General features: G+C 48.3%; 45 protein-coding genes, 2 pseudogenes, 2 riboswitches and 1 other annotated feature. Of the genes and pseudogenes, 6 read left to right on the top strand and 41 right to left on the bottom strand.

Annotation, left to right across the window (positions count from 1 at the left end):
* Positions 1 to 102 precede the first annotated feature (102 nt).
* Positions 103 to 1,116, bottom strand: a complete 1,014-nt coding sequence (gene ribD, locus SSCH_RS10215; protein WP_232294345.1) for a bifunctional diaminohydroxyphosphoribosylaminopyrimidine deaminase/5-amino-6-(5-phosphoribosylamino)uracil reductase RibD — start codon at positions 1,114 to 1,116, stop codon at positions 103 to 105.
* Between the two features lie 85 nt (positions 1,117 to 1,201).
* Positions 1,202 to 1,341: riboswitch (FMN riboswitch) on the bottom strand.
* 631 nt (positions 1,342 to 1,972) lie between these two features.
* Positions 1,973 to 2,197, top strand: a riboswitch (cobalamin riboswitch).
* Between the two features lie 761 nt (positions 2,198 to 2,958).
* On the opposite strand from ribD, the gene SSCH_RS10210 reads away from it, so the two are divergent.
* The 4 genes from SSCH_RS10210 (at position 2,959) to SSCH_RS10195 (ending at position 9,114) form a co-directional block, all read left to right on the top strand.
* Complete coding sequence (locus SSCH_RS10210; protein ID WP_044665362.1) at positions 2,959 to 3,906, top strand: hypothetical protein; 948 nt, start codon at positions 2,959 to 2,961, stop codon at positions 3,904 to 3,906.
* A gap of 83 nt (positions 3,907 to 3,989) precedes the next feature.
* On the top strand, positions 3,990 to 5,093 hold the full coding sequence (locus SSCH_RS16780; protein WP_052835553.1) for a hypothetical protein: 1,104 nt from the start codon (positions 3,990 to 3,992) through the stop codon (positions 5,091 to 5,093).
* The gene (locus SSCH_RS10200; RefSeq protein WP_044665361.1) at positions 5,051 to 6,292 is read left to right on the top strand and encodes a hypothetical protein; all 1,242 of its coding nucleotides are present in this window, start codon (positions 5,051 to 5,053) and stop codon (positions 6,290 to 6,292) included. Before SSCH_RS16780 ends, SSCH_RS10200 begins: the two co-directional genes overlap by 43 nt.
* Positions 6,293 to 6,390: 98 nt before the next feature.
* Entirely contained in the window at positions 6,391 to 9,114 is a 2,724-nt protein-coding gene (locus SSCH_RS10195; protein WP_044665360.1) for a DUF4430 domain-containing protein, read from the top strand.
* A gap of 92 nt (positions 9,115 to 9,206) precedes the next feature.
* Here SSCH_RS10195 and rpe read toward each other — a convergent pair whose 3' ends face one another.
* From rpe to dapF, 19 genes and pseudogenes are all read right to left on the bottom strand, one after another.
* Positions 9,207 to 9,908: a ribulose-phosphate 3-epimerase gene (gene rpe, locus SSCH_RS10190; protein WP_044665359.1), complete on the bottom strand. Its 702-nt coding sequence runs from the start codon at positions 9,906 to 9,908 to the stop codon at positions 9,207 to 9,209.
* On the bottom strand, positions 9,905 to 10,777 hold the full coding sequence (gene rsgA, locus SSCH_RS10185; protein ID WP_044665358.1) for a ribosome small subunit-dependent GTPase A: 873 nt from the start codon (positions 10,775 to 10,777) through the stop codon (positions 9,905 to 9,907). Before rsgA ends, rpe begins: the two co-directional genes overlap by 4 nt.
* 33 nt (positions 10,778 to 10,810) lie before the next feature.
* Positions 10,811 to 12,622 carry a protein kinase domain-containing protein gene (locus SSCH_RS10180; RefSeq protein ID WP_044665357.1) on the bottom strand — a complete coding sequence of 604 codons (1,812 nt, stop codon included), beginning with the start codon at positions 12,620 to 12,622 and terminating at the stop codon, positions 10,811 to 10,813.
* A gap of 2 nt (positions 12,623 to 12,624) precedes the next feature.
* Positions 12,625 to 14,025: a peptidoglycan D,D-transpeptidase FtsI family protein gene (locus tag SSCH_RS10175; RefSeq protein ID WP_044665356.1), complete on the bottom strand. Its 1,401-nt coding sequence runs from the start codon at positions 14,023 to 14,025 to the stop codon at positions 12,625 to 12,627.
* A gap of 17 nt (positions 14,026 to 14,042) precedes the next feature.
* Entirely contained in the window at positions 14,043 to 15,740 is a 1,698-nt protein-coding gene (locus SSCH_RS10170) for an FtsW/RodA/SpoVE family cell cycle protein (RefSeq protein ID WP_052835552.1), read from the bottom strand.
* 3 nt (positions 15,741 to 15,743) lie between these two features.
* The gene (locus tag SSCH_RS10165) at positions 15,744 to 16,484 is read right to left on the bottom strand and encodes an FhaA domain-containing protein (protein WP_044665355.1); all 741 of its coding nucleotides are present in this window, start codon (positions 16,482 to 16,484) and stop codon (positions 15,744 to 15,746) included.
* Positions 16,485 to 16,488: 4 nt separating this feature from the next.
* Positions 16,489 to 17,865: a 16S rRNA (cytosine(967)-C(5))-methyltransferase RsmB gene (gene rsmB, locus SSCH_RS10160; RefSeq protein ID WP_044665354.1), complete on the bottom strand. Its 1,377-nt coding sequence runs from the start codon at positions 17,863 to 17,865 to the stop codon at positions 16,489 to 16,491.
* A 37-nt stretch (positions 17,866 to 17,902) separates the two neighbouring features.
* Complete coding sequence (gene fmt / locus SSCH_RS10155) at positions 17,903 to 18,838, bottom strand: methionyl-tRNA formyltransferase (protein ID WP_232294344.1); 936 nt, start codon at positions 18,836 to 18,838, stop codon at positions 17,903 to 17,905.
* 14 nt (positions 18,839 to 18,852) lie between these two features.
* The gene (gene def, locus SSCH_RS10150; protein ID WP_044665352.1) at positions 18,853 to 19,311 is read right to left on the bottom strand and encodes a peptide deformylase; all 459 of its coding nucleotides are present in this window, start codon (positions 19,309 to 19,311) and stop codon (positions 18,853 to 18,855) included.
* A 21-nt stretch (positions 19,312 to 19,332) separates the two neighbouring features.
* Positions 19,333 to 19,602: a hypothetical protein gene (locus SSCH_RS16775; RefSeq protein ID WP_232294349.1), complete on the bottom strand. Its 270-nt coding sequence runs from the start codon at positions 19,600 to 19,602 to the stop codon at positions 19,333 to 19,335.
* Positions 19,603 to 19,607: 5 nt separating this feature from the next.
* Complete coding sequence (priA, locus tag SSCH_RS10145; RefSeq protein WP_052835550.1) at positions 19,608 to 21,326, bottom strand: replication restart helicase PriA; 1,719 nt, start codon at positions 21,324 to 21,326, stop codon at positions 19,608 to 19,610.
* A 129-nt stretch (positions 21,327 to 21,455) separates the two neighbouring features.
* Entirely contained in the window at positions 21,456 to 22,661 is a 1,206-nt protein-coding gene (metK, locus tag SSCH_RS10140; RefSeq protein ID WP_044665351.1) for a methionine adenosyltransferase, read from the bottom strand.
* Positions 22,662 to 22,669: 8 nt separating this feature from the next.
* Positions 22,670 to 23,869 carry a bifunctional phosphopantothenoylcysteine decarboxylase/phosphopantothenate--cysteine ligase CoaBC gene (gene coaBC, locus SSCH_RS10135; RefSeq protein WP_044665350.1) on the bottom strand — a complete coding sequence of 400 codons (1,200 nt, stop codon included), beginning with the start codon at positions 23,867 to 23,869 and terminating at the stop codon, positions 22,670 to 22,672.
* A 96-nt stretch (positions 23,870 to 23,965) separates the two neighbouring features.
* The gene (gene rpoZ, locus SSCH_RS21060; protein ID WP_269746182.1) at positions 23,966 to 24,079 is read right to left on the bottom strand and encodes a DNA-directed RNA polymerase subunit omega; all 114 of its coding nucleotides are present in this window, start codon (positions 24,077 to 24,079) and stop codon (positions 23,966 to 23,968) included.
* The gene (gene gmk, locus SSCH_RS10125; protein WP_044665349.1) at positions 24,076 to 24,672 is read right to left on the bottom strand and encodes a guanylate kinase; all 597 of its coding nucleotides are present in this window, start codon (positions 24,670 to 24,672) and stop codon (positions 24,076 to 24,078) included. Before gmk ends, rpoZ begins: the two co-directional genes overlap by 4 nt.
* A 24-nt stretch (positions 24,673 to 24,696) precedes the next feature.
* A complete protein-coding gene (gene remA, locus SSCH_RS10120; RefSeq protein ID WP_044665348.1) occupies positions 24,697 to 24,963 on the bottom strand; it encodes an extracellular matrix/biofilm regulator RemA in 267 nt (88 codons plus the stop codon).
* A 72-nt stretch (positions 24,964 to 25,035) separates the two neighbouring features.
* Positions 25,036 to 25,911, bottom strand: a complete 876-nt coding sequence (locus SSCH_RS10115; protein ID WP_198142375.1) for a YicC/YloC family endoribonuclease — start codon at positions 25,909 to 25,911, stop codon at positions 25,036 to 25,038.
* Between the two features lie 138 nt (positions 25,912 to 26,049).
* Positions 26,050 to 27,221, bottom strand: a pseudogene (locus tag SSCH_RS10110) (LL-diaminopimelate aminotransferase).
* Between the two features lie 128 nt (positions 27,222 to 27,349).
* Positions 27,350 to 28,213 (bottom strand): diaminopimelate epimerase, encoded by an 864-nt coding sequence (gene dapF / locus SSCH_RS10105; RefSeq protein ID WP_084711086.1) that lies wholly within the window; start codon positions 28,211 to 28,213, stop codon positions 27,350 to 27,352.
* Between the two features lie 505 nt (positions 28,214 to 28,718).
* Here dapF and SSCH_RS10100 point away from each other — a divergent pair.
* Together SSCH_RS10100 and SSCH_RS10095 are read left to right on the top strand one after the other, a co-directional pair.
* Positions 28,719 to 30,497, top strand: coding sequence for an Rqc2 family fibronectin-binding protein (locus SSCH_RS10100; RefSeq protein WP_044665347.1), 1,779 nt, complete (start codon positions 28,719 to 28,721; stop codon positions 30,495 to 30,497).
* A gap of 264 nt (positions 30,498 to 30,761) precedes the next feature.
* Entirely contained in the window at positions 30,762 to 31,286 is a 525-nt protein-coding gene (locus SSCH_RS10095; RefSeq protein WP_198142374.1) for a VanZ family protein, read from the top strand.
* Positions 31,287 to 31,541: 255 nt separating this feature from the next.
* Here SSCH_RS10095 and pyrE read toward each other — a convergent pair whose 3' ends face one another.
* The 21 genes and pseudogenes from pyrE to SSCH_RS10000 form a co-directional block, all read right to left on the bottom strand.
* On the bottom strand, positions 31,542 to 32,114 hold the full coding sequence (gene pyrE / locus SSCH_RS10090) for an orotate phosphoribosyltransferase (protein WP_044665345.1): 573 nt from the start codon (positions 32,112 to 32,114) through the stop codon (positions 31,542 to 31,544).
* Complete coding sequence (pyrF, locus tag SSCH_RS10085; protein ID WP_044665344.1) at positions 32,111 to 32,830, bottom strand: orotidine-5'-phosphate decarboxylase; 720 nt, start codon at positions 32,828 to 32,830, stop codon at positions 32,111 to 32,113. Before pyrF ends, pyrE begins: the two co-directional genes overlap by 4 nt.
* Before the next feature lie 25 nt (positions 32,831 to 32,855).
* On the bottom strand, positions 32,856 to 33,767 hold the full coding sequence (locus SSCH_RS10080) for a dihydroorotate dehydrogenase (protein ID WP_269746179.1): 912 nt from the start codon (positions 33,765 to 33,767) through the stop codon (positions 32,856 to 32,858).
* A complete protein-coding gene (locus SSCH_RS21970; protein WP_084711085.1) occupies positions 33,760 to 33,879 on the bottom strand; it encodes an iron-sulfur cluster-binding protein in 120 nt (39 codons plus the stop codon). Before SSCH_RS21970 ends, SSCH_RS10080 begins: the two co-directional genes overlap by 8 nt.
* Complete coding sequence (locus tag SSCH_RS10075; RefSeq protein ID WP_052835549.1) at positions 33,864 to 34,544, bottom strand: ferredoxin reductase domain-containing protein; 681 nt, start codon at positions 34,542 to 34,544, stop codon at positions 33,864 to 33,866. The genes SSCH_RS21970 and SSCH_RS10075 overlap by 16 nt, the downstream gene beginning before the upstream one ends.
* Before the next feature lie 362 nt (positions 34,545 to 34,906).
* Positions 34,907 to 36,171: pseudogene (locus SSCH_RS10070) on the bottom strand (dihydroorotase).
* Positions 36,155 to 37,096 (bottom strand): aspartate carbamoyltransferase catalytic subunit, encoded by a 942-nt coding sequence (locus tag SSCH_RS10065; RefSeq protein ID WP_044665342.1) that lies wholly within the window; start codon positions 37,094 to 37,096, stop codon positions 36,155 to 36,157. Before SSCH_RS10065 ends, SSCH_RS10070 begins: the two are co-directional and overlap by 17 nt.
* Positions 37,097 to 37,231: 135 nt before the next feature.
* Positions 37,232 to 37,780 carry a bifunctional pyr operon transcriptional regulator/uracil phosphoribosyltransferase PyrR gene (pyrR, locus tag SSCH_RS10060; protein WP_084711084.1) on the bottom strand — a complete coding sequence of 183 codons (549 nt, stop codon included), beginning with the start codon at positions 37,778 to 37,780 and terminating at the stop codon, positions 37,232 to 37,234.
* A gap of 460 nt (positions 37,781 to 38,240) precedes the next feature.
* Positions 38,241 to 39,167 (bottom strand): RluA family pseudouridine synthase, encoded by a 927-nt coding sequence (locus tag SSCH_RS10055; RefSeq protein WP_044665341.1) that lies wholly within the window; start codon positions 39,165 to 39,167, stop codon positions 38,241 to 38,243.
* A complete protein-coding gene (gene lspA, locus SSCH_RS10050) occupies positions 39,167 to 39,640 on the bottom strand; it encodes a signal peptidase II (protein WP_198142373.1) in 474 nt (157 codons plus the stop codon). The genes SSCH_RS10055 and lspA overlap by 1 nt, the downstream gene beginning before the upstream one ends.
* Positions 39,637 to 40,815, bottom strand: coding sequence for a glycosyltransferase family 4 protein (locus tag SSCH_RS10045; RefSeq protein WP_044665340.1), 1,179 nt, complete (start codon positions 40,813 to 40,815; stop codon positions 39,637 to 39,639). The genes lspA and SSCH_RS10045 overlap by 4 nt, the downstream gene beginning before the upstream one ends.
* Positions 40,812 to 40,952 (bottom strand): hypothetical protein, encoded by a 141-nt coding sequence (locus SSCH_RS18340; protein ID WP_156972228.1) that lies wholly within the window; start codon positions 40,950 to 40,952, stop codon positions 40,812 to 40,814. The genes SSCH_RS10045 and SSCH_RS18340 overlap by 4 nt, the downstream gene beginning before the upstream one ends.
* On the bottom strand, positions 40,930 to 41,484 hold the full coding sequence (locus tag SSCH_RS10040) for a TraR/DksA C4-type zinc finger protein (protein WP_052835548.1): 555 nt from the start codon (positions 41,482 to 41,484) through the stop codon (positions 40,930 to 40,932). The genes SSCH_RS18340 and SSCH_RS10040 overlap by 23 nt, the downstream gene beginning before the upstream one ends.
* Complete coding sequence (locus SSCH_RS10035; protein WP_232294341.1) at positions 41,471 to 41,845, bottom strand: DUF5665 domain-containing protein; 375 nt, start codon at positions 41,843 to 41,845, stop codon at positions 41,471 to 41,473. The genes SSCH_RS10040 and SSCH_RS10035 overlap by 14 nt, the downstream gene beginning before the upstream one ends.
* Before the next feature lie 50 nt (positions 41,846 to 41,895).
* Positions 41,896 to 43,263 carry a PFL family protein gene (locus tag SSCH_RS10030; protein WP_269746178.1) on the bottom strand — a complete coding sequence of 456 codons (1,368 nt, stop codon included), beginning with the start codon at positions 43,261 to 43,263 and terminating at the stop codon, positions 41,896 to 41,898.
* Between the two features lie 16 nt (positions 43,264 to 43,279).
* Positions 43,280 to 43,726, bottom strand: a complete 447-nt coding sequence (locus SSCH_RS22415) for an ACT domain-containing protein (protein ID WP_232294340.1) — start codon at positions 43,724 to 43,726, stop codon at positions 43,280 to 43,282.
* A gap of 5 nt (positions 43,727 to 43,731) precedes the next feature.
* Positions 43,732 to 46,524, bottom strand: coding sequence for an isoleucine--tRNA ligase (ileS, locus tag SSCH_RS10020; RefSeq protein ID WP_044665338.1), 2,793 nt, complete (start codon positions 46,522 to 46,524; stop codon positions 43,732 to 43,734).
* 57 nt (positions 46,525 to 46,581) lie between these two features.
* Positions 46,582 to 46,800: a binding site (T-box leader), on the bottom strand.
* Positions 46,801 to 46,910: 110 nt separating this feature from the next.
* Entirely contained in the window at positions 46,911 to 47,834 is a 924-nt protein-coding gene (locus tag SSCH_RS10015) for an ABC transporter permease (RefSeq protein WP_044665337.1), read from the bottom strand.
* On the bottom strand, positions 47,831 to 48,616 hold the full coding sequence (locus SSCH_RS10010; protein WP_232294346.1) for an ABC transporter permease: 786 nt from the start codon (positions 48,614 to 48,616) through the stop codon (positions 47,831 to 47,833). The genes SSCH_RS10015 and SSCH_RS10010 overlap by 4 nt, the downstream gene beginning before the upstream one ends.
* A gap of 297 nt (positions 48,617 to 48,913) precedes the next feature.
* A complete protein-coding gene (locus SSCH_RS10005; RefSeq protein ID WP_156972227.1) occupies positions 48,914 to 50,440 on the bottom strand; it encodes an ABC transporter ATP-binding protein in 1,527 nt (508 codons plus the stop codon).
* Positions 50,441 to 50,463: 23 nt separating this feature from the next.
* Entirely contained in the window at positions 50,464 to 51,561 is a 1,098-nt protein-coding gene (locus SSCH_RS10000) for a BMP family ABC transporter substrate-binding protein (RefSeq protein ID WP_044665336.1), read from the bottom strand.
* Positions 51,562 to 51,818: the final 257 nt, after the last annotated feature.

Genomic DNA, 51,818 nt, shown 5'->3' with positions numbered 1-51,818 from the left:
TCCGCATTCCCGACCTCTATTCCCGGTAGGCTCGTAATCATCAGATCTTCCCCTACCCTTTGAACAGACATCTGTGCAAGTCGCAGACAGTCTTTAAGTCTCTCACACCCCATACCACCGAAAACCCCCGGGGAATCTTGTCCCCCGATAATCAACGGGGCTTGAAAAAAAAACAAACTTATCGATGATCCCTGCTTCCAGTGCAGACGCATTCAAAGTTGACCCCCCTTCTAGAAGCAGGCTGGTTATCTCTCTTTTCCCCAGTTCCTTCATCAATGTCACCAGATCGACCCTTCCTTTGATAGCCGGCAGATCCCATACTTCCAGACCCGCTCTTTCCAGTTGAGCCCTCTTTGCCTCACTGTAGCTCCCCTGTACAGCTGCCACAACAGTTGGTACTTCTGAGGCTGTCTTGACAAGCATCGAAGTCTCTGGAATACGCAGAGAGCTGTCAACAATAACTCTCAGGGGTTGTTCATATTCGCCATCAAGCCTCACTGTCAAAAGAGGGTCATCTGCCAGAACAGTGCCAATCCCTACCATGATAGCGTCATTTGCGGCTCTCATCCGGTGAACCCAAAGCCTGGCCTCTTCCCCGGTGATCCATCTGGATTCACCGGTCCTGGTCGCCACCTTTCCATCCAGTGAAATAGCTGCTTTCAGGGTAACAAAGGGGCATTTGGTGCTGATGTACTTGATAAATGATTCGTTCCGCAGGCGGACATCCTTTTCTAGAACGCCCTCAATGACACGGATCCCAGCATCCTTTAGTGCTTTGATCCCTTTACCTGAAACCAGGGGATTAGGATCAGCCATCCCCACAACGACCTCAGCGATCCCGGCTTCAATGATCGATTTTGTGCAGGGCGGGGTTCGCCCGTGGTGACAGCAGGGCTCTAGTGTAACATACATCACCGCCCCATTTGCCTTCTCACCGGCATCGCGAAGGGCATGGATTTCCGCATGGGGTGTACCCGCCTTCCTGTGATAACCCTCCCCCACTATCCTGTCATTGTGGACTATAACAGCGCCTACCAGTGGGTTTGGGCTTGTCTTGCCCCGTCCCAGCTCCGCCAGCTGCAGTGCTCTTGCCATAAATTGTTCGTGTACCATCATAAGCCTGCCTCCGAATTTACATATGAAAATAGAAAAACCCGGCAGGAATGCATCCGGGTTTAATTAAGCTCAATAGTAAATAAGAGAATCCCTTCTCCCTTCCAGACTTTCACTGTCGGCTCCAGATTTTCACTGGATCAACCAGGACACTTACAAACAGAACAAGTGCCGGGTTCGCGGGCTTTCACCGCCGGTGTGGAGTTTCACCATCCCCCGAAGGACATTCCTGATCATATTAAATTGTCCATTAAATTTATTGTACACCTTAATACCAAATCACGTCAACACCAAAGACACGGTGGGACAGTGTCAACTATTTGTAGGATATTTTATTTCGAGATCACCCTGGCTTTTGGTTTTTACATAACACCATTTCAATTTCACAATCCATTTAAGCAATGAAACATTGGTATTTCATTACTTTTTATTAAGCGTTTTTACATTTCAACGCTTCTCCATGGCCTATTACTATCCCTTTTTTACAGCGACCCAGTAGTCGTCCGTGAAATTTGTCTAATTGCAACAAAAGAAAACTTATGTTTTTTAGTAATAACTATTGAAATTGGGAAAATAATATGATAATATATGACAAAAGTAAATATTACCAGATAGAGAGTAGCTGATCGAACAACGAAGGCGCTTCCCCTTTTGGGGCAGCGCTTTTTTTAACCTGGTAAATTGCAATAAGTCTCTCACCCCTTTAATTCGCAACATCAAACGCCAAACTAAATATGCACTTACAATTCTAAAATCCAAGTAAACCAATCTCCATACAAATCAAGAACTTGTTTCAACAAAGGAAACAAAGACACAAGACATGATAAAACAATACCTATATCGAAAGGCTTAACATTTAAAAAAGAATAATTCTTTTTGTGACCCTGCGGCGCATAACCAGTCCGCAGGGGTGAATAAGGGAACCGGGTGAAAATCCCGGACGGAACCGCCGCTGTAAGTGCCGATAATCAAAGCTCGTCGACGAAAGTCGGTCACTGGGAACCTGGGAAGGCAGAGCTTGATTGGCAGAAATACTGTCTGCCGAAGCGCAAGTCAGAAGACCTACAAAAAGAATTTTGCTTGCCACCCTGTGGTGGATGGGGACAAGCGTTGATGAGCAGGAAAACGGCTGTGATGATCAGATTTGATTGTTGCAGCCGTAATTTATTTCAGAAAAAACAGCCTCCAAGAATTAAGCGTTACCAATGATTATAGCTAACTTCCCAGCTTCATGCGGCGGCGCTTGATTGAACACCTGAACTGCGATGAAAACGCAGGTAACAAGAGCAGTTCCGTGAGACATGCCCAGAGCTGCGGCGCATATGTTCAGGCTTGAAAGTGCTAAGTGTAAAAAAAATCGGGAAAAAGGGAGGACTCAGTCCCATGCGCATAACGGAATTTGTTAGGAGTGGTGATGCCTATAATCTGATGCAGGATTTCCCTAGGAGGGACGAGCGGCGGAGTGGTTACCGTTTCAATCTGTGACAGGGGTAATTGATTTGAAAGGGGGAATAAAAAATAATTGGTTTATTTAAAACCTGAATTCCCGCGTTTTTATACCTATGTGCTTGAAACATCTATAAACACTGCATTTCTTGCTCCTCATAGGTATAATAATTTATACCTATGAGGAATAAAAAACTTTTGAAATCTCTTATATCATGCGGATTAAGAGACTCATAGGTATAATTTTCCGGGAATCCAGGTTAAAAGATGTTGTGGTATAACGATGGTAGATATTTTTAGAATGCAATTTACCAGACTCAGGCACGCCTGCTTAAGAAGGTGAAGCTGTTATGACCGTAAATATTTCGGCAACTTCAATTTAGAAAGGATGGTTTTAAAATGTTAAAGAACAAAAACCGGTTTATTACTTTATTGTTGATGTTGGCAATGGTCAGTATGTTCATAGCTACAACGGCGTTTGCGGCTTCTTACGGCACCAGCGGATTTGAGGGGCAGAACGCGCTCAACAATCCGCCCACTGTCACGGGGCAGTTCACCGTGTATCTGTCGGTAAAAAGCAACTCCATAGACGGCGTAGCTATATCCAGACACAGACTTCCCATAACGATGGGAACGCCCGGGGTGACGAATTATTTTTTTGTTAGCGACGTGTTAGTAGCGGCAATGTCACAGTATCCGGCGCTGTCGTTCCAGAACTCAAGCGGCATACCTATAACCAGCACTTCAAGCTATGTACAAAAGGTTACGGATAGCACGGTCAGCAGCACATTGGTTTTTGAACCAGTTACAGGAATTAACTACTACAATGGCTGGATGTTCCGTATTAACGACAAGTATAGGGCGATGAACCCGGCTGATTGGCCAGCCGGATGGGACGAAGACGTTAGTGGGCCCTATGGCGCTGCAATTAATCAGGCATTTGTCCAACCAGATGATTTTATTGATTTCTACTTTGCAGATTCCGCCAATGCCACAGTTGCTACGCGGACGCTTAAAGCATCCGGATTTACCTATACGTCTGGGATTAACAAGAAACTTGACGTGACATTATCAGAATCACATTGTTATTTCGACGGACCGCCAAATTATAAGTGGTATGCAACCACTTTTGCGGTTGTGCCAAATGTGACATTTTCCGTAAAAATTGACGGTACGACATATACGGATGCGACCAATGCTAACGGGGTGATAACAATAAATGGAATCGCATTATCGTCAGGTACTCATACATTTGAGGTCCTGCCAATCTACAACACATATACTGTAAACGGCACATCATATGGTATTCCATTGTATAGCGGCTATTACGCTACTTTCACAATATAAACTGTACGTTTGAGGGATGTGGGCTTTGCCCACATCCCTCAAAATAGTGATTTTTACAAATTGAAATGGGATGTGATAAGTATATGAAAGCTTTTCGGAAACTGCTGAGTGTCCTACTTGTTGCAGTATTACTGGTAGGATTGATGCCTACCATTTCTTTTGCAAGCGAAGGCACGGTTGAGTTAATGCCCGGTTCTTGGCAAGAGGGATTGGATACTCAAATAACTGCATCTGTCATCGGTGCTGATAGTGCTAATGTAATATACTCAGGTTGGTTGGAAGGCAATAGTGGCGCAGGTTATTGTTTTGATCTGACAAGTGATACTGAAAGTTTTGTTGGCTGGATAGTAAATGGTGTTGAGGTGCCATATCATAGCAACGTTACCGATATGGATGAAGCCGTATACGATTACATTATATACGGTGAAGGGTATTGGTTTGTATCTTACAAGAGTTCAACTTCCAGCGTGCCAGAGTTGCTGCTTTCTTTTGACCAAGAACCAGCAGCACTTCATGTGAAAGCGGTGTTTGAGAAAGCTGATACAGGTGAGACTCTTGAATTTACCAAAAACCTTAAGACTTACGAAACCGTATTGATTGATACAAGCCTTACTTTATCTGTAGAGGCAACTGCTGTGAATAACGGAACTGTTTCCTATCAATGGCAACAGAGCCCAGACAAGACAAACTGGAACGATATTCAGGACGCCATATCTTCTTCCTATGCACCTGCAACCAATGCCGGGGGTAAATCCTATTATAAAGTGGTAGCCACAAGCGGCGGCATATCGCTGGACAGTAATGTAGTTACCGTGACGGTTTTACCGGCTACTGAAAATATTTCCGCCACTTTTAATTTTTCCGCGCAGGACAAGCCGTTGATCTGTACAGTCGGCAGCAATCCGGCTTTTACAGCGAACTGCAGCGGCGGAAATAATTATTATTACGAGTGGTTTAAAGACGGAGTAAGCCAGGTTTTCAGCAAGTCGGCGACTACTTTTTATGCGGATACTTGTACAGAGGGAACCCATATTTATTATTGCATTGCCTCGGTCGATGACAATTATTATTTTGAGAGTGACCACATCGAAGTCAAGGTTGAAGCGGCGCCTCTGTACCAGCAGGTGCCTATGAGATTTCGATCATGGATGATCCTAATTATCAAGGAGCACAGCCCAAAGCTGTGAGTATCGCAGGCGCCGGCGTAACAAGCCATAGTACGGAGACAAACGCAGCAGAGTATGATCGGATCTATAATATTCAGCTGTCAAAAGAGACAGCCGATAATGCGACCATCACTCTCTACTTTGAATGTCAAAATAATACATATGATAATTCACGTGGAAATCTGCCTGTTTTGTCCAGCGTTGGCGAGGAAGAAGGAACGAGGGTTAGCAAGTTTAAGGACGAGATCGCAGCGGCATCTTTTCGTACTCTGAATGTTTCATTGAAAGACGGTACCGCGCAAGCGGTAGTTTATGCCTACAATGACAATAACAGCTATTCAAGAGGAACCAGAACGAAATATATCTTCAACTTCAGCAAAGAGATAACAGAGGAAACTGCCATTCTAGACGCAGTGCCTGCCAACGGCCAATGGCTGATGAAATCAGATCTGTTTACGAAAAAAAGCGCTAACCTTGCCTTACCGTATGGTCAAACAACTGTAGATCTAACTCTTACATTTGACTCGGCTAATGCTATGATCAGCGTAAACGATACCGAGGCGCAAGCGATAAACGCGGACAAGACCTGCAGCGTTACGTTGAACTCCTCGCCGGAGGGCACAGCGAATAAGATTTCTGTCGTAAAGGAAGGAGTTACTGAAAGCTCTTATACAGTAACTTGCTTTACCCAAAAATACAGCGGACTGCCGGACGCGGTTACCGATTATCTTTGTATCGGATCCCAGTATACCAACGGACTTGGGATCAGCGACTATGGTCTGCGCGGCGTGGCCACCCTGCTGGGCAGCAACAACGATGTCGCTGGTGCCACATACACAGCGCCGGCATCGCTGGGTAACTTCGGCGGCTACATCACCTATTATTTTGAGGATGCCATCCAAGATAACCCGAAGAACCCCTATGGCGTAGACTTTATCACATATGGTAACTCTGTGGAGGGAAGCAACGCTTTTGCTGAGCCGGGACAGGTTTGGGTATCTGAAGACGGGAGCGAATGGTACGCCCTTGCGGGCTCCGTACACTATGACAACAGCGCGTTGTGGGATTACAGCATCACCTACAGCAAGCTTGAAAACGGGCGGACAAGTTGGACGGACAACAAAGGCAACAGCGCTACGCAGCCATATTACGAATACCCTCTGCCAGAATATTATCCATTGTTTGACTGGACAGAAGCGCTGGAAAATAGTATGACCTGAGCGGGATACTGCTTCAAACCCAGGAGGGGACGAACGAATACGGCAATTCCTTACCTCCCTTCACTGATTTCGGTTATGTGGATGTCGGTCAGAGAGGCTTGCCCGGAGAAGATAACAACAAAGCCGGGAATCCCTATCTGGGCAGCTATACCAAAGGTAACAGGCAATATCTTTCAGTCACAGACGGTATGGATCTGGCCTGGGCCGTGGATGAAAACGGACAGCCGGTAACCTTCGAAAACGGTGTCCACTATGTGAAGATAGTGACTGCCAGCAACATAGAAAACGGCGCCATAGGCGAAAAGTCCACCGAGGTCAACATGGTTCGCGTGGCCGCGGCCAGTGAGTCGGAGGTGGGCCAGACCGCCGCGCCATCCGCAATCAAGGTGGACGGGAACGCGCTAGCGCTGACAGAGGGCAAGTACATCTATGACAACGTGGCTGTCGACGGGCCATTCGCCGTTAGCGTGGACGCCGCCGAGGGCGTCAACATTTACATTAACAGCTCGCGCGGACACAACGCAGTCTTCAGTGGTATGCCCAATCACAAGATGATCAGGATCATCGTTCAGGAGGGCGAAAAAGAGCCTGTCATCTACTACCTGAACCTTGTGGAATCCAGCGGTGAGCCGGAACCCGCCGCAACTCTGACGCTCGACCCCAACGGCGGCGTGCTGGGCGGCAGCAGCGAGGCCTTGACCTATGCCTTCGATGCTCATATGTCGCATATCGCTCTGCCCATTCCGACGACAAAGAACACGAACCTTGAATTTGCCGGCTGGTACTCATCTGATCAGAAACTCTATACCACATATCCCTCAGAGGTAAAAGACCTGACGCTGACCGCCAGGTGGAAGGAAATTGGCTCCGAGGTACCATCTGACACCATCGATGTAACCTTCCGCCTGATTGGTTGTACGCTGGCTGAACTTGAAGATGAATTCGATAGCATTGATCTGGCCGATGGCGATTACAAGGGGGCGGAGTACGTAACATGGATCGCCACCAAAAACTACACGCTGCCCGAAAATTCCACCGTCCTTGACCTGTTTGAAATGGCACTGACCGGAGCGGGACTTACGTGGAAAAATCCAGGGGGCGACTATATAACAACCATTAACGCACCAGATGTATACGGCGGGTATGAACTGAGCGAGTTCACCAACGGAAACCGCTCCGGCTGGATGTATACCCTCAACGGAAACCACGCCCTCTTCGGCGTTTCCAATCAAAAATTATCCCAGGGCGACGAGATTATATTCCACTATGTCAACGACTTCGCCTATGAGGTCCACGACTGGGACAAGTTTGGAGGTTCCCCGGCCTTGGGTGACGGGACTTACTGGAGCAAGTGGCTGGAAGCCGCGGACGAAACCCTCGAATCCAATGAAGAAGCCGTTGCAAAGGCGAAGACTGCAATCGAAAACCAGACCTGGACAGTGCCTATGGACACCGCGAACACAGAGCAAGCCGTCAAAGCATGGATCGAATCTGAGATTGCAAACCTTGACATGAATGGAGTCACAGCCATCGTCACCATGGACAGCTTTACCCCCGCAGTCGCCGGAACAGAAGCAAATCCCAGCGGCACAGAGGGGAGTTTTAACTTCACGGTAAATCTCAACAAGGGTGAAGGAGATACTCTCGCCACTGACAACACACAAATCACAGGCACCATCACCGCCTATCCGGTAGACAATGAGGACGCTGCTGCAGCGAAAAACGTAGACAACCTGATCACAGCGATCAGCGACCCGGTCACCCTTGGCGACAAAACAGCGATCGAGAGTGCCAGAGCGGCTTACAATGCCTTAACACAGGAGCAAAAGGACTTAGTAACCAAACTCGCTAAGCTGGAGGCCGCGGAGACAACACTTGCTGATCTTCAGGCAGCAAAAGATGCGGAGGATAAGATAGCGGCAATAGGGATAGTCACACTGGAAAGCAAATCACTGATCGATACCGCAAGGGAGGCTTATGATGCACTAACCGATGAGCAGGCTATGCTGGTCTCCAACTACCAGACACTGCTTACAGCGGAGGAAGCATATGCCGCCCTTATGCAGCCGATTAAAGAAACAGAGGGGCTTATCAATAAACTGCCCGATACGATTAGCACTACAGAAATGACAGCGCTTGCCAAGGCGAGTGAAGCATATAACAACCTATCTGATGATGAAAAAACACAAATCGATGCCAAACTGAAAACGAAGCTTTCGGCACTGCAGAACGAAGCCGCTGCAATCAATCACACTTCCAATGGCGTACAGATCAGCGGTGTTCCCTGGAATATCATCCTGACCGCTGTACCGTTCACCGCAGGTGAAGATTATGAGGCAATGCAAAAACTGGGAGCGGGCAGAACTGTGCTGGGCATGTATGATCTGTCACTTCAATCGCTCGGTTCTGACGGCAATATTGTTGAATATCAGCTTAACGGCGAGACCGCTACAATCACCTTGACAGTTAAGGATTTAGCCAAATACAAAGAGATCAAGATCATTCATCAGCTTCCCAATGGGGAATATGAGTACATCACACCAACGGAGATCGATGGCAGTAAAATAACGTTTGTTGTTAAATCACTGAGCAAATACGCGGTTACAGGAAAATTGATCGAGACAGCGTCTGAAACAACCCCTACAACAGGTGGTGACCAGGGCAAGAATCCGGTTGGCCCAGTTGGCGGCAAACAAATAAAGACAGTCCCCGCAACAGGTGATCCCGGCTATGTGCTGATGATGATAATGTTCCTGCTTGCTGTTTTGTGTGCCGGTGGATATGTCTATTGCAAGAAAGCAAGGGGAAAAAATAGCATTTAGCTTTTAAATTGCAGACATCCTACCCTCTCATTAAAGCATACCAGGCCTTTTTCGGGCCTGGTATGCTTTAATTATGGAGGGAATAAGTGATATCACTCACCTTGATACGCGCGGTGCCACCAACTCCCAACCAATGCTTCCTCAGCTAAAGAACGATAATCTTTGATAGCTTTAGTCAGATCCTGTTCCTTTAAAAGAGCAGAACCGATCACAAGGGAGTTAGCTCCACAATCCACAGCCGCTTTTATTGTTCTGGAGTTGATTCCACCATCCACCTGCAGGTCCGCGCTGGACCCCGAATCAATAAGCATCTCCCTTAACTCACGGATCTTCCTGTTCATAGCAGGTATAAATTCCTGGCCACCCCAACCGGGATTTACCGTCATGATCAGCACTAGATCTAAATCCTGTATAATATACTCTAAAACGCTCAGCGGGGTAGCTGGATTCAAAGCCACCCCTGCCTTAAGTCCCATCTCCTTGATCAACTGAACAGATCGATACAGGTGCTGGCAGGTCTCAGAGTGAATCGTCAAACTCTTCACACCTGCTTTAGCAAAAGCGGAAAAATATCGTTCCGGGGCCTCTACCATCAAGTGAACATCAAGGGGAAAAGAAGTGACTTCGCGCAGTGAAGCCGCAATCAATGGCCCAAAAGTAAGATTGGGAACAAATTTCCCATCCATGATGTCCAGGTGGATGTCATCGGCCCCACCACTCTCCAATTTATTGATCAGTGCTCCTAGATTGCTAAAATCTGCAGTTAAAATCGAGGGGGCAATTTTGATGCTCATTCGTAGATTCGCTCCTTGCTGATAATTTCTTCCATAAATTGTTTGTAGTCATGATAACGAGCTCTGCTGATCAAGCCCTGCTCCAGAGCGTTCTTTACTTCACAATCAGGTTCATCCAGATGAATACAGTCGTAGAAACGACACTGCCCGGCAAACTCATTTATTTCGGGAAAACAACGGCCTAATTCAGTTCTTTTTATCGTTGGCAGTTCTAAGCTGCTGAAACCGGGTGTATCCGCAACAAATCCGTCACATAAAGGTATTAATTCAACATACCGCGTAGTATGCTTCCCTCTTTTCAATTTCCTGCTGATCTCCCCTGTTTCCAGGGACAGATTGGGATCCAGGGAGTTGAGCAGGGTAGACTTACCAACACCTGATGGCCCTGATAATACAGATATTTTACCGGCGATAACCTGGCGCAATTGCTCCAGACCACGGCCTTCCAGTGCGGATGTGAAAACTGTGTGGTAACCGGCTTTTCGGTAAATATCCTCTAAATCTTTAGCCTGCGATGAATCAATCAAGTCAATTTTGTTAAAACAGATAACAATGCTGAGTTTCTCTAATTCGCACAAAACCAGGGAACGGTTGAGTAGCTTGAGATCAGGATCCGGATGTGCCAAAGAAACGACCGAAATTACCTGGTCAACATTGGCCACAGGAGGGCGTGGCAGGGCATTTTTACGCTCTTTGATCTCCTCAATAACACCCTCCCCTTTATCCAGGGGTGTAAATTGAACCCTGTCACCTGTTAGCAGATTTTGCCCCAGGCGCAGGCGGCCGCGCCCACGGCAGCACCAGGTCTTTTCACCTGTTCTGACATAATAGAACCCCCCATAGCCCTTGATGATTAAACCTTCTCTCACATACGGCCTCCTTTATCTGCCATCTATCTGCCATCAAAACGGAATAGTCTTATTCAGTTGCCCCTGAAAATAGATCTGAAACTCTCCTGGTGGATAAACCTCGAAGCTCTTTTCGATTTGATCCCCTGCTTCATGTGTTCCTTTATAGACCTCCCTGGTACCCTGCTCATCCTTGACAACAACCCTTATTTCCCCACTTTGATCTTCTGGAACTTCAATCTTCAATTTTCTCTGCTGCGATTTTAAGCCGCTGCTGACAACAACATCGATTCTTTGTCCTTTTTTGACAGATGTTCCGGGATCTACACTCTGTTTGATAATTTTACCTTTTTCCTCGCTGCTCGGTTCCTCCTTGACCTCACCCAGATTCAACTCCACTGAACCCAGGGCTGCTTTTGCCTGATCAACCGTCAAGCCCACCAGGGATGGAACAACAACATCCTTAACAACAGGGCCGCTGCTCACGATCAGGGTAACCTCAGTGCCCTTGGGTTGATTCTGATCCCCCTCTGGAAACTGCCGTATCACATATCCTGCAGCCACACTCTCATGATTTTCCTTGTTGATTTTAACCTTAAAACCTCGTCCCTCAAGAGCAAGGCGTGCTTCCCTCTCAGAGGCCCCCGCAAGATTGGGCAGCCAGATACTGCTCTGCCCCTTGTTCACCCAGATGCGCACCAGACGACCCTTTTTGACTTTCATCCCGCCAATCGGATCCTGACGAATCACAACCTCGGTTTCCTTGCCCTGATCAAAGACTTCATCTACTTCAACCCGGAAACCCGCACTTTTCAGTGTAGCTGTGGCCTCAGCCTGGGGCAGCTCAACAACATCAGGCACACTGACAGTATCCCCAAAATACCACCTGGAAAAGCCATACAACACACCCCCAATAAGAAGTATGCCACAGACAACCAGGGCCGCAATAGCTGCAGGATGCATCCTTTTTTTGCTCAGTGTTTTCCGCTCCGGTATGACTGGGATAGGAATAGACCTGGTGCGCTCCTCTTCCTGGGTACCGGAAAATTCCCCAGAATAAGACAGTGCCTTCTGCATTTCCTTTGCAGATTTAAAGCGCATTTCCTTATCCCTGGCCATAGCCTTAAGAATGATCTGCTCAAGCTCTTCGGGAATTGAAGGGTTTTCAAGGCGTAAACCAGGGGGTTGTTCCTGAATGTGCTTGAGAGCAATAGTAATAGGATTATCCCCTTGATAAGGAACATGCCCGGAAACAGCCTCATAGAGGACAACACCAAGGGAATAGAGGTCCGACTGGTAGCTGGCCTCCTCTCCCCGTGCCTGTTCAGGAGAAAAATAGTGTACAGAACCCATTACTGTACCGGACTGAGTCACCGTGGCACCGGGAACTGACAGAAAGCGAGCCATTCCGAAATCTGCTACCTTGACACGCCCTCCAGGTGTGACGAGGATGTTATGGGGCTTGATATCTCGATGAATAATTCCTTTGCTATGGGCGTGATCAAGAGCAGCACACACCTGGATACCGATGTTCACTGTCTCTGCTGGGGACAGTGCCCCCTTTTGTCGAATGATCTCCTTGAGATTATCCCCTTCTACATATTCCATAACCAGGTAAGGCAGACCATTCTCCTCACCCACATCATAGATGCTCACTATGTTGGGATGGGATAAGAGAGCTACTGCCTGGGCCTCGATCTGAAAGCGGTGAACAAAATCCTTATCTTCTGCCAGTTCTTTACGCATGACCTTAACGGTAACGATGCGATTTAAAACTGTACAGCGAGCGCGGTAAACGTGAGCCATACCACCGGAACCGAGTTTAGCGATTATTTCATATCTATTACCCAATAATTGGCCGATCATTTTTAACCCTCCTGTAATAGGGCAAGCCGTAATAGTTCTTTAGCAATGGGTGCCGCAGTTGTGCCGCCCTGTCCGCCATGCTCCACGATAACACTGACCGCAACCCGGGGTTGCTCAGCGGGTGCAGATGCCACAAACCAGGCGTGAGTACGCCCTGAAGGATTTTCCGCAGACCCCGTCTTCCCGGCCACATCAATTCCCGGCAGGGAAGCCGCTGTACCCGTTCCCCCTGGTTTTACAACTGCCATCATCCCTTCCTGAACCCGCCAGGCAGTTTCAGGTGTTGCCACATCTCTTAGAAAGCGCTGTTCCTGTTTCCAAACCACCTTGCCCTCAGGTGAGCGAATATCCTTGACAAGATAAGGATTCATCATAACCCCCTGATTGCCGATTGATCCGGTTATTAAAGCCATAAATAACGGACTTACTAATATCTCCCCCTGCCCCATGGCAGATTCCGCAAGGCCGTTGAGACTCTGCAAGCCATCCTGGTTTAAAGGGATACTTTTAATCGGGAGATCAAAGGAGAACTTCTCTCCCCAACCAAAACTTTTGAGGCCGCTCGAAAAGTCCTCACTTCCTATTTCCATTCCTAAATTTGCAAAATACGAATTGCAAGATATTGCCAGTGCGCGCTTTAAATCTACCCTGCCATGAGCCCGTAAATCATGCAGGACCCTGCCCTGAATGGTGATCGCACCCTGGCAATCAAAGTGCTCGTTCTCTAACTGAGGAAACTTATCAAGCCCTATAGCAGCAGTAACAATTTTCATTGTTGATCCTGGGGGGTATAAACCCTGACTGGATCTATCAAATAATGGCTGCCCATTGTCTTGCCGCAGCTGATCCCAGTTCTTCTCCAGAGTATTGATGTTTGGATCAAAGCTTGGGCTGCTGACCATCGCTAAAATTTCGCCATTCCTGGGATCTAGGACCACTGCCGCCCCCTTGTAGGGGGAAAGCAGTTCCCAGGCTTTCATCTGAAGCTTGTGGTCAATGGTGAGATAGATATCCTCACCCTCAGTCCTATCTATGCCAAAGCGTGCCTCCAGGTTCCTTTGGGCATAACCTTTTTGTCCCAGGAGTTCCTCATCATAGGCCCTTTCCAGCCCTGTTTTTCCCAGGCGCCTGGAGTGATAGCCGGTCAAATGGGCGTATTGCTGTGGGTAATAATACTTCCTGTTTATATTATCCCCTTCGATAATACTTTCTGCTATTTTTTCGCCATTACGCGCATAAATTCCTCCCCGTACAACACGATTTTCTATAATCCAGGGCCTTGGATTAGCACCATGCTTGCTCAAAGCCGGTCCCCGCACCAGTACAAGGTGGATCAGATATCCTGAATAAATCAGAAAACAGGCAGTTACAAATATAAGAAATTTCTTAACTGTATCTTGCATATTCACATTCCCCTCTGCTACCGGTCAACCTCAACAGCCCTCATAGATGCCCCATGCTGATCGACATCTCTCTCACTTTCCGCATTAACTTTATAGAGAATTCCCATCAGAAAACAGTTGGAGACAAAGGAACTGCCCCCATAACTCAAAAAGGGCAGAGGAATTCCTGTAAGTGGGATCACACTGATCACCCCTCCGACAATAATCAGTGTCTGCAGAGCAAGGATAGCGCTAAACCCACATGCCAGGAGACTACCGAAACCGTCCGGGGCATTAAATGATATCCGCAGTCCCTTCCAAACCAGCAAATAGTAAATACCTAATATTCCCATAACACCTAAGAGCCCTAATTCCTCTCCGATCAGGGAAAAGATGAAGTCAGTATGTACAGCGGGTATTAATTTGGGAAAACCGCTTCCCAATCCCATCCCGAAGATGCCTCCCCCGCTGATCGCGAAAAGTGATTGAACAACCTGATATCCGCCGCCATCAATCTGCTGCCACGGATCCAGATAGATCAATATCCTGCTCTGAACATGGGGGAAAATGTAGTACATTAAAACTGCACCTATTGAAAAGAGCCCCAATCCCAGTAAAAGGTAATAAGAGCGCTCTGTAGCAATATAGACCATCACAAGAAAAGTGACAAAAAAGAGCAGGGCCATCCCCAGATCCTTTTGAAAAACCAAAAGAAGCAAAGAAAAACCACAGACCACCAGCAGTGGACCCAGATATGGCCAATCCGGAAGATAAAAGCGGCCGAACTTTAGTGTCCCTACACGGAGAATCTCCTTGTTTTCCTCTAGATAGCCCGCCAGAAAGATCACCATAAAGACCTTAACAAACTCTGAAGCCTGAAACCGAAAAGAACCGAGAGAGAGCCAACTGCGTGCACCTCCCGCTTCCACACCAAAGATAATTGTAAAGATAAGAAAAACAATGCTCAAAACCATAAAGGTGTATTTATAATCAAGCAGGCGCCTGTATTCGGATAGAAAGATCTGGATCAACCAGAACAGGGTATACCCCGCCAACACCCAGTAAGCTTGGCGTAAGCCATAATAGGGGTTAACCCGGAAAATAAAGATAAGACCTAAAGCTGAAAGAACCCCTATGATATGTATGATCAAGGGGTCACCCTTTCCTTTGTATTCAACTATAAAAGAACTGACCACCAGAAACAGGGCAGCCACAGCCAGGAGAGCGATATCCTGAGTGCTCAGCAGCTGTTCTCTGTACAATTCCAGGCTGCCGGCACCAAGGATCAACCCGGGAAAAAGCGGCAAAAGAAAAGACCTGCGGGCTTGATTCTGCTCTGGCAGATCAGCTCTTAAGGTAAATCCCCCAACTTGAAGTTGGGACCCATTCCGTAGAATTTGTGGTGCTGTAAGGTAATGATTTTCCAGAAGGGTGCCATTGGTGCTGCCCAGGTCTGTGACATAATATTTTTTATCTTGTAAAATAATGCGTGCGTGCCTGTTAGAAACATAGGGGTCAGGAAGACTTACTGCACAATCGCTGCTTCTTCCCAGGACTACCCCTTTTCCCAGCTCCCACCTTTTTCCCTCAGGTACCGCAGCCGATCCTGAACGAAGAACCAAAAGTGCAGCCCTGTTTATTTTCCCACCTGCCCCACGATTGAAAAAAATAACCAGAACAAAAAGACAGATTAACAGCAGTACTAAATATTTCAGAGCTAGAACCACCCAGATCATGGTTTAACTCCCTTCAACTTCGAACAAATTCTCACCGATCAAAAACTGATCCCCGACCTCCAGTTCATACTCTTCGATACGAATTCCATCAACAAAGGTTCCATTCCTGCTTCCCAAATCAATCAAGTGCAAAATATCGCCACGCCTTTCCAGCAAGACATGCTCTCGGGAGGCATTGATATCTGTAAGCACCAGGTGGTTAGTGCTCTTACGACCGATATAGTATGGCTCTCCCCCTTGCAGTAAAATGCTCTTTCCCTGGTCAGGTCCACTGATAATTACTATAGAGTAATTCTTACCGGTAACCCTGCTTTCCTTCTCCTGCTTATCGAAGATCATAGTGTGGTCCATTTTTATCGGTTCTTCAGCGGGCAGTGGTTCTTCTGAAGAAAAAGCAGACTTGATCGCAATCTCTCCAATTTCCAGAGAATCATCCTCAATAAATGCTATCTGTGGCCTTCCGATCAAGGTATACTCCTTCTCTATCGCTTTGTTCTTAACATAACCCGCCAGCTCCTGGCTGAGGGCGTCCTGAAGTGATGCGCTCTTTTGGAAATCCGCTTTTCCCAGACTAATTGTGAAAATATTGGGGGCATAGACCCGGGATACACTCACCCGTCTTTGGATGACCATCTCTCGTACTAATGCCCTGGCCATTTCCACAGGCTGAATAGGCCGATTCCTTTTACGGAAAATACCCTCCCAGAATTTTGTGATCATGGCTTCTAAATCATCTAAACTCATGGTTTCACCTGCTCTCTTCAGTTTTCCTAAAACAGGCCAGGAAAAACCCGTCAGTACCGTGCCGATGAGGAAGCAGCTGTAGAAAACCCTTTTTAGCATCCAACTTGTCACAGCTGTGAACTAAGTGAAAGGGCATGGCTAGCTCCTCAGCTTTAAACCCAGTGTATTCCATTAAAAAAGAGTTGACAACCCCTGTATTCTCTTCGGGCTCCGTAGAGCAGGTACTGTAAAGCAATAATCCTCCTGTCTTCAGGCACTTACTCACCTGTCCCAGAATCTCCAGCTGTTGTGCAGCATGTTGTGATAAATCAGCGCACTCTACCCGCCATCTCAGCTCGGGCCGCCTGCGGATCACCCCCAGGCCTGAGCAGGGCACATCAACCAAAATAAAATCAGCTTTTTCTTCTAATTTATCTTGTAGCTCTCTGGCATCCTGATGCCTGGTTTCTACGATGGTCACCCCTAACCTCCTGCAGGCACTGTCAACCAGTGCCAGGCGGTGTTCATGGACATCAAGAGCCAGGATTCTACCCTCGTTGTTCATCAACTGGGCAAGGTGTGTTGTTTTCCCGCCCGGCCCGCTGCAGGCATCAACAACAAAAGACCCGCAAAGAGGGTTCAAAACAGATGAGGCAATCATTGAGCTCTCATCCTGTACAGCAAATAACCCATCGCGGAAAGATTTCAGCTCCGGCAGAAAAGATCTCTTCTCCACGATAATCCCCTCAGGTATGAGGGCACTGGAACGAACCATCAAACCCTCTCCCCTGAGTTTCTCCATCAGTTGGTCAGGTGTATTTTTTAGAGTATTGCAGCGCAGCACAACAGGTGCCGGCTGATTATTGACCGCACATAGGGCAGCTGTTTCTTCTTTTCCAAATCGCATCAGCCAGCGTTCCACCAGCCATTGGGGATGTGAGTGCTTTATGCTCAAATAGAGTGCTGTTTCCTTCTCGGGATCAGGAAAAGAAATCCTCTCCTTGCTGCGGCTGATGCTGCGCAGCAGGGCGTTTACAAAACCGGCCAACCCGTGAATACCGCGGCTCTTTGCCAGTTCCACCGATTCGCTGCAGACAGCCCTGGCAGGAACCCTGTCCAGATATAGAAGTTGATATACTCCCAACCGCGCAATACTGCGGATGATGTAATTCATCTGTGAAAGAGGCACTGTGCTGTGCTGCTCGATCACATAGTCCAATGTACCCTGCCTGCGCAGAGTCCCGTATACTAACTCGGTCAAAAGGGAGATATCGCTGGGCGCCAGGGTCGATCTCCTGGTCAGTTTCCGCAGCTCCAGGTTAGCATAAGCGCCATCCTTCTCTACAGCCAACAGCACACGCAGGGCTGCATCCCTGGCCGGAGAAACCTTATGTCCACTCAATTAATTAAAACCACCTTTACAAGCAGTCCAGGCTCTATCATCCCAGACGTAAACCCTGCGAAATTTTATTCCCCCGCAGATACGCCGCTGCACTCATCCGAGCGCGACCTGCAGGCTGTACCTCTGTCAAAAAAATCCGGCCTCTCCCGGTCTGTACAGAAAAACCGGTTTTAGGGTTAATTTCGACTACTTCACCCGGTAAAAAGCCTGATATCTTGTCCGCAATAACCTGAGAACGCCATAGTTTTAATATTCTTCCTTTTATCACAGTATACGCCCCAGGTTTAGGATTCATACCCCTGATCTGGTTATAAATCTTTGCTGCATCATGGCTCCAGTCAATTTGTTCCTCTTCTCTACGCAGTGGTGGAGCACAGGTTGCGCGGCTGTGATCCTGGGGATGTCGCGGTGCAGTTCCCTGCTGAATCATGGTTAATGTCTGATCTATTAAAACAGCTCCACGCTCTGCCAGGACAGATGCCATGTCCCCGGCTGTGGCATCTTCAGGGATTTCTGCTTCCTCCTGGAGGATAATATCTCCCGCATCCATCTCTTCAGACAGATACATGCTTGTAATACCGCTCACCTGCTCCCCATTCATAATCGCTCTCTGGATAGGTGCAGCTCCGCGGTATCTTGGGAGCAGTGAGGGATGAAGATTGATGCATCCCAGAGGTGGCAGATCAAGAACCTCAGATGGCAATAGCATCCCATAGGCAACAACAACAATCAGATCTGGTTTAATGTCATATTTATCGATGATTTCTATCAATTCCTGAGGGGTTGCCGGTTGGTAAACAGGTACAGTATGCCCTGAGAGAAATTCTTTCACAGGTGGGGAAGCGATTTTCCTGCCGCGGCCGCGCCGCCGGTCAGGCTGGGTGACAACCCCCAACAGCTCCCATTTGTTTTCTATTATATGCCCTAATGTAGGCAAGGCAAATTGCGCAGTACCACAAAAGAGAATTTTCAATTGTTTTGCCCTCCTCATGACTCCTGGCGGCTGATTTTTATAGCTTTATCAATAAACAGAATGCCATCCAGGTGATCGATCTCGTGCTGCAAGGCACGCGCTCCTAATCCTTCAGCTGTAACCACCTGCTGCTGGCCCTGGCGGTTGAGAGCTCGCACCCTGACTCTGGCCGCTCTGCTGACCTCTCCTGCCACACCGGGGATACTCAAACACCCTTCGATACCCAGCTCTTCACCCTCCTGAAATATTATTTCAGGGTTGATCAGTTCCCAGACACCTTCTCCTACATCCACTACTACGATCCTCTTGGAAACCCCGACCTGAGGTGCAGCCAGACCCACGCCATTGGCCTTGTACATGGCCTCTTTCATGCGATCAAGCAGTTTCTTTATTTTTTTGTTTATCACTGTCACCTCACGGCACTTCTGCCGCAGCACAGGTTCACCGATCTCTACTATTTTAAGAGCAGCCATCAAATTTGCCTCCTCACATTATCAAAAACCAAAGGGATCCACTTCCACATTAATTATAACACTATTACTTTTGCGATAAACAGCCAGACAGCTGTCGATCTTAGACCTGACTTTGCGGCAGTTTCCTTTCAGCATGACCTGATACCTGTAGTAACCCTTGACACGCAGGACAGGAGCCGGAGCGGGTCCCAGAATATCAATCTGATCCCACTTGAATGTATGCTTTAGATGCTCAGCAAGCTGAACAGCACCACTTAACACCTTTTCTTCGTCCTTCCCGCTCAAGCGCACTCTGATCAAATCGCCAAAGGTGGATACCCCAAGGAGCGTCTTCTATAGGCTTCTTCCCGATAAAAGAATTCGTCACCCCCCAGACAGGCGGTTCTGATGCTGTAGTGGTTCGGATTTAGTGTCTGCACCACAACCTCCCCTGGTGTTGCCCCACGCCCCGCCCGTCCGGATACCTGCTTCAGCAGTTGGAAGGTGTGCTCCGCAGACCGGTAATCGGGAAGGTTTAAAGACAGGTCGGCATTGAGAACCCCCACCAGAGTAACACCCGGAAAATCATGCCCTTTGGTTACCATCTGTGTTCCCAGGAGGATATCCGCCTCCCGCCGCGCAAAACTGCCTAAAATTCGTTGAAAATCCCCTTTTCTTCTGGTGGTATCAAAATCCAGCCGCACAACCCGCGCTTCAGGCAGTAGATTGACGATCTCCTTTTCCACCCGCTGGATCCCCACTCCCAGGAAGCGCAGTTTCTTTGTACTGCCACAGGAGGGACAAGACCCAGGCAGTGGCCTGACAGCATTACAGTAATGGCAGCGCAGGTCTTTGGTCTGTTTATGGTAAATAAGAGAAATAGAACAATTCTTGCATTTTATAACATCCCCGCAAACAGGACAATAAATCAATGGAGCAAAGCCCCGCCTGTTTAAAAACAGAATCACCTGCTCCTTCCTCTCCAAGCGCAGCCTGATCTGCTCGATCAGGTATTCACTCAAAAACGATAATCTCCCTGCCGGCTCCTGCCGTAGATCAACAACATTAACTACAGGCAGGCTGCGCCCGGCAGGACGCTTTTTCATAGAGAGAACTTCCATCCTTCCCCAGGCTGCAGAGGCATAGCTCTCCAGGGAGGGAGTTGCACTCCCCAGAATTATTGCTGCGCTGTTATACCGAGCACGCCACAATGCCACCTGACGCGCATGATAATAGGGTTTTTCCTGCTGTTTATATGCTGAGTCATGTTCCTCATCGATAATGATCAATCCTAGCTCACAAAAAGGCGCAAAAACGGCGGAACGGGGGCCAATAAGCACCCGCAGCTTACCATTCCTTACCCCTTCCCAGGTGCGGTATTTCTCCCTACCGGCCAATCTATGATGCCAAACTGCAACCTGTTCCCCAAACCTTTCCTGAAAGATCTGTTTCTTTTGTGGTGTAAGGCCAATTTCCGGCACCAAATATAGCACTTGCCTGCCGGCAACTAAAGCAGCCTCCGCGGCTCTCAGGTATACTTCAGTCTTGCCGCTCCCAGTTACTCCGTAGAGGAGAAACCTGCTGTGATCACGGCAAAGCAAGGATTTTTTTATCTTGTCGAGGGCAATTTGCTGTTCAACGGTTAAAACAAGTTCGTGAGGCTGCACCTTGGGTGAAACAGGTGGTGATGCAAAAACTTGAATTGGTCTTTTGGGCTTAGGAGGAGGGGAGATCTTGTCGAGGATCTCTCCCATGGGATGCAAATAATAACCTGACATCCAGCGCGCCAGTTCCAGCAATTCTTCTGTAAAATCCGGTTCAACATCTGTGATTCCTGCTATTTCCCGCAAACTTATCTCTGGATCAGGTTCACTGTAACCGATCACCCATCCCTCCACAGTACGCGGCCCAAATGGGACAGTTACCCGCGACCCGGGCTGCGGTTTTTCCGTCCCTTCCGGGATCCGGTAGTGAAAAACACGGTCCAACCGCGGATGATTAATCCTGACAACAACCTCTGCACATTCTTCCCCCATCGCTCAACTCTCCATAGTAACAGTCGTCTGTTGTTCCAGCACAAAGAAGCTTTTACATTAACAAGGCCAGTTATATCAGAGGTATAACTGGCCGGAATATGTGATCACCCCTACTTAAACCTGTGACAGTTAACAGCGGCCTCCCAGTGAGATCTTTTCTGCTTCTCTTCTGAGCAGTTCTGCGCTGTCAGTTCTCTCCCATGTAAGGTCAAGATCCGGGCGACCGAAGTGACCGTAGGAAGCAGTTTGCCTGTAGATGGGCCTTCTGAGATCAAGATTCCTGATGATCGACGCAGGCTTGAAATCATATATTTCTTTGATCAAACTGCAGATCGCTTGATCAGAGATCACTCCTGTCCCAAAGGTATCCACATGAACAGAAACAGGGTTTGCCACTCCGATGGCATAAGCAACTTGAATCTCACACCTGCGGGCAAGTTTAGCAGCTACAATATTCTTGGCAACATATCTGGCAAAATAGGAGGCGGACCTGTCTACCTTTGTTGGGTCTTTTCCGGAAAAAGCCCCACCACCGTGCCTGGCCGACCCTCCGTAGGTGTCAACTATAATTTTTCTCCCGGTGAGTCCTGTATCACACTGTGGCCCCCCGATCACAAACCTCCCTGTCGGGTTCACAAAAAATCGCGTTCTCTTATCGATATACTCAGCAGGAACTGTGTCTTTGATAACTAATTGGATAATGTCATCCCTGATCTGGTCCAGGGTAATATCAGGTCTGTGCTGTGCTGAAATAACAACAGCATCAACCCGAACCGGGCGGTCACCTTCGTACTCCACAGTTACCTGGCTTTTTCCGTCCGGGCGCAAGTAAGGAAGTATCTTTTCCTTGCGCACCTCAGCCAGACGGCGCGCCAGGTTGTGTGCTAAATCTACGGGCAGAGGCATTAGATCCGGGCTTTCATCTGTGGCATAGCCGAACATCATTCCCTGATCTCCAGCCCCCAGCTCTTGCTCAACTATAGCTTCACCGACTTTTGCTTCGAGAGCCTGATCAACGCCCAAAGCGATATCAGGAGACTGCTCCTCAATAGAAGTAAGTACCGCACAGGTATCACAGTCAAAACCGTATTTAGCTCTGGTATAACCGATATCCCTGATTACAGAGCGGGCAAGGTGAGGAATATCCACATAACAATTGGTGGTAATCTGCCCGGCAATAAAGACCAGACCTGTAGCCACCACTGTTTCACAAGCAACCCGAGCCATCTTGTCCTTCTCAATAATCGCATCTAGAATAGCATCGGAAACCTGATCTGCAACCTTATCCGGATGCCCCTCTGTCACCGACTCAGAAGTAAAAAAACGTCGAGTCATTTTTTCTGTCAGCCTCCTTGTTGAAACTTTAACAATTTAACGATCCCATCGATTACCTTACAGGCGAGTTCATTTTTTGTCATCCTGGGCAGTGTTAAAAAAGTCCCATCTTTAAATAAAAGTGTTGCCACATTGGTATCAACCCCGAAACCTGCTCCTTCCACAGTAATGTCATTGGCAACGATCAGGTCGAGATTCTTGCGGGCCAATTTCTCCCGGGCATGTGTGATGGTTTCTCCCGTTTCTGCCGCAAATCCAACCAGGATCTGCTTATCTTTATGCTCTCCCAGATACCCTAAAATATCATCTGTTCTTTCCAATTCTAAGACAAGGCCTGTCTGATCCTTTTTGATCTTTTCTTGTGCTTTATGGCAAGGCCGAAAATCAGCCACCGCTGCTGCTTTTATAACAATATCCACTAATGGAAAAACAGCCTTTACAGCATTGAACATCTCCTGGGCAGTCTCTACTAAAGTAAGGTTAACACCCTCCAGGGGAGCAAGCCTTGTGGGACCACTGACCAGGGTTACCTGAGCTCCTCTGTCTCTGGCCTCTTGTGCAAGTGCATAACCCATTTTACCGGAACTGTAATTTGATAAAAACCGCACTGGGTCAAGTGGCTCTCTGGTGGGCCCCGCAGTCACCAGAACATGTTGTCCATCCAGGTCTTTCCTGTGATAGAGCAGGCGTTCAACAAAAACAACTATTTTCTCAGGAGCAGGAAGCCTCCCTTTGCCACTGGTACCACAAGCCAAATGCCCCTCCTCCGGTTCCATAAAGATGTAACCCATCCCTTTGAGAAAACCCATCCAGTGCTGGAAAATAGGGTTTTCATACATCCCGGTATTCATGGCCGGAGCAAATACCACAGGTGCTTTTGTCGCCATAATGGTTGCAGTAAGCAAATTACTTGCTGTGCCGCCGGCAACCGAACCAATCAGATTGGCTGTCGCCGGAGCGACCAGCACCAGGTCCGCATCCTGGGCAAGGCTGATATGCTGAATATCCCATTCTTTAGGAGTATTGAACATTTCCACATGCACCGGCTGCTGTGATACCGCCTGCATAGTCAAAGGCGTGATGAACTCAGTTGCAGCAGGGGTCATGATCACTTGGACGCGATAACCCTTTTTTGCCATTAAACTGGCTATTTCAGCCGCTTTGTAAGCGGCAATGCTTCCCGTAACACCTAGAACTATATTCTTCATTTTAATGTTTTTTGCTGCTTAGGCCGTTCAATAAACAGTTTATCCTGGGCTATTTCTACAAGGGCAACAGTGACCGGTTTCTGTGACTCGAGACTATCATCCCCATTGCTTATTTTCAGTCAGAACTCGAGCTCTTTTAGCTGCCGCCACAACAAGCTCATATTTGCTCTCCACCTTATCCAGTAAGAGATCAAAACTCGGTTGTTTCAAATGTCCATTCCCCCTTGGCCTCTTCTGCGAGCACTCTTTTCCCGCTCAATGATATTAAGCAGATCCGCGAAGGCCTGCTCCTTTAAGTTGTTATCGACGAGATAATCATAACTCCTGGCTGCTTCTAATTCATCAGGAGCACAGCTTAAACGCTTATTGATAGCTGCCTGATCATCTGTTCCCCTTTTAGTTATCCTGGCCTTGAGTTCTTCCATGGAAGGCGGTCTGATAAAAATAAGCACCGCCTCGGGAAAGATCTCCTTTACCATCCGAGCTCCTTGAGTATCCAGTTCCAGCAAAACATTCCTTCCTTCACTAAGGAGCTTCTCCACAGTGAACAGCAGGGTGCCGTAGTAGTATCCATATACCTCTGCCCATTCCAGAAACTCTCCGGCTTCAATCCGCTTTTTGAATTCTTCCTCTGTAACAAAAAAGTACTCCACCCCGTTTTGTTCATCACCACGGGGAGGTCTTGTGGTAAGAGAAATCGAATATGAGAGATCAGGCAAGGCTTCTCTGAGCATATTGCAAAGAGTTCCTTTACCGGAACCTGATGGTCCAGATACGACTACAAGCAGGGATTGCGCTGGCAATGATATCCTCCTGTATCTAATAAGTTATTCTTCCACAGCTACAGCCGGTTCCTTCACTGCTAAACGATTAGCCACTGTTTCGGGTTGAACAGCAGACAGAATCACATGGTCACTGTCTGCAATAATTACAGCTCTCGTTCTTCTTCCATAGGTAGCATCGATCAGCATACCTCGTTCCCGAGCCTCGGAAATAATACGTTTAATTGGGGCGGATTCAGGACTCACAATAGCCACTATCCGGTTGGCGGAAACAACATTGCCAAAACCGATATTAATCAGTTTGATATCCATAACTTACCTCCCTCAAAAGTAAATTACTTGATTTACTCAATATTTTGCGCCTGCTCCCGCATTTTTTCAATTTCACTCTTGATTCTCCACTACTAAGTGGGAAATAACAAGGTCAGATGCTTTTGAACCGATGGTGTTGATTTCCCTGTTTAACTCTTGTATAAGAAAATCAATCCTTCTTCCCACAGGCTCTCCTGACTGCAGTATTTCTTCCAGTTGTTCTAAATGACTGGTCAGACGCACAAGCTCTTCAGTAATACTGCTCCGTTCGGCGAACAATACCACTTCATTGGCCAACCGAGCCTCATCGATTTCATGTTCTTCCAGGAGCTGCTGCAGTTTGTTTTTCAGTCGGGACATTAACTCCTCGCCCAGTTGAGGTTCGCGCTCTTTAATCTCCTTGAGGAAACCGCAAATATTGTTTCTGCGCAGCATTAAATCTTCGTACAGCTTCGCACCTTCCCGTGTCCGCATCTCTAAAAGCTGATCAAGAGCCTCCCGGAGAGAAACCTGCACTACCTTCCAAACATTATCAATGTCCTCTTCTGTTTCCTCCACTACCAGTACATCTGGGAATCCTAAAAGAGAATCTATACCCAATTGTAACTCAATATCAAGCATTTTCGCCATTTCCCTCAGACATTTATCATAGGCAAGAACTAATTCCTTGTCAAGCTTAACATTGCGCTTTTTTTCGCGTTGATCCTCAATGTTAACAAACACATCCAGGTGCCCGCGCGCCACTTGCCCCTCTATCTGGTTTTTAATTTTCTCTTCCATCAACAGGTAAGCGCGGGGAATCCGTACCGCAATCTCGCGAAAACGGTGGTTGACACTGCGAATCTCCACTGTAGCGTGTAAGCCATTATCACTATGTTCACCCCGACCAAAACCCGTCATACTATTGACCACTTTTAGGCCCTGACTCGATAAATTTCTCCCAGGCATAGCAGTCACTCCCTTCTAGATATTAACGGTGACAGTCACCTGGGAGATACTGGTTAATGGTGACGGGCACCAACTTCCATTGTGAAGTCAGAAAATGCTGACAAACCAAAGCGCAGTTCCTGGACATCCGGCATAAAATCAATCAAACAAGCTACCAAAAGCCTTCTTCATCCTCGCAAATGCCTCCTGCAGCCGCTCTGTGTCCAGGGTCAATGATATCCTGAAATAACCATCTCCATATTTGCCATAGCCAAGCCCCGGAGTAATCACCACTGCAGCCTTTTCCAGTACCAGTTCAGCAAACTCGGTTGAATTGAACCCCGGTGGCACTGGAACCCACAGGTAAATTGTTCCCTTGGGAAGAGAAATATTCCACCCTAGCTCCTTCAGCCCCTGAAGAGCGATCTGTCGTCTTTCTTCATAGATGCGCTTCATCTCTGCAACACAGTCCTGAGGGCCTTCCAGTGCAGCTATCCCAGCGTACTGGACCGCCTGGAAAACACCGGAATCTATATTGGATTTGATAGTTGTCAAGGATCTGATCAGTTCTCTATTCCCTGCCGCCACCACGCGACCCACCCGTCATACTTATAGGTCTTGGATAGGGAGTGAAATTCAATTCCCACATCTCTGGCACCCGGTACCTGCAGAAAACTCGGGGCATCATAATCATTATAGGTGATCTCGGAGTAGGCTGCATCATGACAAACTATAATATCAAAACTCTTGGCATATTCTACAACATCCTCAAAAAACGATTGATCACAGGTAGCCCCTGTAGGGTTATTGGGGTAATTAAGAAACATTAATTTGGCATTTTTTGATACATCAGTTGGTATGTTTCTCAGGTCTGGGAGAAAACCGTTTTCTTCTTTAAGAGGAAGCAGATAGTTTTTCGCACCGGCCAGTGCTGCTCCAATACCATAGACAGGATAACCGGGGTCCGGAATCAATGCAGTGTCTCCATCTTGTAAATAACAAAAGGAAATATGTGCAAGCCCCTCTTTTGATCCAATGAGTGTCACAACCTCTGTAGAAGGATCGAGTTCCACTTGAAATCTACCTTGATACCAGTCAGCAACAGAGCGGCGGAAAGCCAGCATCCCCGCTGAGGAAGGATAGCGGTGGTTTTCCGGGTTCTTTACCTGTTCCTGTAATACCTGCACAATATGTGGAGGTGTAGGTAGATCCGGGTCACCTATTCCTAAACTGATCACATCAACATTCTTTTCTTCTAACTCCTCTATCTTTTGCTCAATGCGGGCAAAAAGATAGGGCGGTAATGCCGCCAGGCGTTCAGCAACTTTCATCCTTATCCTCCTTATAACATTTTTTGCAGTACCAAGCACTTATTCACGGTGCAAGGTGCCATCCTTTTCCGAAATACGACCTCCGGCTTCCAATATCTATTCCCACTTCCCACCTCTATTTCTCACCTCTAACTTCCCACTTCCCACCTCTCAACCCGGCATCTTCCTTGAAAGACCTCTACTGCAGGGCCGGTCATATAGACATGGTTATTACTGCCCCACTCCACATAAAGCCTGCCTCCGGAAAGGTTCACCTCCACCGATGGGTCCAGGTGACCGCACAAGGAACCACCAACAGCCACAGCACAGGCACCGGTTCCGCAAGCCAGTGTCTCTCCGACACCCCTTTCCCAAACACGCACACTCACCCTATTGCGGTCTAAAACCTCAACAAACTCTACATTGGTTTTTGCCGGAAAGAGCCGGTGACACTCCAACTGCGGCCCCAAAATGTGTACAGGGAACTGATCGACCCGCTCATCGATGAACAGTATACAGTGGGGGTTTCCCATAGAAACAGCTGTAATTAATATCTTTTTCCCGTCAACCTGAATTTCTTGATCAATTACTTTGGAGCCCCGTTCTCCCTTAAAGGGAATCTGTTCACTCTCCAGAATGGGTTCCCCCATATCCACCTTAACCGCGGTAACCTCCCCATCCTTGATGATCACCTCCGGGACCTTGATCCCTGCTTTAGTCTGGATAGGAAAGGATGTATCCTTCACCAATCCTTTTGTATAAAGATATTTGGCGACACAACGGATGGCATTCCCACACATCTCCGGTTCTGTGCCATCTGCATTAAAAATGCGCATATTAATGAATCCTTTGTCATCACAGTAAACAAAAACAAGGCCATCCCCACCGACACCAAAATGACGGTGGCAGACCCTGTGTACAAAACCGGCAATCTTCTCTTGCGGAATAGCATCAGGAGACAATTCCATTAAAACAAAGTCATTGCCTAAACCGTGCCACTTGGTAAAGTTCAACACAATTCACCCCATGGTAGTCTCAAACTCCAGAAAACACCTATTATTAGATTAACCCATCTCAACAAAATCAGCAAGTGGTTCAAGGGGGAGATGCAATGGGGATGCAATGGGGACGGTTCCCGGCGCATTTCTGCAAGGGGATGCAATGGGGGTTCCCGGCGCATTTCTGCAAGGGGGATCATCTCTGGCGTACGCACTTCAGACTTCCGGTCTCTGACTTCTGTTTTTCAGGTTGGTGGTTAGTCGTTAGTGGTTAGAAAACTTCAGTTGTCTAATGTGGTTCGTAAATGTAGCATGCCATAATGCTCTTTAGTAATACAAGGAAGTCCCTGGTAACTTCTAACATGCGACTTCCGGTATCCGGCTTCTGTTTTTCTGCAAGGGGGACTGTCCCCAGTGCACGCTGGCGTTACCCATCTCTTACAACCCTGTTAAATATAGCCGGAAGCTGTAATGTGATACAATAAGTATAGAAGATCATTTAATAGAGGAGTTTAGATAGATGTCACCAGACGGTATAACCTTACACCTGATCATCAGAGAACTGCGGGAAACCCTGCTGGCAGGGAGGGTGGAGCGTGTCTTCCAACCGGAAAGGCAGGAGATAATTTTAGTAATCCGTAGTTCCGGACAGAGTTGGCGTCTGCTGCTCTCAGCTAAAGCAGAGAGTGCCAGCCTGCACCTTACCACAAGGGAAAAGAAAAACCCCCTATCCCCTCCTCAGTTTTGTATTGTTCTGAGGAAATACCTGGAGGGAAGCCGCTTGACTGATATCCAGCAAGTAGGCCTGGATCGCATTGTGCGACTTACCTTTAATCGCATCGCAGAAAGTGGGGAGTTTCAGGAGTTGGTCCTGGTTGTAGAGATCATGGGCAAACACAGCAATCTGATTCTGATTAATCCTGAATCAAACCAAATCATCGATGGGATCAAGCGCTACTCTCATGCCTTGAGCAGATACCGCGAAGTTTTACCTGGTCGTACTTACTTGTCACCACCTGCACAAGAAAAGGTGCACCCCTTAACACTGGATGAAGACGAATTCATTAAGCTTATACTCAGCCATCCCCTGAAAAAATCCCTGGAAAAGGTTCTTTTTTCCATTCTGGAGGGAGTGGGACCTGTTCTGTCCCGGGAAATCGTTCTGCGAACTGACCTCGACCATAACCTGCGTCTGGAATACTGTGGGGCTCATGAACTACAATCATTATGGCAGGTAATTCAGGACATTATCCCTCCCCTGATACAGGGACAAGGTGTTGAGCCAATCATTGTTTTTCAGGATAAGCAGCCAACTGCTTATGCACCTATTTTCCTAACCCAATACGAGGGTCTCAACATTGTCCGGTGCCAGACAGTCAATGAAATGCTTGACCGGTTTTATACTGAACGCAGGGAGATCAACAGGTTTCAACAGATTCACAGACACCTTGCTCATGTAATTAAGCGTGAACTCTCCCAACGCTGCAAAAAACTGTCTTACCAGGAACAAGATGAAGCAGAAGCTAAGAAAGCTTTGAAACTCCGCCTATGGGGGGAGACAGTTTTTGCCCACCTGCACCTGATCAAACCCGGTACTCGTGAGATCAGTCTCCCGGATATCTACGAACCTGATGGGCCTCACATTATAGTTAAGCTCAACCCATCAATGACAGCCAGCCAGAATGCCCAGAAATTTTTTCGGAAATATAATAAAGCCCGGGACTCTTTAAAAATTATCAAAAAGAATATCCGGAAAACAGCTGCAGAGGTCCGTTACTTAAACAGTGTGGAAATTGGTCTGGAACAGGCAGCTACTCTGTCAGAAATTGGCGAAATTCAGTCAGAACTGGAGGAGGCAGGATACCTGCGCACTAGCGCTAGAGAGAAGGAAAAGCGCAAAAAGAAGGAGCAAAGAAAAGAAGCACCCCAGATAAAGCAGTTCACTTCACAGGACGGCTTTACCATTCTCATCGGCAAGAACAACAAGCAAAACGACTACCTGACGATGCGGCTTGCTCAGGATGATGACTGCTGGCTGCATGTCAAAGACAGTGCCGGGGCACATATTGTTGTCAAAAATATACCTGGCAAGGAAGTTCCCCTCTCCACACTGGAAGAAGCAGCCGGACTGGCAGCCTATTTCAGCGAGGCGCGGCTTTCATCCAATGTGCCTGTCGACTGCACCAAACGAAAGAATGTCAGCAAACCCAAAGGCGCTCGGCCGGGGTTTGTCATTTACAAAAAACACCAAACCTTTTATGTCACACCGAAAGCCCCAGAAGAACCGGATAACCACTAACAACTGTTACCAATCATACACTGGGGACTGTCCCCCTTACACACTCTATTTGACACTGCAACTCTCAACAACATTATCTACCATAATTACCGAATTACTGACTTTATTTAGCAGGAAAAAGAAGAATAGCAGAGAATATCTTAATATGACTATTTTTTTAAAAAGGAGAATATTATGTCACAAATTATCCGATATATTGTTAATATGCTCCCGTATATGCTGATTTCATTACCAATTTTTATAATTGTTCGGGTTGTAATCTATGTGTTAAGGAAAGATGAAAGTAAACAGTTTAACTTAGTTAGAGAATGTATGTTAATGATTTTTGTGGTATATCTTGTTGGACTTGCTTCACAAACCATTTATCCAAAAATTGAATTTGGGAATGACGGAATTAGTATAGTTGGCGCATTTCAACACAGATATAATCTGATTCCCTTTTTAGTATTTAAAGAAACTTATCAAGCTGTTTTTGTAGATCATTGTTTTAGTTATTTTATAATAAACTTTTTAGGAAATATTATGATCTTTATTCCAATAGGATTTTTTATACCTTTATTGTGGCATAAAATGAGATCGCTTGGTAAGACAGTTTTATGTGGCTTTATTATTTCTCTATTTATCGAATTAATTCAGTTTCCTTTATACCGGGGTACAGATATTGATGATTTATGGTTAAATACGCTGGGTGTTTTAGTTGGATATTTTGTTTTTATATTAGTTAAGAAAATTATCCCTCGTTCATTGGCACAGCCCTGCGCAAATCTATTGATGGACCACAGCAAATAATCAATCTTGTTATATTAATATATTTAGAACCAGTCTAACTACTAGTACCACAGCAGGCCTTGGATGCTGCGGGGACGAAGTTTAAGCACCCAACATCCCCTACCATCCATATTTCATCCTAAAGATGCCCAACTTCCTTTTCCAACGACCAACCTAAAAAACAGAAGTCAGAGACCGGAAGTAAGAAGTCTGAAGTGCGTGCGCCAGGGGTGATCCCCCTCGCAGAAATGCACCAGGAACCGTCCCCACTGCATCCTACTCTTTCCTGCTCCCTGGTTTCACTACCGGAATTCCCTCCCGGCACAACGGGCAGTCATCCGAGGAATAGGTTTCTATATCCAGTTTAAGCAGTGGATAAAAGGGCACACCGAAATCAAGAGCTCCGCTGTGGCGGTCTACCAGGGAGCCCACACCTGCTACAACACCACCATATTCCTTGACCATCTCGATCACTTCCTTGGTGGAGCCACCGGTAGTCACTACATCCTCCACTACCACCACTCGTTCCCCTCTTTTGATCCCAAAACCGCGGCGCAGGGTCATCTTCCCCTGTTCACGCTCTGTGAAAATGGCCCTTACACCCAGGGCACGCCCTGTCTCCTGGGCAACAATGATCCCCCCGATGGCAGGCCCCACTACCAAATTCACACCCTGCTCACTGAAGGGAGCAGCGAGTTTTTCCCCCAGCATTGCAGATAAATCCGGATACTGCAGCACCTGAGCACACTGAATATAGCGGTTGCTGTGCAGCCCTGAGGTCAAACGGAAATGCCCCTCCAGCAGTGCACTGCGCTCTATAAATAACTTTATCAGTTCCTGTTCGGTCATCTAATTGCCTCCTCCATTTCTCTGACAATATCCAATGCCGCCTGCCTGGGATCCTGTGCCTGCAAGATGGGTCGTCCCACTACGATGTAGTCCACCCCACTCCTCACCGCATCACCCGGGGTGCTTATCCGTTTCTGGTCGCCGCTCTCAAAGCCGGCAGGTCTGATCCCTGGTGTGACTATTAAAAAATCGCGGCCACAGTGTTCACGGATCGCTGATATCTCCCTGGGAGAGGCCACAACACCGGAAAGCCCACACTCCTTGGCCTCTTGTGCCCAGAAAATCACCTGTTCTAAAGGAGATCTATCGATCCCCAAATCCCTTGTCAGTTCATCGGCCCCCAAGCTGGTCAACACTGTGACACCGAGAATCTTCGCCTGCTTCTTTCCTGCTGTCTCTTCCCTAACAGCCTCCACAACCGCTTTCATCATCTCACTGCCGCCTGCGATATGCACATTGAACATCTCCACTCCCAGGCGAGCAGCGGCACGCCCTGCCTGGGCAACAGTACGGGGAATATCATGAAATTTAAGGTCTAAAAAGACTTTCCCACCACGGTCTTGGATTTCTTCCACAAAAGTTGGGCCAAAGATACAAAAGGGCTCCAACCCAATTTTAAACATACCACAGCAGTCATGCAGCATCTCTACCAGTTCAAGTGCTTTTTCTCTTTCAGTAACATCCAATGCCACGATCAATCTATCTTTTATCTGCATCCTTTATCTCCTTCCATCTACTGCTTCATTCTTTCCAGGCAGATCCTACAAGATCCTGCAGCCTGTCCACCCCATGTTCGCCGCAGTATTCATCCAGTTCAGTGATGATTCTGACCGCTGACAGGGGGTCATGGAAAAAGGCGGAGCCAACCGCAACCGCGGAAGCACCTGCCATCATGAACTCCAAAGCATCCCTTCCGGTACAGATACCACCCATCCCGATAATAGGGATCCTTATAGCTTGTGCCACCTGCCAAACAGCCCGCACTGCTATGGGGCGTATAGCAGGACCGGAAAGCCCACCCATAATATTACCCAGCACCGGCTTCCTCTGCTCTACATCGATCACCATCCCTAAAAGGGTATTGATCAAGGAGAGGGCATCAGCCCCTGCATCAGCCACTGCTCTGGCCAGTTCAACAATATTGGTCACATTGGGTGTCAGTTTGACGATAACAGGGAGATCCGTTGAATCGATCACTGCCTCCACTACCTGGGCAGCAACCTCCGGGATAGTCCCCAGAGCCATTCCCCCGGTTTTCACATTAGGGCAAGAGATGTTGATCTCCAGACCTGCAACACCTGTCCCGGTAAACTTCTCAGCTATCTCAACAAACTCATCCTTTGTGCTGCCGGCAATATTGGCGATCACCGGCACACCAAAGTCAAGCATCCCCGGCAGAATGTCCCTGATAAAGGCGTCGACCCCCGGGTTTTGCAGCCCCACAGCATTGAGCAGTCCCGCGGGTGTTTCACAGAGACGGGGCGGCCTGTTGCCAGCCTTGGATTCTAATGTTAACCCCGTGGTTACCAAAGCCCCCATCATACCAACATCAAAAACACCGGCATATTCCACACCTGATCCAAATGTCCCGGATGCGGACATCACAGGGTTCTTCATCTTGATTCCGGCAAGATCTACAGCAAGGTCAGCCACCCAGAACCACCTCCCTTGCTTCAAATACCGGCCCCTCATGGCATACCCTGAGGTATGACCCATCAGCACCCTGACAGACACACCCCACACAGGCCCCTACCCCACAGGCCATCCACTCCTCAAGGATAATTCTGCTGGAATCCCTTTTTCCTTGCTCATCCCCTGTACCCCCTTTAAAACAGCCAGGGGCCCACAGGAAAAGATCCGGTCAAAGGATGACTTCTCCAATTCATCTGCCACAAGATCCAGAATAGTGCCCTTGATGCCGCTGGTTCCATCCTCTGTAACGATTTTCACAGTGCCATATTCCATAAAGGCATCCGGGCGCAAGATCCCTGATTCACTGCGCCCTCCCATGAGAATAATCAGTTCCCATCCGCGGTCTGCCAGTTCAGAGGCCAGAAAAAGAAGAGGGGCAACCCCTACACCGGCACCCACCACCAACCCCTTACTGCCCGGCTCAGAACAGTTAAATCCTCGTCCCAGGGGACCTAAGAGGGACACTGGATCACCACTCTTCCTCTGGGACAGCCAACTGGTCCCCTTTCCCCTGACCTTGTAAAGAAAAGAGATGCGCCCCAGCTGTTTATTCACCTGGTGGATACCCAAAGGGCGCCTTAAAAAGGGATCATGCCCCTCACCGCAGCGCAGCATAGCAAACTGGCCGGGAGTTGCGGATCGTGCCAACACAGATGCCTCCAGTTCTATCAAGTAATAGTGAGTGGCCAGGTTAACCTGTCCACTTACCTTGCAGCTAAATTCTCCTGGTTGATTCATTATTTCTACTCCTTCTGTTCTAAAAAGGTGACAGGGGACGGTTCTCTGTCACCTACATTTTCTAGTGATATTCTATAAAGCGGCATGGACGTCTACCCTGAAAATAGATGTCTGATGCCAGAGCTCAGATGTCGGAATCCGTGAAGAATCTGCCTTCTGCTGGTTCCTCAGCGTTAGATTTCGGCTCCTGTTTTCATCCTCTGCTGGTATTGCCATAATGCGGCATGGGAATCTACCCTTAAAATAGATGCTTGATCTAATCAGATGTCGTATGCAATAGAAACCCGTCCCCAGCACATTCCCCGAATAAGCAGCAAACCTACCGGACACGAGGAGTATTCGGGAACCAAAAAATAAGTAAATTACTCAAGCCTGACCCCATTGGCTATAGTCAACACCGGCCAGCCGCGCAGAACCCAACCATCGAAAGGTGAGTTTTTTCCTAAAGACAAGAACTCATCAACCCTGACAGGCTTTTTCTGCCGCGGGTCGATGACCGTGAGGTTTGCTCTGGTGCCGACTTTGATAACGCGCTCCGGCAGCCCCAAGATCTGGGCGGGATTATAGGCCATTTTAAGTGCCAGTTCTACCACACCTAAAATATTGCTTTCCACAAGGTGTTCCCAGACCAGGGGGACAGCTGTTTCCAAACCGGAGATGCCAAAGGGGGCCTGATTAAACTCCACCTCTTTCTCATCTCTGCGGTGGGGAGCGTGATCTGTTGCAATAGCATCAATGGTCCCATCTTTGAGCCCTTCAATTAAAGCATCCACATCATCCCTGGTGCGCAGAGGGGGCTTGACCTTGACATTGGTATCAAACTCCTTGACGGCATCATCGGTCAAACAGAGATGGTGGGGAGTAACCTCTGCAGTGACGTGTATACCGCGCCTCTTCGCCTGGCGAATCAGGTTTACAGCACCGGCAGTGCTGACATGAGCAATATGCAGGTGTGCCCCTGTCAGTTCTGCAATGATTATATCACGTGCCACATGAACATCCTCTGCAGCGGAAGGTATCCCATCCAGACCAAGCAGTGTAGAATTCATACCCTCATGCATCACACCGGCTCCGGTCATATTCATATCCTCACAATGACTGATCACCGGAATATCGAACATCTGCGCATATTCCATCACCCTGCGCAGAACCTCACCATTCATAATCGAGTCCCCGTCATCAGACAGAGCAACAGCTCCTGCCTCTACCAGGTCCCCGATTTCAGAGGCTCTTCTCCCTCCCTCTTCTTTGTGGCGCAACCCACCGGATAAACCGGGAATGATGCCTCTTTCGCTTTATCTTTGATAAAGGTGATCACTGAACTGCTGTCAGCGGGAGGGTTTGTATTGCCCATACAGGCAACAGCACTGAAGCCTCCTCTTACTGCAGCCCTGGTACCTGTAAGAATGGTTTCTTTTAATTCTTCACCAGGTTCCCTGAGGTGGCAGTGCAGATCAACAAAGCCCGGAAAAATATAACAGCCATCCATAGTAAGCACTTCTGCTCCCACGGCCTCGATCTGCTGCTCTACAGCAGTGATTTCTCCATCCTCCAAAAGAAGATCCAGCCTGTCCACTCTTTTAGAAACAGGGTCGACAACCATTCCACCTTTAAGCAGGTACTTCATCTTGTTCACCTCTTGCCATAAGTAGATAAAGCAGGGCCATGCGTACAGCTACTCCGTTGGTCACCTGCTCATTTATTGCTGCATGGGGGCCATCCTGCACATCCGGGCTTATTTCTATCCCGCGGTTAACCGGGCCCGGGTGCAGCACAAGCACATCAGATTTGGCTGCCTGCAGTTTTTTCTGATCCAGCCCATATAACTGAGTGTATTCCCTGATGCTGGGGAAGAGGCCCTTCTTTTGACGCTCCAGCTGAATGCGCAGGACATTGATCACATCCACATCCCGCAGCCCCTCTTCCCAATGATGATAGACCTCCACTCCCAACTTATCGATTTCCGGTGGCATCAATGTAGTGGGTCCCACAACCCTGACCTGTGCTCCCATTTTCGTCAGACCCCAGATATTTGACCGCGCTACCCTGCTGTGGGAAATATCACCTAGAATAGCAACCTTGAGCCCCTGGAGACCGCCCTTCTTTTCACGAATGGTGTACATATCAAGAAGAGCCTGTGTCGGGTGCTCATGAGCACCGTCACCGGCATTGATCACTCTGGCACTCACCCAGCGCGCCAGTTGGTGAGGAGCACCGGCGGCACTATGTCTGATAATGATCACATCAGCGGCCATGGCCTCCAGGGTTCTAGCGGTATCGCGCAGGCTTTCTCCCTTCTTGACACTGCTTGCGGCCACCGTAACACTGCTGGTATCAGCCCCCAGGTACTTGGCAGCTAATTCAAAGGAGGTACGGGTGCGAGTACTGGGCTCATAAAAGAGTGTAATCACTGAGTGGCCACGCAATGTAGGCACCTTTTTGATATCCCTTGTCATGATCTCCTTCATGGGCTCTGCGGTATCCAGGATTAAATTGATTTCTTGCGGGCTTAAGCCCTCTAAACCGAGAACATCCTTCTGTTTGAACTTCATGACCTTATTATTACCCCCTTGTGGAATATAAAAAACCTCTTTGCACCTATTTCAGGCTAACAAAGAGGTCTCTTGAACCTTCTTCCTGCCCCCTTGCCAGCCTCACCGGACTAGATTAAAAGGGATATGCGGTTATTATGTTCCTTTTTCAGCGATTGTCACCTTGTCTTCCCCATCTACTTCTTGCAGGTTTACATTGATCACTTCTCTACGTGAAGTAGGAACATTCTTTCCTACGAAATCCGCTCTAATGGGTAGTTCCCTGTGCCCACGGTCAATCAAAACTGCCAGCTGAATGAACTCCGGTCTGCCCAGGTCCACCAATGCATCCAGAGCGGCTCTGGCTGTTCGACCGGTAAACAGGACATCATCAACCAGGATAACCCTCTTCTTTGTAATGCTGAAGGGAACTTCAGTCTTTCTCACCAGCGGGTGGTAGTCTAGCTGGCTCAAGTCATCCCGGTACAGGGTGATGTCCAAAGTACCAAATGGTACTGAAGTGCCTTCAATTTCTTTGATTTTTTCGGCAATTCTCCTGGCAAGAGGGACACCACGCCTCCTGATACCAATTATTACTAGATCATCTGTGCCGGCATTCCTTTCTAAGATTTCATGAGCAATTCTTGTAATTACCCTTCGCATCTCGTCCGCATTCATAATCTGGACTTTTTCTCGCTGGGACAACCTATTCCCTCCTTTAGCACACAAAAATACCTGCCGAAAGGTACCTTGTCAGCAGGCGGAATGGCTTAAGTAATATACTTCCTTTCCAGTCTCGCAGGACCAGCTTAAAGGACCTTTTACATAGAATAGATCATGCTGGGGTTCATGTCAAGAAAACTCGAAAAATTTTTTAATCCTCACAAAACTCGTTTCTTCGGAAAGATGCAAGGGGGACGGTTCCTGGCGCATTTCTGCAGGGAGGAACACACCAGGCGTACACACATCAGACTTCTGACTTCGGTCTTTCGGGTTGATCTTTGGTCGTTGGAAAAGGATGTTCATACTCCTAACTTCTTACCTCCGACTTCTGTTTTTCAGGTTGGTGGTTAGTCGTTGGAAAAAGATCATTCTGCTGACTGAAAATAAACCGCAAGAAACGTCCCATGATTATGAATAAAGCAATAAAGCAAGCCTGGCCATATTAACACCGCAGTTTGGATAAAGTATCTGCAAACACTTTAGGTAATGGCGCTTCAAAGGTCAGCACCTCGCGGGTACAAGGATGCCGGAAAGTGATCTGAAAGGCGTGGAGTGCCTGCCCTGGCAGGTTCAAGGGATTTCCGCGGCAGTTGTAAACGCGGTCACCGGCCACAGGGTACCCTGCATAGGAAAGATGTACGCGTATCTGGTGTGTGCGTCCTGTTTCCAGGGAAACCTCCAGAAGAGTATAACCGGCGTACCTTTCCCTGACACGGTAATGGGTGCGGGCCTCCCGGGCACCTGCAGTACCCTTCGCCAAAACGGCTATTTTTTTGCGCTCCCTGGGATCCCTTCCCAGTGGGGCATCGATCACACCCTGTTGCTCCCTGACCACTCCATGCACCAAAGCCAGATACCTTCTCGTAATCTCACGTGCTTTCAGCTGCCTGGCAAGCTCCTGATGGGTAAAATCAGTTTTGCTCACCAACAGCAAACCCGAGGTATCCTTGTCCAGGCGGTGTACAATCCCCGGCCTTAAATGTCCCCCGACACTGGAAAGATGTACAGAGTAATTGAGCAGTGCATTGACTAAAGTGCCCTGTTTATGGCCGGCAGCCGGGTGAACAACCATCCCCTGGGATTTATTGATCACCATTAAGTCCTCATCTTCGTAGATGATATCCAAAGGGATATCTTCCGGAACAGGCACAATCTCCTGGAAAGGAGGCGGTGCCTGCATTACTATGAGATCACCTGACTGTACCCTGTAGCTGGAGCGCCTGGGTACTGAATTGACCAGGACCTTCCCTTTTTCAATGAGGCCTTGCGCCTGAGAGCGGCTTACTAAGAGAGACTGGCAGACGAGAAACCTGTCCAAGCGTTCCCCCGCTGCCTCCGGAGGCACCTTTAAGCAATATTCCCGCTCCATTACGGCACCCCCTTCAGTTTATTTTTCGCAATAAAAAAAATAAATAAAAGAGCAGTTCCTGTAAAAATAAAGATATCTGCCGCATTAAAGACCGGCCACACGCGGAAATCAAGAAAATCAACAACATAGCCGCTGCGCAAACGGTCGACTAAATTGCCCATCACACCCCCTGTGAGGATGGCCAGAGCGCAGGTCAATTTCAGGTTTCTTCCGGGGAAATAAACGGGCAGGGCCAAAACTATAATGATGAAGAGAACAGCCAGCACAATAAAGATCTCTGTTCGATGAGCAAGAATGCCAAATGCTCCCCCCGGGTTTCTCACATATGTGATATGAAAAATGCGTTCTATGACAGGAATTGATTCCCCGGGTCGCATATGATTAACGATAACCACCTTTGTCACCTGGTCGACTGCCAGAAGCACAAAAGTGGTAAAGAAAAATAAAACAACATTCAATATTTCTTTTTTCAACCTTCCTCCCCCATTTGCCAGAGCTTATCATGGTTCCCATTGATCAAAGCCAGATAGGCACTCTCCAGGCGCAGAGCCATTTTGTCTGCAGCCAACTCCTCTGCTTTTCTCAAGGCGGACTCAGACATACGAAGCTTCAGTTCCGGATCACTCAAAATGGACAGTGTTTTCTCCGCAAATTCATCCTCCTCACCCTGGCAGAGGAAACCGGTAATCCCATCCTCTACCATAGCCAGGGAACCGTAAGCGGCTTTAGCAACTACCGGTAGGCCGGCAGCCATGGCTTCCACCAGAACAAGGCCCTGGGTTTCAGTTACAGAGGGAAAAACAAAAATATCCGCGGACCTGTAGGCTCCCGCAACAGTCTCAGGTGGAAGTTTCCCGGTAAAAATAACCCTTTCTCCAATACCCAGGTCCATTGCTGAATAGTGAAGCACTGTCTCCTCAGGACCACTTCCTACCAAAACCAGAACAGCATCCCTCTCCTGTTCGGCTATCAGTGCAAAGGCACGCAACAGAAAGGAAAGGTTCTTTTCTTTACCAATTCTCCCGACAAACAGTAACACCTTTGTATCCTGGGAAATCCCGAAGTTTTTATTAAGAAAACCCGGATCCCCGGCCTGAAAGCGCTCCGGGTAAACCCCGGTGGGTATGGCTATCACCGGTTTCTTTACCCCATGCCCCTGGATCATCTCTTTGATCACTTCTGTAGGCGTGATCACCAGGTCACATCGATTGCAAAAATTACTTGCATACTTGACCATTCCCTTTTTAGTAATCTGACCCGCGAGGGGAGCATAGTGCATGTACTGGTCGTAGAGTGTGTGATAGGTGAAAACAGCAGGTATATTTAAATAACGCGCCAAATTGACCCCTACCTGGCCCAGCATAAATGGGGAGTGAACATGGACCAGATCAAGGCCTATCCCGGAGGCGTACTTCCTGGCTGCCCACAAGAAGGGCAGAGCTATATAGAACTCCGGATTAATAGGAGTATGAAAAGAAGGAAAGCGAAATATATGAGGCTCTCTTTCACCCTTTACCTGGGGATATTCTGGCGCAAAAACAAATATCTCATGCCCCAGGTGTGCCAGTTCGCGGGAAAAGGTTTCAATGGATAACACCACACCGCTGACATACGGCCGGTAACTGTCAGAAAAAACACCGATTCTCATATTCTGATCAACCCATCAAGCTGCCCTGGGCGCTCCTCATCATCCTTCCCGCGCAAATCCTGATAGACGCATCCCTTCGATACATCCCTGTAAACACATATTCCCTCAACATCCTCAACAGTTCCCCCCTCTTCCATCGCGGTTTTCAAAGTCAGAGGAGGTTCCAAAACGCTCCACCGCCTGCCAGGCATCCTCCCCATCAAACTGCACCTCATGCTTCGTATGGAGCCGGTTCTCGGCGAACCCTCCAAAAGGTGGCATCACCACTCCCTCTTCCACCGGACGCCTGTGAGCTGTTACTTGATCATCAAGCTTCTGGCGGCATTGATAACAAAAGGTTGTAGAAGGCATGGCTTCCAACCTCTCCTCAGGGATCTCTTCCCCACACCCTTCACATATTCCATAATTCCCCTCTGTAATCCTTCCCAGGGCATCATTGATCTCTTTGATCTGCCGCTGAGCAAGGTCCTTAAGCCCTATATCTTTGCTGCGTTCAAAGGTTTCCGTTCCAATATCAGCGGGGTGGTTATCATACATAGATAGTTCATTTATTGAATCTCTAAGCCCACCCAACACTTCGGCTTCCTCAAGGGAGGACAGGCTGTCCTGGGCACTCCTCTTCTCCCCCTCTAAAAGCCAGCGGAAGTAAGCAAGCTTATCTTGTTCCAATGCTTATTCCCCCCATCATCATTATTTTAAACCTTCCCCTCCAGCTGCACTGTACCAGATGCACCAAAGTGGCAATAAAATCGCTCACCAGTGGGAGGTTAAGGACAACAATGCGCTGCAAAATAAAAAGGACAAGTGCCCCCAGCAGTGTAAAGCCCACAGCTATTCCTAATCCACGGGCAAGCCCGGAAATGAAGTTGATGTAGAGGAGGCGCCTGGGCTTATTCAATAACTCCACATACTCAGCAAGTTTCATGCGTTCCAAATTGAAAGACAATTCGTCTATTTTCTGTTTCAGGGTTTCAATGAGATCAGCAGTGATTTCCCGCATCATATTCCCCTGAATTAAAGTCTTCCCCAAACCTCACCCTCTTTATCCGGGGTCAATCATGCTTTGCTGCAGGGTGTTTATCAATTTGTAAGGGCTTGCAGAGGAGCGGGAATCCTGCCCCCCCTCTTGATAAAGGCAGCTGAACTGTAACTGCTCACATTGATCACCGGAGCATTACCCAAAAGCCCTCCAAATTCTACCCTATCTCCGGTTTTCTTTCCCGGAGCCGGTATCAAACGCACTCCTGTTGTTTTCTTGTTGATCATTCCAATCGCTGCTTCATCAGCAATGATTGCAGCGATGGTCTCTGCAGGGGTATCTCCCGGAATAACGACCATATCCAAACCAACAGAACAGATACAGGTTAGGGCCTCCAGCTTTTCTATGGTCAAGGCGCCTTCAGCCACCGCGCGGGCCATCCCCTGATCCTCACTTACCGGGATAAAGGCACCACTTAAGCCCCCCACATAGGAGGAGGCCATCGCCCCACCCTTTTTAACTGCATCATTGAGTACAGCCAGGGCAGCAGTGGTACCGGGCGCTCCACACCTTTCCAAACCCATCGCTTCGAGAATTTCAGCCACACTGTCACCCACAGCAGGAGTCGGTGCCAGTGACAGATCAACAACCCCAAAAGGAACCCCCAGCTTACTGGATGCGGTTCGTCCGAACAGTTCCCCCATGCGGGTGATCTTGAATGCTGTCTGCTTGATCAGGGAGGCCAGTGTACCTAGATCTGCATCAGGCTGATTCCTGACGACATTCAGGATTACCCCTGGACCGCTGACACCTACATTAATCACACACTCCGGTTCTCCGACTCCATGAAATGCCCCGGCCATAAAGGGATTATCTTCAGGAGCATTGCAGAAAACAACCAGTTTGGCACAGCCCAGGCCGTCCTTGTTCGCGGTTCTTTTCGCGGTCTCCTTGATCACTTTTCCCATCTGATAAACAGCTTCCATATTGATACCTGATTTGGTTGTACCCACATTGACTGCAGCACAGACATGTTCTGTCTCTGAAAGAGCCTGGGGTATGGAGTTGATCAGGTTGCGGTCACCTGTCGTAAACCCCTTATGTACCAGTGCAGCATAACCTCCGAGAAAATTCACACCGATCTCCCGGGCTGCATCATCCAAAACCTGTGCCAGGCAGCAGTAATCATCATCCCCTGAACACTCAGCGATTAAAGCTATGGGGGTCACAGCCACCCGCTTATTGATAATGGGGATGCCGAAGCTGCGCTCCAATCCCTCTCCTACCTCTACCAAATTGCCTGCACAGCGTACAATCTTTTCATAGATCTTCTTTCCCGCTGCTTTCAGGTCAGGGTCGGCGCAGTCACGCAGGCTGATACCCATGGTGATCGTTCTGATATCAAGGTTCTCCATCTCTACCATGCGTATGGTTTCCAGGATTTCATCTTGAGTATAGGAAAAAGGCACTTCTGCGTCATCCTCCCTAAACGCGGTGCATGTATTGAAAGACATCTTCATGCTGCAGGGTGATCTTTAAACCCATTTCATCCCCCGCTTCTTCCAGCTTCTGCCGCAGTTCTGTAAAATCATCCTGGGAACGGGAAAGATCCAGGATCATGATCATGGCAAAAAAGCCCTGCAGGACGGTCTGGCTGATATCCAGAATATTAACATCAGCATCCGCAAGAATCCCTGCCACTCCTGCGATAATACCCACACGGTCACGGCCAACAACTGTTACAATAGCGTGTTCAGCATCGTGATCCATCTCCTGAGACTCAGCGAGGCCGCCCTCATCAAACAGCAATGAAACTCCCTTTTCCTTGATCAACTCCCGCGCAGCCTGTGTAATGATCGCCCCTGCCCTAACCCTTAACTCCGCATGATCAGGCAGCGCGGCGACTTTTTCTTTTGTGATCACATCCTGCATTCAGATCACCCCTCACACTTCTCTACAACTTCACGGCAGCGCTCACAGAGTTCCGGGTGAGAGGCAGATTGCCCCACAGTTTCTTTATAAAGCCAGCACCTGGTGCATTTCCCGCCGGGTGCAGGAGCTACCGCGATCTGCAAAGGAAGACCATTCTCCGGTTTCAATGCCCCTTGAGGTACAACTTCCCAAACCTGATGCACCTTAACCCCAGATACGATAAAAAGTGCAGGCAGCTCATCTTCCACTTGCTGTAAAAACTTGAGTGCTTCTTCATTCTCAGGATAAAGAGAGACATTTGCCTGGGTGGCAGGCCCAATCACCTTTTCCTGGCGGGCGGCCTCTAAAGCTTTGGCTACTTCATCCCGCAGGTTGAGAAGCCTTTCCCACAGTCTTTCCAGCTCAGGGTTCAGATAATCACGGTTTACCTGAGGCAAAGAAGTTAAGTGTACACTTTCCGCCATGGCTTTCATACCAGGCAGATAGCCCCACACCTCCTCTGTGGTAAAGGGCATTACAGGAGCTAAGAGTCGCGCTAAGACACTGCCTGCTTCAAAAAGCACAGTTTGTATGCCGCGGCGCTCCCCATCCAATGCTCCTGAGCAGTACAGTGTGTCTTTGGTTATATCAAGATAAAAGGAGCTTAGATCCACCACACAAAAAGTGGAGATGGCATGATAAACAATATGGAATTCACTTTTTTCATATGCCTTGTTTACCCTCTGAATCAACTGGTGGAGTCTGAACAGAATCCACTGGTCCAAATGAGATAACTCTTCGTAAGGCAGGCTGTCTTTCTCCGGATCAAAGTCATAAAGATTGCCCAGCAGAAAACGGAATGTGTTGCGGATCTTCCGGTAGGTGTCTGCCAGCTGACCCATGATCTTCTTGGAAACAGCCATATCGTTCCGGTAATCAGCTGAAGTCACCCATAACCTCAACACATCTGCACCGAATTTATCAATTAATTCCTGGGGATAAACCACATTCCCCAGCGATTTGGACATCTTTCTCCCATCTTCATCAACAACAAACCCATGGGTGAGCACACCCTTATAAGGGGCTGTGCCTCTAACCGCAACAGATGTACATAAAGATGAGTTGAACCAGCCCCTGTGCTGGTCACTCCCTTCCAGATAGAGGTCTGCGGGCCACCTGAGTTCCGGGCGCTGCTCCAGCACCGCCATGTGGCTGGAGCCGGAATCAAACCAAACATCCATGGTATCAGTTTCCTTGCGAAAGTCTTCCCCTCCACAGGAGGGACACCGGAAACCGTCAGGCAGGAGTTCTGCTGCAGAGCGCTCAAACCAGACATCAGAGCCACCTTCAGCAAACAGCTTCTGCAGATGGAGAATCGTCTCTTCATTGATTATTGTAGCATCACATTCTTCACAATAAAAGATGGGGATAGGCACCCCCCAGACGCGCTGGCGGGAAATACACCAGTCACCGCGCTCAGCGATCATGTTATGGATACGCTCCCTGCCCCAGGAGGGAATCCACTCCACTTCATCGATAGCCCGCAGAGCCTCCTTGCGGAAGCCGTCGATAGAGGCAAACCACTGCTCAGTTGCCCTGAACATAAGGGGATCTTTGCAGCGCCAGCAGTGCGGGTACTGGTGAAACAGCTTCTCCTGGTGATAGAGCTTACCTCGCTCCTCTAATTCTTTGATCACGTGCTCATTGCTTTCGAAAACCATCATACCCGCAAAGAGCCCAGCCTCGGGAAGAAATCTCCCCTTGCCATCAACCAGTGACAGAACCGGAATCCCATGCTTTTGGCAGACCTCGAAGTCCTCGGTACCGTGGGCGGGTGCGGTATGAACAGCACCTGTACCCTGTTCTAATGTAACATGTCTCCCTGTGATCACAATGGAATCCCTCTCATAAAAGGGATGATGGCAGCGGATCCCTTCCAGCTGGCTTCCCTGCCAGGTTCCCAGAATGCGAGGATTTTTCTCCCCTTTGATCTCTGCAACTTTAGGAAGGAGTTCTTTGGCTGTGATCAACTTCTTGCCATCTACCTCTGCAAGAACATACTGGAAATCCGGGTGCACTGAGATGGCCATATTCCCAGGTATCGTCCAGGGTGTGGTGGTCCAGATGAGGACATATGTATTCTCATCAGCATCAAAAACCCCTTTGCTGTCCCTGACCGGGAAAAGCACATAGATCGATTCGCTTTCATCCTCCTGGTACTCCACCTCTGCTTCAGCCAGGGCAGTCTCGCAATCAGTGCACCAGTAAACAGGCTTGAGGCCCTTATATATAAATCCTTTCTCAGCCATTTTACCGAACAGACCGATCTGCACGGCCTCATAGGCGGGTTTCAGGGTTAGATAGGGGTCTTGCCAATCCCCCATCACCCCCAAGCGCTGGAACTCCTTTCGCTGTATATCCACATACTTGAGTGCATAATCCCTGCACAGGCGGCGAAACTTGACGGGACCCATTTTGTGGCGGTCAACTTTCATGGTTTTGATGACCTGCTGTTCAATAGGAAGGCCATGGGTATCCCAGCCAGGTACATAAGGGGCATTAAAGCCTGCCATGACACGGTATCTTACAATAATATCTTTTAAAACTTTGTTCAGGACATGCCCCAGATGAAGATTGCCGTTGGCATATGGGGGACCATCGTGCAGGATATACTTGGGCTTTCCCTGGAACCCCTTACAGATCTGGTCATAAAGGCCAATTTCATCCCAGAAGCCCAAAACCTCAGGTTCTCTTTTAGGAAGATTGGCGCGCATGGGAAAATCGGTATGGGGCAGGTTTAATGTCTTCTTATACTCCAAAACTGCTCACCTCATTTATATTAAATAGTATTTATGTAAAATAAAAAACCCCTCCCCGTAAGGGGCGAGAGGTTCCCGCGGTACCACCCTGCTTCCTTCTACAAGAAGGCTCTTTTTAAAGGAGTAACGCTCCTCAAACGGCCTTGCTTACTCATCATCATTTTTTCGGCAGGCACTCCCAGGTGATTTTCTGCTGTCCCCTCTGCCGGGCTCACACCCTCCCCGGCTCGCTGACTCAACCCATAACAGCATACTCTTCCTGATCATCGTTTTAAGCTGATATTAATTGCTTTAATTACAGTAGTAATTATACGGAATTAATGAAGGCATTGTCAAGATCTGAGACGCGGGTGAGACGCGGGGACGGTTCTCGCGTCTCACTCAGCTCACCTTTCTTCCCTTTCATAGGATATCCCAAGAGCGGCAGGTGCACCCGCATTTCTCCCGGATGTTACCAGAACCAGCACCAGGATGGTAAACAGATAGGGCAGCATCCGCAAAAAAAATGGTGATACAGTAATTCCCACAGCCTGCAGTCGAAAGCCCAGAGCCTCGATCCCCCCGAAGAGATAAGCGCCGAGCAATGCCCTTAAAGGATTCCACATAGCGAAGATCACCAGAGCAACAGCAATCCAACCCCTGCCAGCTGACATATTCTGTACCCAGGAAGGAGAATATGCCAACGATAGGTAAGCACCACCCGCACCTGCCAGCATACCACCCGTGACAACAGCAAAATAGCGAAATACCGCCACATTCAGCCCCGCGGCATCAGCCGCACCCGGGTGCTCCCCTACCGCACGCAGGTTGAGTCCCGCCGAGGTACGAAATAATAAATACCAGCAGAGAGGAATTAAAATATAGGAAAGATAAACCAATGCATCATGCTGGAAAAAAATCGGCCCCAAACAAGGTATATTGCTCAGACCCGGCAGATCAAAAGCCCTAAAAGGCGACTCCAGCGGAATCCCCACCATCTTCTGCCCCAGGTAGCCGCTCAAGCCTGTACCAAACATGGTAAGCGCCAGACCGCTGACAACCTGGTTTGCGTGCAGGGTTACACTCAAAAAGGCATGAATCAAAGCCACCAAACCACCGCAAAATATCCCCATACCAAAGCCGAGCCAGTGATTACCAGTCTGTACAGTGACAATAAAACCTGTTACAGCACCTACCAGCATCATGCCTTCTACACCGAGATTCAAAACCCCCGCCCTCTCGCAAATGAGCTCTCCCAAAGAGGCATAGAGTATCGGTGTCCCGGCGGTAATCGCTGCCGCTAAAACTACTGTAACCAGGGAGAAGCTCATGCTTTAGCACCATCCTTCCTGATGAATCGAATCCGGTAGCGCGTCAAGATCTCTCCCCCAAGCACAAAGAAGAGAATCACACCCTGCAGCATGGTAACTGTTGTAGAGGGAAGGCCGGCTGCCTGCATGGTATATCCCCCGGAAATCAACCCCCCGAAAAGGAAGGCAACAACAACAATAGCCCATGGGTTCAATTTGGCCAGCCAGGCAATAATGATTGCTGTATAACCGTAACCAGGTGAGATGGTATGCTGGAGCTTGCGAAAAATCCCCGCCACCTCACAATAACCGGCCAGCCCACATAATCCCCCACTGATCATCATCACCAAGAGAATGTTCCTGACAACATTGATTCCAGCATAATCTGCTGCCCGCCTGCTTTCACCGGCAACGCGGATCTCATACCCCCAAACCGTATGCTGCATCACAAAATAGACGATCACCACCAACCCTAAAGCGATCAGGATACCTGCATGTATCCTGGTGTTCCCCAGGTGAGGCAGTATAGCACTCTGAGAAAAATCCGGAGTAATGGGGAAATTATAGCTCTGCGGATCCCGCCAGGGCCCATAAACCAGGTAGCCCACCCAGAAGATGGCCACATAGTTGAGCATCAGTGTTGTCAGGGTTTCATTTACCCCTTTCAATGCTCTGGGTATAGCGGGAAGCAGACCCCAGAGAGCTCCTCCGATGAAACCTGCCATGAACATGGCAGGCTGCAGTATGTAAGCAGGGGCATCGGGATAAGACAGAGCCACCCAACTGGCAGCGAACGCCCCCATGTACAACTGCCCCTCCCCCCCGATATTCCACCAGAACCATGCGAAAGGCGATGGACACACCAAGCCCGGTGAGGATCAAGGGTATTGCCGTCACAATAGATTCTGAAAGGCCATACCATGTTCCAAATGCCCCTTTAAAGAGCACCCCGTAGACCCCAAAGGGGTTATAGCCGGATATGAAGAGAAAAACCCCCTCTACAAGCAGGGCCAGCAGGATCGCCAGAAGAGGTATACTAAACGAGATCAAAGGAGTTGTATGCAGCTGCTTTTCTATTTTTATACCAAACCGCTCCCAGTTCATTCTGTGACTGCCTCCCTCCGGCCTCCAACCATCATCGTTCCCAGATCCTCGATATCTGCATCTTCTATAGGAACCACACCGACGATTTCACCATTATAAATAACAGCAATACGATCCGCAAGAGTTATAAGTTCATCAAGGTCCTCTGAAATGAGCAGCACCGCTGTCCCTTCATTACAGAGGTCAAGAAGCATTCTGTACACAGCTTCAGTTGCGCTGATATCAAGTCCCCGGGCCGGGTAAGAAGCGATCACCAGGCGCGGTTGTGACATGATCTCCCTGGCCAGCAAGAGACGCTGGAGGTTTCCCCCTGAAAGCATCCGCACCGGGTACTGTAAATCAGATACCTGAACATGAAACTGATCAACCATCTTCTCCGCTTTTTCATGGACAGCACGGTGGTTGAGCAAAATCCCCTTCCCAACAGGCGGTTTCCGGTAATCTTTTAAGATGGCATTATCATATACATCAAGTCCTGGTACAAGACCTGTTCCCAACCGGTCCTCGGGAATGCTGCTTACCCGAGCATCGATAAAATCCCGGGTGGATTTATGGGTAAGCTCAACATCATCCACCAGTATTTTCCCCCCACTGACCGGCCGCAGCCCGGTAAGTGCTTCGGTAAGCTCACGCTGGCCATTACCGGCTACACCGGCAATACCCAGGATCTCCCCGGCATGTACATCCATAGATACATTTTTGACTGCAAGTCGTCCGTGATCCCCAGGAACACACAAATCCTGAACAGTTAACACCGGCTGCTCACTCGTCTTTGCTCTGCCTGCAGTGGTAAAGAGGACATCCCTTTCCACCATCATCCTCGTCAATTCCTGTTCACTGGTATCCTTGACCGCAACAGTTCCGGCATTTCTGCCCTTTCTAAGCACAGTGATCCGGTCAGCGACCTCCATAACTTCCTGCAGCTTATGAGTTATTAATATAATAGACTTGCCTGTGGCCGCCATCTGGCGCAATGTCTGGAATAGATCCCTGGTTTCTTGGGGGGTCAGAACCGCTGTTGGCTCATCAAGGATCAACAGATCAGTACCCCTGTAAAGGAGTTTGAGTATCTCCACCCGCTGTTTTTCACCGATGGACAACTGCCACACCTTTGCATACGGGTCAACCTTCATACCAAACTGTTGAGCAATCCCTGATAGATGGCCTGCATAATCTTTTATCTTTAATGACAGCTTCCCGGAAATGGTACCCAGAATAACATTTTCTGTGACTGAAAATGAATCCACCAGCCGGAAATGCTGGTGCACCATACCGATCCCCAAATCAAGGGCCTGTCGCGGGGAGCCAATAACATTCATCCTTGCTCCCCGCAGCCAGATTTCCCCTGCATCGGGCTTATATAAACCACTCAAGATGCTCATCAGTGTACTCTTTCCTGCCCCGTTCTCTCCCAGGAGAGCATGAATCTCACCCTCTAAGAGCCGGAAATGGACACTGTCATTGGCCAGCACCCCAGGAAATTGTTTGGTAATGCCTCGCATCTCGATAACTGCCCTGGTCACAATACCCTCCTGTACTAAAATAGCTAATTATCAATAGTGCCTTCGACACCCTCGACAAACCAGTCAAAACCCAGCATCTCTTCATCACTCATCTTTTTGCCCTCAGGAACCTTGATATTGCCCTTCTGGTCCTTGATAGGGCCTGTAAAGACATCCCATTCACCAGAAGTGATCTTCCCTTTTTTGTCCTCTACCAATTTTTTGACATCATCCGGCACTAAAGAACTCATAGCTGCCAGGTCAACAACCTGATCAGCCATCGAACCCCAGTATGCTTCACTCTTCCAGGTTCCCTCTTTTACAGATTTGACAACATCCACATAGTAGGGCCCCCAATTCCAGACCGGAGAGGTGAGATAGCCTTTCGGTGCAAATTTGGACATGTCGCAGTTATAGCCGATGCTGTAAACTCCCTTTTCCTCTGCTGCCTGGAGTGGGCCTGGTGAATCCTGGTGCTGAGCGATGACATCAGCATTTTGCTCCAGCAGGCTTTTTGCCGCATCCTTTTCCTTAGGTGGGTCAAGCCAGGTCTGGGTCCAAACGACTTTGACAACAGCATCCGGATTTACCTCCCGCACACCCAGAGTAAAGGCATTGATTCCTCTCACTACTTCCGGGATGGGGAAAGCTGCCACATAACCGATCACATTGGTTTTCGTCATCTTGCCTGCTGCAAGACCTGACAGATAACGCGGCTGGTAGATACGGCCAAAATAGTTCCCTGCATTACCTGCTGTTTTATAACCGGAGCAGTGCATAAATGTTACATCAGGGTACTTCTCGGCCACACTGATCGTGGGGTCCATAAAACCGAAACTGGTTGTAAAAATAATCTTGTTGCCTTGTTCAACCAATTGAGTGATCGCCTTTTCGGCGTCATTGTCACTGACACTTTCTAAAGTGGTGGTTTTCACATAAGGAAGTTCTTCCTCAAGGTATTTGCGTCCCTGGTCATGGGTGTAACTCCAACCGTGATCCCCGGCGGGGCCAACAAAAACAAACCCTACCTTCAATTTATCAGAATCATCTGTATCGGAATCAGATCCGCATCCCATGAGCCCGAAGGTAAGGACCATAACCAGAGCAATAATCAATACAGCAGATTTGCGTAGAGAGAACATAGCTTAACCTCCAGTTCAATATTTTCGTCTCGCCCAAACCCCAAAATACAATTATATTTATATCTATTTTTTACCTAATCCTTCACCCCCGATCTGATTGATCAGCATAACAAACTTACTTTCAATTAATTACAGCCAAAATCCTGCCTCTAGGTTAAAAAAAAAGCGTTTTGATGTCGAATAAAAAAAAGAAAAAAGGCACTCAAGAGTAGCCTTTGCTAAAAGACGCTGCAATTATTCCCTCTCGATTTCACTCC

Source organism: Syntrophaceticus schinkii, from assembly GCF_000946815.1.
Lineage (GTDB): Bacteria > Bacillota > DSM-12270 > Thermacetogeniales > Thermacetogeniaceae > Syntrophaceticus > Syntrophaceticus schinkii.
Note: the sequence above shows the minus strand (reverse complement) of the source record. Positions and strands in the feature narration are given on the sequence as shown.

What these genes read in the sequence shown, in the direction of transcription:
- SSCH_RS10015 (WP_044665337.1), bottom strand. Translation starts at nt 47,834, where the DNA reads ATGAGCTTCTCCCTGGTTACAGTAGTTTTAGCGGCAGCGATTACCGCC.
- SSCH_RS18340 (WP_156972228.1), bottom strand. Translation starts at nt 40,952, where the DNA reads ATGGAAGAGGGGGGAACTGTTGAGGATGTTGAGGGAATATGTGTTTAC.
- SSCH_RS10175 (WP_044665356.1), bottom strand. Translation starts at nt 14,025, where the DNA reads ATGCAAGATACAGTTAAGAAATTTCTTATATTTGTAACTGCCTGTTTT.
- SSCH_RS10045 (WP_044665340.1), bottom strand. Translation starts at nt 40,815, where the DNA reads ATGAGAATCGGTGTTTTTTCTGACAGTTACCGGCCGTATGTCAGCGGT.
- remA (WP_044665348.1), bottom strand. Translation starts at nt 24,963, where the DNA reads ATGGATATCAAACTGATTAATATCGGTTTTGGCAATGTTGTTTCCGCC.
- SSCH_RS10100 (WP_044665347.1), top strand. Translation starts at nt 28,719, where the DNA reads ATGTCACCAGACGGTATAACCTTACACCTGATCATCAGAGAACTGCGG.
- SSCH_RS10200 (WP_044665361.1), top strand. Translation starts at nt 5,051, where the DNA reads ATGGATGATCCTAATTATCAAGGAGCACAGCCCAAAGCTGTGAGTATC.
- SSCH_RS10065 (WP_044665342.1), bottom strand. Translation starts at nt 37,096, where the DNA reads ATGAAGTTCAAACAGAAGGATGTTCTCGGTTTAGAGGGCTTAAGCCCG.
- SSCH_RS10075 (WP_052835549.1), bottom strand. Translation starts at nt 34,544, where the DNA reads ATGAATCAACCAGGAGAATTTAGCTGCAAGGTAAGTGGACAGGTTAAC.
- SSCH_RS10010 (WP_232294346.1), bottom strand. Translation starts at nt 48,616, where the DNA reads ATGGGGGCGTTCGCTGCCAGTTGGGTGGCTCTGTCTTATCCCGATGCC.
- pyrF (WP_044665344.1), bottom strand. Translation starts at nt 32,830, where the DNA reads ATGCAGATAAAAGATAGATTGATCGTGGCATTGGATGTTACTGAAAGA.
- pyrE (WP_044665345.1), bottom strand. Translation starts at nt 32,114, where the DNA reads ATGACCGAACAGGAACTGATAAAGTTATTTATAGAGCGCAGTGCACTG.
- rpe (WP_044665359.1), bottom strand. Translation starts at nt 9,908, where the DNA reads ATGAGCATCAAAATTGCCCCCTCGATTTTAACTGCAGATTTTAGCAAT.
- SSCH_RS10165 (WP_044665355.1), bottom strand. Translation starts at nt 16,484, where the DNA reads ATGAGTTTAGATGATTTAGAAGCCATGATCACAAAATTCTGGGAGGGT.
- priA (WP_052835550.1), bottom strand. Translation starts at nt 21,326, where the DNA reads ATGGGGGAAGAATGTGCAGAGGTTGTTGTCAGGATTAATCATCCGCGG.
- SSCH_RS10055 (WP_044665341.1), bottom strand. Translation starts at nt 39,167, where the DNA reads ATGGAGCGGGAATATTGCTTAAAGGTGCCTCCGGAGGCAGCGGGGGAA.
- SSCH_RS10170 (WP_052835552.1), bottom strand. Translation starts at nt 15,740, where the DNA reads ATGATCTGGGTGGTTCTAGCTCTGAAATATTTAGTACTGCTGTTAATC.
- SSCH_RS22415 (WP_232294340.1), bottom strand. Translation starts at nt 43,726, where the DNA reads ATGCAGGATGTGATCACAAAAGAAAAAGTCGCCGCGCTGCCTGATCAT.
- SSCH_RS10000 (WP_044665336.1), bottom strand. Translation starts at nt 51,561, where the DNA reads ATGTTCTCTCTACGCAAATCTGCTGTATTGATTATTGCTCTGGTTATG.
- SSCH_RS21970 (WP_084711085.1), bottom strand. Translation starts at nt 33,879, where the DNA reads ATGGCCTGTGGGGTAGGGGCCTGTGTGGGGTGTGTCTGTCAGGGTGCT.
- metK (WP_044665351.1), bottom strand. Translation starts at nt 22,661, where the DNA reads ATGACTCGACGTTTTTTTACTTCTGAGTCGGTGACAGAGGGGCATCCG.
- SSCH_RS16780 (WP_052835553.1), top strand. Translation starts at nt 3,990, where the DNA reads ATGAAAGCTTTTCGGAAACTGCTGAGTGTCCTACTTGTTGCAGTATTA.
- coaBC (WP_044665350.1), bottom strand. Translation starts at nt 23,869, where the DNA reads ATGAAGAATATAGTTCTAGGTGTTACGGGAAGCATTGCCGCTTACAAA.
- SSCH_RS10115 (WP_198142375.1), bottom strand. Translation starts at nt 25,911, where the DNA reads ATGCCTGGGAGAAATTTATCGAGTCAGGGCCTAAAAGTGGTCAATAGT.
- SSCH_RS10180 (WP_044665357.1), bottom strand. Translation starts at nt 12,622, where the DNA reads ATGATCGGCCAATTATTGGGTAATAGATATGAAATAATCGCTAAACTC.
- SSCH_RS10210 (WP_044665362.1), top strand. Translation starts at nt 2,959, where the DNA reads ATGTTAAAGAACAAAAACCGGTTTATTACTTTATTGTTGATGTTGGCA.
- ribD (WP_232294345.1), bottom strand. Translation starts at nt 1,116, where the DNA reads ATGATGGTACACGAACAATTTATGGCAAGAGCACTGCAGCTGGCGGAG.
- def (WP_044665352.1), bottom strand. Translation starts at nt 19,311, where the DNA reads ATGGCTGCTCTTAAAATAGTAGAGATCGGTGAACCTGTGCTGCGGCAG.